66 protein-coding genes, 1 tRNA gene and 2 riboswitches are annotated in these 55,527 nt (G+C 41.4%); of the genes, 50 read left to right on the top strand and 17 right to left on the bottom strand.

Going from position 1 to position 55,527, the window contains the following annotated elements:
* Positions 1 to 58: 58 nt before the first annotated feature.
* The 4 genes from pstC (at position 59) to phoU (ending at position 3,486) form a co-directional block, all read left to right on the top strand.
* On the top strand, positions 59 to 997 hold the full coding sequence (pstC, locus tag GJU40_RS10960) for a phosphate ABC transporter permease subunit PstC (protein WP_154307801.1): 939 nt from the start codon (positions 59 to 61) through the stop codon (positions 995 to 997).
* Position 998: 1 nt separating this feature from the next.
* Positions 999 to 1,877: a phosphate ABC transporter permease PstA gene (gene pstA / locus GJU40_RS10955; RefSeq protein WP_154307800.1), complete on the top strand. Its 879-nt coding sequence runs from the start codon at positions 999 to 1,001 to the stop codon at positions 1,875 to 1,877.
* Between the two features lie 38 nt (positions 1,878 to 1,915).
* Entirely contained in the window at positions 1,916 to 2,731 is an 816-nt protein-coding gene (gene pstB, locus GJU40_RS10950; RefSeq protein WP_154307799.1) for a phosphate ABC transporter ATP-binding protein PstB, read from the top strand.
* A gap of 95 nt (positions 2,732 to 2,826) precedes the next feature.
* A complete protein-coding gene (gene phoU, locus GJU40_RS10945; protein WP_343031517.1) occupies positions 2,827 to 3,486 on the top strand; it encodes a phosphate signaling complex protein PhoU in 660 nt (219 codons plus the stop codon).
* Positions 3,487 to 3,556: 70 nt separating this feature from the next.
* On the opposite strand, the gene GJU40_RS10940 is transcribed toward phoU, so the two are convergent.
* Together GJU40_RS10940 and GJU40_RS10935 are read right to left on the bottom strand one after the other, a co-directional pair.
* On the bottom strand, positions 3,557 to 4,042 hold the full coding sequence (locus tag GJU40_RS10940) for an endolytic transglycosylase MltG (RefSeq protein ID WP_154307798.1): 486 nt from the start codon (positions 4,040 to 4,042) through the stop codon (positions 3,557 to 3,559).
* A complete protein-coding gene (locus GJU40_RS10935; protein WP_154307797.1) occupies positions 4,039 to 4,392 on the bottom strand; it encodes a hypothetical protein in 354 nt (117 codons plus the stop codon). The genes GJU40_RS10940 and GJU40_RS10935 overlap by 4 nt, the downstream gene beginning before the upstream one ends.
* 185 nt (positions 4,393 to 4,577) lie before the next feature.
* Between GJU40_RS10935 and GJU40_RS10930 the strand changes: the two genes are divergently transcribed.
* The 15 genes from GJU40_RS10930 to GJU40_RS10865 all read left to right on the top strand — a co-directional run bounded on the left by GJU40_RS10930 (position 4,578) and on the right by GJU40_RS10865 (position 19,170).
* Positions 4,578 to 4,991: a hypothetical protein gene (locus tag GJU40_RS10930; protein ID WP_170289383.1), complete on the top strand. Its 414-nt coding sequence runs from the start codon at positions 4,578 to 4,580 to the stop codon at positions 4,989 to 4,991.
* A complete protein-coding gene (locus tag GJU40_RS10925; protein ID WP_154307795.1) occupies positions 4,981 to 6,156 on the top strand; it encodes a glycosyltransferase family 4 protein in 1,176 nt (391 codons plus the stop codon). Before GJU40_RS10930 ends, GJU40_RS10925 begins: the two co-directional genes overlap by 11 nt.
* Before the next feature lie 74 nt (positions 6,157 to 6,230).
* The gene (gene rpmG, locus GJU40_RS10920) at positions 6,231 to 6,380 is read left to right on the top strand and encodes a 50S ribosomal protein L33 (RefSeq protein ID WP_154307794.1); all 150 of its coding nucleotides are present in this window, start codon (positions 6,231 to 6,233) and stop codon (positions 6,378 to 6,380) included.
* A 353-nt stretch (positions 6,381 to 6,733) separates the two neighbouring features.
* Positions 6,734 to 7,306: a 5-formyltetrahydrofolate cyclo-ligase gene (locus GJU40_RS10915; RefSeq protein ID WP_246188340.1), complete on the top strand. Its 573-nt coding sequence runs from the start codon at positions 6,734 to 6,736 to the stop codon at positions 7,304 to 7,306.
* Positions 7,294 to 8,082, top strand: coding sequence for a DUF92 domain-containing protein (locus tag GJU40_RS10910; protein WP_154307793.1), 789 nt, complete (start codon positions 7,294 to 7,296; stop codon positions 8,080 to 8,082). The genes GJU40_RS10915 and GJU40_RS10910 overlap by 13 nt, the downstream gene beginning before the upstream one ends.
* Before the next feature lie 75 nt (positions 8,083 to 8,157).
* Positions 8,158 to 9,108 (top strand): L-lactate dehydrogenase, encoded by a 951-nt coding sequence (locus tag GJU40_RS10905; RefSeq protein WP_154307792.1) that lies wholly within the window; start codon positions 8,158 to 8,160, stop codon positions 9,106 to 9,108.
* A gap of 125 nt (positions 9,109 to 9,233) precedes the next feature.
* Positions 9,234 to 9,410 (top strand): hypothetical protein, encoded by a 177-nt coding sequence (locus tag GJU40_RS20710; RefSeq protein WP_170289382.1) that lies wholly within the window; start codon positions 9,234 to 9,236, stop codon positions 9,408 to 9,410.
* Positions 9,411 to 9,597: 187 nt separating this feature from the next.
* Positions 9,598 to 11,112, top strand: a complete 1,515-nt coding sequence (locus GJU40_RS10900) for a rhomboid family intramembrane serine protease (protein WP_170289381.1) — start codon at positions 9,598 to 9,600, stop codon at positions 11,110 to 11,112.
* A gap of 101 nt (positions 11,113 to 11,213) precedes the next feature.
* The gene (locus GJU40_RS10895; protein ID WP_154307790.1) at positions 11,214 to 12,677 is read left to right on the top strand and encodes a spore germination protein; all 1,464 of its coding nucleotides are present in this window, start codon (positions 11,214 to 11,216) and stop codon (positions 12,675 to 12,677) included.
* 230 nt (positions 12,678 to 12,907) lie between these two features.
* Complete coding sequence (locus tag GJU40_RS10890) at positions 12,908 to 13,117, top strand: YqgQ family protein (protein WP_154307789.1); 210 nt, start codon at positions 12,908 to 12,910, stop codon at positions 13,115 to 13,117.
* 50 nt (positions 13,118 to 13,167) lie between these two features.
* Positions 13,168 to 14,133, top strand: coding sequence for an ROK family glucokinase (locus GJU40_RS10885; RefSeq protein ID WP_154307788.1), 966 nt, complete (start codon positions 13,168 to 13,170; stop codon positions 14,131 to 14,133).
* Between the two features lie 450 nt (positions 14,134 to 14,583).
* Entirely contained in the window at positions 14,584 to 16,494 is a 1,911-nt protein-coding gene (locus tag GJU40_RS10880) for an LTA synthase family protein (RefSeq protein WP_154307787.1), read from the top strand.
* A 100-nt stretch (positions 16,495 to 16,594) separates the two neighbouring features.
* Positions 16,595 to 17,716, top strand: a complete 1,122-nt coding sequence (locus tag GJU40_RS10875) for a M14 family metallopeptidase (protein WP_154307786.1) — start codon at positions 16,595 to 16,597, stop codon at positions 17,714 to 17,716.
* 19 nt (positions 17,717 to 17,735) lie between these two features.
* Positions 17,736 to 18,845 (top strand): YqgU-like beta propeller domain-containing protein, encoded by a 1,110-nt coding sequence (locus GJU40_RS10870; RefSeq protein ID WP_154307785.1) that lies wholly within the window; start codon positions 17,736 to 17,738, stop codon positions 18,843 to 18,845.
* A 13-nt stretch (positions 18,846 to 18,858) separates the two neighbouring features.
* Positions 18,859 to 19,170, top strand: coding sequence for an MTH1187 family thiamine-binding protein (locus GJU40_RS10865; RefSeq protein ID WP_154307784.1), 312 nt, complete (start codon positions 18,859 to 18,861; stop codon positions 19,168 to 19,170).
* Between the two features lie 94 nt (positions 19,171 to 19,264).
* Here GJU40_RS10865 and GJU40_RS10860 read toward each other — a convergent pair whose 3' ends face one another.
* Complete coding sequence (locus tag GJU40_RS10860; RefSeq protein ID WP_154307783.1) at positions 19,265 to 19,438, bottom strand: DUF2759 domain-containing protein; 174 nt, start codon at positions 19,436 to 19,438, stop codon at positions 19,265 to 19,267.
* 179 nt (positions 19,439 to 19,617) lie between these two features.
* On the opposite strand from GJU40_RS10860, the gene GJU40_RS10855 reads away from it, so the two are divergent.
* Positions 19,618 to 20,259: an MBL fold metallo-hydrolase gene (locus GJU40_RS10855; RefSeq protein ID WP_154307782.1), complete on the top strand. Its 642-nt coding sequence runs from the start codon at positions 19,618 to 19,620 to the stop codon at positions 20,257 to 20,259.
* Positions 20,260 to 20,358: 99 nt separating this feature from the next.
* Here the strand turns inward: GJU40_RS10855 and GJU40_RS10850 are convergent, their stop codons facing one another.
* Positions 20,359 to 20,604: a DUF2626 domain-containing protein gene (locus tag GJU40_RS10850; RefSeq protein WP_154307781.1), complete on the bottom strand. Its 246-nt coding sequence runs from the start codon at positions 20,602 to 20,604 to the stop codon at positions 20,359 to 20,361.
* A 225-nt stretch (positions 20,605 to 20,829) separates the two neighbouring features.
* Between GJU40_RS10850 and GJU40_RS10845 the strand changes: the two genes are divergently transcribed.
* Complete coding sequence (locus GJU40_RS10845; protein ID WP_154307780.1) at positions 20,830 to 21,210, top strand: Spx/MgsR family RNA polymerase-binding regulatory protein; 381 nt, start codon at positions 20,830 to 20,832, stop codon at positions 21,208 to 21,210.
* 373 nt (positions 21,211 to 21,583) lie between these two features.
* Entirely contained in the window at positions 21,584 to 21,832 is a 249-nt protein-coding gene (locus GJU40_RS10840; RefSeq protein WP_154307779.1) for a hypothetical protein, read from the top strand.
* Positions 21,833 to 21,863: 31 nt separating this feature from the next.
* Here the strand turns inward: GJU40_RS10840 and GJU40_RS10835 are convergent.
* Positions 21,864 to 21,935, bottom strand: a tRNA-Gln gene (locus GJU40_RS10835).
* Between the two features lie 195 nt (positions 21,936 to 22,130).
* Between GJU40_RS10835 and comGA the strand changes: the two genes are divergently transcribed.
* Genes comGA through GJU40_RS10795 form a run of 9 tightly spaced genes read left to right on the top strand, consistent with a single transcriptional unit; the run spans position 22,131 to position 26,848 of the window.
* Positions 22,131 to 23,198 (top strand): competence type IV pilus ATPase ComGA, encoded by a 1,068-nt coding sequence (comGA, locus tag GJU40_RS10830; RefSeq protein WP_154307808.1) that lies wholly within the window; start codon positions 22,131 to 22,133, stop codon positions 23,196 to 23,198.
* Positions 23,188 to 24,219 carry a competence type IV pilus assembly protein ComGB gene (comGB, locus tag GJU40_RS10825; protein WP_154307778.1) on the top strand — a complete coding sequence of 344 codons (1,032 nt, stop codon included), beginning with the start codon at positions 23,188 to 23,190 and terminating at the stop codon, positions 24,217 to 24,219. Before comGA ends, comGB begins: the two co-directional genes overlap by 11 nt.
* A gap of 12 nt (positions 24,220 to 24,231) precedes the next feature.
* The gene (gene comGC / locus GJU40_RS10820) at positions 24,232 to 24,525 is read left to right on the top strand and encodes a competence type IV pilus major pilin ComGC (protein WP_154307777.1); all 294 of its coding nucleotides are present in this window, start codon (positions 24,232 to 24,234) and stop codon (positions 24,523 to 24,525) included.
* Positions 24,526 to 24,966, top strand: coding sequence for a competence type IV pilus minor pilin ComGD (comGD, locus tag GJU40_RS10815; RefSeq protein ID WP_154307776.1), 441 nt, complete (start codon positions 24,526 to 24,528; stop codon positions 24,964 to 24,966). It begins immediately after the preceding gene.
* Positions 24,950 to 25,276: a hypothetical protein gene (locus GJU40_RS20705; protein ID WP_170289380.1), complete on the top strand. Its 327-nt coding sequence runs from the start codon at positions 24,950 to 24,952 to the stop codon at positions 25,274 to 25,276. Before comGD ends, GJU40_RS20705 begins: the two co-directional genes overlap by 17 nt.
* Positions 25,266 to 25,700: a competence type IV pilus minor pilin ComGF gene (comGF, locus tag GJU40_RS10810; protein WP_170289379.1), complete on the top strand. Its 435-nt coding sequence runs from the start codon at positions 25,266 to 25,268 to the stop codon at positions 25,698 to 25,700. The genes GJU40_RS20705 and comGF overlap by 11 nt, the downstream gene beginning before the upstream one ends.
* A 2-nt stretch (positions 25,701 to 25,702) precedes the next feature.
* A complete protein-coding gene (comGG, locus tag GJU40_RS10805; RefSeq protein ID WP_154307774.1) occupies positions 25,703 to 26,074 on the top strand; it encodes a competence type IV pilus minor pilin ComGG in 372 nt (123 codons plus the stop codon).
* Between the two features lie 48 nt (positions 26,075 to 26,122).
* The gene (locus GJU40_RS10800) at positions 26,123 to 26,641 is read left to right on the top strand and encodes a shikimate kinase (RefSeq protein ID WP_170289378.1); all 519 of its coding nucleotides are present in this window, start codon (positions 26,123 to 26,125) and stop codon (positions 26,639 to 26,641) included.
* Between the two features lie 12 nt (positions 26,642 to 26,653).
* On the top strand, positions 26,654 to 26,848 hold the full coding sequence (locus GJU40_RS10795; RefSeq protein ID WP_343031516.1) for a YqzE family protein: 195 nt from the start codon (positions 26,654 to 26,656) through the stop codon (positions 26,846 to 26,848).
* 31 nt (positions 26,849 to 26,879) lie between these two features.
* Here the strand turns inward: GJU40_RS10795 and GJU40_RS10790 are convergent, their stop codons facing one another.
* Positions 26,880 to 27,179, bottom strand: a complete 300-nt coding sequence (locus GJU40_RS10790; RefSeq protein WP_170289377.1) for a DUF3889 domain-containing protein — start codon at positions 27,177 to 27,179, stop codon at positions 26,880 to 26,882.
* 53 nt (positions 27,180 to 27,232) lie between these two features.
* The gene (locus tag GJU40_RS10785; protein ID WP_154307770.1) at positions 27,233 to 27,568 is read right to left on the bottom strand and encodes a helix-turn-helix domain-containing protein; all 336 of its coding nucleotides are present in this window, start codon (positions 27,566 to 27,568) and stop codon (positions 27,233 to 27,235) included.
* Between the two features lie 235 nt (positions 27,569 to 27,803).
* Here GJU40_RS10785 and GJU40_RS10780 point away from each other — a divergent pair, with 235 nt between their 5' ends.
* The 6 genes from GJU40_RS10780 (at position 27,804) to GJU40_RS10755 (ending at position 31,082) form a co-directional block, all read left to right on the top strand.
* Complete coding sequence (locus GJU40_RS10780) at positions 27,804 to 28,376, top strand: hypothetical protein (protein ID WP_154307769.1); 573 nt, start codon at positions 27,804 to 27,806, stop codon at positions 28,374 to 28,376.
* Positions 28,369 to 28,941 carry a signal peptidase I SipW gene (sipW, locus tag GJU40_RS10775; RefSeq protein WP_154307768.1) on the top strand — a complete coding sequence of 191 codons (573 nt, stop codon included), beginning with the start codon at positions 28,369 to 28,371 and terminating at the stop codon, positions 28,939 to 28,941. Before GJU40_RS10780 ends, sipW begins: the two co-directional genes overlap by 8 nt.
* Before the next feature lie 70 nt (positions 28,942 to 29,011).
* Positions 29,012 to 29,731: a TasA family protein gene (locus GJU40_RS10770; RefSeq protein WP_154307767.1), complete on the top strand. Its 720-nt coding sequence runs from the start codon at positions 29,012 to 29,014 to the stop codon at positions 29,729 to 29,731.
* 61 nt (positions 29,732 to 29,792) lie between these two features.
* The gene (locus tag GJU40_RS10765; RefSeq protein WP_154307766.1) at positions 29,793 to 30,518 is read left to right on the top strand and encodes a TasA family protein; all 726 of its coding nucleotides are present in this window, start codon (positions 29,793 to 29,795) and stop codon (positions 30,516 to 30,518) included.
* A 49-nt stretch (positions 30,519 to 30,567) separates the two neighbouring features.
* Positions 30,568 to 30,867, top strand: coding sequence for a DUF5658 family protein (locus GJU40_RS10760; protein WP_154307765.1), 300 nt, complete (start codon positions 30,568 to 30,570; stop codon positions 30,865 to 30,867).
* An 11-nt stretch (positions 30,868 to 30,878) separates the two neighbouring features.
* A complete protein-coding gene (locus GJU40_RS10755; protein WP_154307764.1) occupies positions 30,879 to 31,082 on the top strand; it encodes a hypothetical protein in 204 nt (67 codons plus the stop codon).
* 32 nt (positions 31,083 to 31,114) lie between these two features.
* On the opposite strand, the gene GJU40_RS10750 is transcribed toward GJU40_RS10755, so the two are convergent.
* From GJU40_RS10750 to GJU40_RS10735, 4 genes are all read right to left on the bottom strand, one after another.
* A complete protein-coding gene (locus GJU40_RS10750) occupies positions 31,115 to 31,444 on the bottom strand; it encodes a helix-turn-helix domain-containing protein (protein ID WP_154307763.1) in 330 nt (109 codons plus the stop codon).
* 72 nt (positions 31,445 to 31,516) lie between these two features.
* Positions 31,517 to 31,675, bottom strand: a complete 159-nt coding sequence (locus GJU40_RS10745) for an anti-repressor SinI family protein (RefSeq protein ID WP_154307762.1) — start codon at positions 31,673 to 31,675, stop codon at positions 31,517 to 31,519.
* A gap of 29 nt (positions 31,676 to 31,704) precedes the next feature.
* A riboswitch (cyclic di-GMP riboswitch) is annotated at positions 31,705 to 31,792 on the bottom strand.
* A gap of 242 nt (positions 31,793 to 32,034) precedes the next feature.
* Positions 32,035 to 32,832: a YqhG family protein gene (locus tag GJU40_RS10740; protein ID WP_154307761.1), complete on the bottom strand. Its 798-nt coding sequence runs from the start codon at positions 32,830 to 32,832 to the stop codon at positions 32,035 to 32,037.
* Between the two features lie 19 nt (positions 32,833 to 32,851).
* Entirely contained in the window at positions 32,852 to 34,552 is a 1,701-nt protein-coding gene (locus GJU40_RS10735; RefSeq protein ID WP_154307760.1) for a DEAD/DEAH box helicase, read from the bottom strand.
* A 255-nt stretch (positions 34,553 to 34,807) separates the two neighbouring features.
* Positions 34,808 to 34,898: riboswitch (glycine riboswitch) on the top strand.
* Between the two features lie 168 nt (positions 34,899 to 35,066).
* On the opposite strand from GJU40_RS10735, the gene gcvT reads away from it, so the two are divergent.
* From gcvT to gcvPB, 3 genes are read left to right on the top strand one after another with little or no spacing between them, the layout of a single operon-like run.
* Entirely contained in the window at positions 35,067 to 36,173 is a 1,107-nt protein-coding gene (gcvT, locus tag GJU40_RS10730; RefSeq protein ID WP_154307807.1) for a glycine cleavage system aminomethyltransferase GcvT, read from the top strand.
* Positions 36,174 to 36,176: 3 nt separating this feature from the next.
* Complete coding sequence (gene gcvPA / locus GJU40_RS10725; RefSeq protein WP_154307759.1) at positions 36,177 to 37,523, top strand: aminomethyl-transferring glycine dehydrogenase subunit GcvPA; 1,347 nt, start codon at positions 36,177 to 36,179, stop codon at positions 37,521 to 37,523.
* Positions 37,516 to 38,979 carry an aminomethyl-transferring glycine dehydrogenase subunit GcvPB gene (gene gcvPB / locus GJU40_RS10720; protein ID WP_154307758.1) on the top strand — a complete coding sequence of 488 codons (1,464 nt, stop codon included), beginning with the start codon at positions 37,516 to 37,518 and terminating at the stop codon, positions 38,977 to 38,979. Before gcvPA ends, gcvPB begins: the two co-directional genes overlap by 8 nt.
* A gap of 83 nt (positions 38,980 to 39,062) precedes the next feature.
* Here the strand turns inward: gcvPB and GJU40_RS10715 are convergent, their stop codons facing one another.
* Entirely contained in the window at positions 39,063 to 39,437 is a 375-nt protein-coding gene (locus GJU40_RS10715) for a rhodanese-like domain-containing protein (protein ID WP_154307757.1), read from the bottom strand.
* 201 nt (positions 39,438 to 39,638) lie between these two features.
* Between GJU40_RS10715 and GJU40_RS10710 the strand changes: the two genes are divergently transcribed.
* The 5 genes from GJU40_RS10710 to GJU40_RS10690 all read left to right on the top strand — a co-directional run bounded on the left by GJU40_RS10710 (position 39,639) and on the right by GJU40_RS10690 (position 45,966).
* Complete coding sequence (locus tag GJU40_RS10710) at positions 39,639 to 40,475, top strand: lipoate--protein ligase family protein (RefSeq protein ID WP_154307756.1); 837 nt, start codon at positions 39,639 to 39,641, stop codon at positions 40,473 to 40,475.
* Positions 40,476 to 40,850: 375 nt separating this feature from the next.
* Positions 40,851 to 43,412: a vitamin B12-dependent ribonucleotide reductase gene (locus GJU40_RS10705; protein WP_154307755.1), complete on the top strand. Its 2,562-nt coding sequence runs from the start codon at positions 40,851 to 40,853 to the stop codon at positions 43,410 to 43,412.
* Between the two features lie 154 nt (positions 43,413 to 43,566).
* The gene (locus tag GJU40_RS10700; protein ID WP_154307754.1) at positions 43,567 to 44,307 is read left to right on the top strand and encodes a gamma-glutamyl-gamma-aminobutyrate hydrolase family protein; all 741 of its coding nucleotides are present in this window, start codon (positions 43,567 to 43,569) and stop codon (positions 44,305 to 44,307) included.
* 132 nt (positions 44,308 to 44,439) lie between these two features.
* A complete protein-coding gene (mntR, locus tag GJU40_RS10695; protein ID WP_154307753.1) occupies positions 44,440 to 44,871 on the top strand; it encodes a transcriptional regulator MntR in 432 nt (143 codons plus the stop codon).
* Positions 44,872 to 45,084: 213 nt separating this feature from the next.
* Positions 45,085 to 45,966 carry a patatin-like phospholipase family protein gene (locus GJU40_RS10690; protein ID WP_154307752.1) on the top strand — a complete coding sequence of 294 codons (882 nt, stop codon included), beginning with the start codon at positions 45,085 to 45,087 and terminating at the stop codon, positions 45,964 to 45,966.
* Here GJU40_RS10690 and GJU40_RS10685 read toward each other — a convergent pair.
* A complete protein-coding gene (locus GJU40_RS10685) occupies positions 45,963 to 46,331 on the bottom strand; it encodes an SA1362 family protein (RefSeq protein ID WP_154307751.1) in 369 nt (122 codons plus the stop codon). The two genes, GJU40_RS10690 and GJU40_RS10685, sit on opposite strands and share 4 nt — an antisense overlap.
* 31 nt (positions 46,332 to 46,362) lie before the next feature.
* Positions 46,363 to 47,310, bottom strand: a complete 948-nt coding sequence (locus tag GJU40_RS10680; RefSeq protein ID WP_154307750.1) for a DUF1385 domain-containing protein — start codon at positions 47,308 to 47,310, stop codon at positions 46,363 to 46,365.
* A 252-nt stretch (positions 47,311 to 47,562) separates the two neighbouring features.
* Between GJU40_RS10680 and GJU40_RS10675 the strand changes: the two genes are divergently transcribed.
* From GJU40_RS10675 to efp, 4 genes are all read left to right on the top strand, one after another.
* Positions 47,563 to 48,093, top strand: a complete 531-nt coding sequence (locus GJU40_RS10675) for a YqhR family membrane protein (RefSeq protein WP_154307749.1) — start codon at positions 47,563 to 47,565, stop codon at positions 48,091 to 48,093.
* A 165-nt stretch (positions 48,094 to 48,258) separates the two neighbouring features.
* Entirely contained in the window at positions 48,259 to 48,711 is a 453-nt protein-coding gene (gene aroQ / locus GJU40_RS10670) for a type II 3-dehydroquinate dehydratase (protein WP_343031514.1), read from the top strand.
* Positions 48,698 to 49,762 carry a M24 family metallopeptidase gene (locus GJU40_RS10665; RefSeq protein ID WP_343031518.1) on the top strand — a complete coding sequence of 355 codons (1,065 nt, stop codon included), beginning with the start codon at positions 48,698 to 48,700 and terminating at the stop codon, positions 49,760 to 49,762. The genes aroQ and GJU40_RS10665 overlap by 14 nt, the downstream gene beginning before the upstream one ends.
* A gap of 69 nt (positions 49,763 to 49,831) precedes the next feature.
* Positions 49,832 to 50,389 (top strand): elongation factor P, encoded by a 558-nt coding sequence (gene efp / locus GJU40_RS10660; protein ID WP_154307746.1) that lies wholly within the window; start codon positions 49,832 to 49,834, stop codon positions 50,387 to 50,389.
* Between the two features lie 126 nt (positions 50,390 to 50,515).
* Here efp and gntK read toward each other — a convergent pair whose 3' ends face one another.
* From gntK to gnd, 3 genes are all read right to left on the bottom strand, one after another.
* Positions 50,516 to 52,051: a gluconokinase gene (gene gntK / locus GJU40_RS10655; protein WP_154307745.1), complete on the bottom strand. Its 1,536-nt coding sequence runs from the start codon at positions 52,049 to 52,051 to the stop codon at positions 50,516 to 50,518.
* 101 nt (positions 52,052 to 52,152) lie between these two features.
* Positions 52,153 to 53,493 carry a GntT/GntP/DsdX family permease gene (locus tag GJU40_RS10650; RefSeq protein ID WP_154307744.1) on the bottom strand — a complete coding sequence of 447 codons (1,341 nt, stop codon included), beginning with the start codon at positions 53,491 to 53,493 and terminating at the stop codon, positions 52,153 to 52,155.
* A 12-nt stretch (positions 53,494 to 53,505) separates the two neighbouring features.
* Positions 53,506 to 54,405, bottom strand: a complete 900-nt coding sequence (gnd, locus tag GJU40_RS10645) for a phosphogluconate dehydrogenase (NAD(+)-dependent, decarboxylating) (protein ID WP_154307743.1) — start codon at positions 54,403 to 54,405, stop codon at positions 53,506 to 53,508.
* 148 nt (positions 54,406 to 54,553) lie between these two features.
* On the opposite strand from gnd, the gene GJU40_RS10640 reads away from it, so the two are divergent.
* The gene (locus GJU40_RS10640) at positions 54,554 to 55,408 is read left to right on the top strand and encodes a MurR/RpiR family transcriptional regulator (RefSeq protein WP_154307742.1); all 855 of its coding nucleotides are present in this window, start codon (positions 54,554 to 54,556) and stop codon (positions 55,406 to 55,408) included.
* Positions 55,409 to 55,527: the final 119 nt, after the last annotated feature.

Here is a 55,527-nt window from a genome sequence, read left to right as displayed (position 1 = left end):
AGAAGCGGGGCTCCTTGCTTCTCATCTTCCTATGTAGAGGGAAAGGGGTTTTCACCTTATGGCAACGTCCAACAGCCAAACAGTGCGTGATCTTATAAAAAAAAATAAAGAAAAAAGATCATTGCTAAATGGAGTAGAAAAGGCAGTACCAATTATTTTGCTGCTGACAGCAATTGTTTCGATCCTGACTACTTTTGGAATTGTATTTACACTACTATTTGAAACAATTACATTTTTCACAAGAGTCCCGATTCTTGACTTTTTTACACAGCGGGACTGGTATCCGTTTTATGGAGAGCCTTCCTATGGAATCATCGCTCTGATTTCCGGTACGCTTCTTGTTACTGTTATTGCGGTCATTGTGGCAGTTCCGGTAGGGTTGGCATCCGCTATCTTTTTGAGTGAGTATGCTTCTGAAAGAACCAGAAGAATTATTAAGCCGATATTAGAGGTGCTAGCCGGTATTCCGACAATTGTATATGGTTTTTTTGCCTTAACATTTGTCACTCCTGTGCTTCAAAGTCTTGTTCCCGGCCTTGGATTCTTCAATGCACTCAGCCCTGGGATTGTTGTAGGGATTATGATTGTTCCTATGATTGCATCACTTTCTGAGGATGCGATGAGTTCAGTGCCTAATTCAATGCGCGAAGGTGCATTGGCCATGGGTGCAACTAAATTCGAGGTGTCAATGAAGGTTGTTCTGCCTGCAGCTGTTTCAGGAATTATGGCATCCATCGTTCTCGCCATATCCCGTGCAATTGGTGAAACGATGATTGTTACGCTGGCAGGAGGAGCTACGCCAAAGCTTACATTTGACCCTACAGAGTCCATACAGACTATGACAGCTTATATTGTTCAGGTCAGCTCAGGTGATGCAGGTTATGGAACTACAGTTTACTATAGTATATATGCTGTAGGTATGACGCTGTTTGTCTTTACCTTAATGATGAACCTCCTTGCCCAGTACATTACAAAACGCTTCAGGGAGGAGTACTAAGATGAAATTAATTGACCAAAACCTCATTAATAAAAAAATGGGCGGCAGAATAGCTTTAAATAAAACCTTTAATGTTATTTTTCTTATTGCTACCAGCCTGGCTCTGATTGTACTGGCTATATTGCTTTATCGGATATTCACTCAAGGATTTAGCCACTTATCGTGGGACTTTTTTCAAAGCTTTGCTTCACGGAGACCAGCAAATGCAGGAATTAAAGCTGCATTAGTCGGTTCTTTGTGGATCATGGCTGTTACCATCCCAATTTCCTTGCTATTGGGAGTCGGGACGGCTCTTTACCTTGAAGAATACGCAAGGAAGAACAGGTTTACGACTTTTATCCAAACAAACATTTCCAACCTTGCAGGTGTACCTTCCATTGTATTTGGTTTGCTTGGCCTCACTCTCTTTGTTCGTGAGTTCGGGCTAGGACGCAGTATTCTTGCCGGGGGTCTTACAATGGCTTTGCTGATCCTGCCGGTTATTGTGGTAGCATCTCAGGAAGCAATCCGCTCTGTTCCAAAGCATTTAAGAGAAGCATCATTAGGGATGGGTGCAACCAAGTGGCAGACCATTTTTAGAATCGTTTTGCCCACTGCCATCCCGGGTATACTGACAGGAAGTATCTTGGCTTTTTCAAGGGCTATCGGAGAAACAGCTCCACTTTTGGTTGTTGGTGCTTTCGCTTATGTAAACTATCTTCCACAGAATCTGATGAGTACGTTTACGGTTATGCCTATTCAAATATATAACTGGGCATCCCGTCCTCAGCCTGCATTCCAAGATGTAGCAGCTGCGGGAATTATCGTATTATTTATTTTCTTAATTGTGATGAACTCAGTTGCGGTACTGATTAGAAATAAATTTTCAAAGCGTTATTAATTTATAATTTTCTTAGATAAAGGATGGAGGATTTTCATATGGAAGTAAAAACAGTCATTAAAGAGCGTTCTGAGAATGCTGAGAAAGTAGATACAAATAAAAATATTGTTTACAGAACTGACAATTTAAATCTTTGGTACGGCAAGGATCAGGCTCTGAAAAACATTGATCTTGATATATATGAGAACGAAGTTACTGCGATTATCGGCCCTTCCGGGTGCGGAAAATCAACCTACATTAAAACATTGAACCGTATGGTTGAGCTGATTCCAATTGTTAAAACTTCAGGGAAAATCTTATACCGCGGCAAGAATATTTTCGATAAGTCCTACCGGGTGGAAGAGCTAAGAACGCAGGTAGGAATGGTATTCCAAAAACCGAATCCCTTCCCTAAGTCGATTTATGAAAATGTTGCATACGGACCTAAAATTCATGGAATTCGTGATAAAAAGATCATTGACGAAGTTGTTGAGCGAAGTCTTCGCGGAGCAGCAATCTGGGATGAGGTTAAAGACCGTCTAAAAGAAAATGCCTATGGCCTTTCCGGCGGTCAGCAGCAGCGTTTGTGTATAGCACGCTGCCTTGCGATTGAGCCTGATGTCATCTTAATGGATGAGCCGACATCTGCACTGGACCCGATTTCTACACTTAAAATTGAAGAGCTCGTTCAGGAGTTGAAGCAAAAGTACAGTATTGTCATCGTTACACACAATATGCAGCAGGCTGCTCGTATTTCAGATCGTACTGCCTTCTTCTTAAACGGAGAAGTAGTTGAATATACGAATACGAATAAACTTTTCTCAAATCCTTCTGACAAGCGTACAGAGGATTACATCACTGGGAGATTTGGGTAATATTCTGAAAGGAGTCGTTATATGCGGCTCCTTTTCATACATATGCACAGCTCATAAACACATCCAGGCGTTTAAAAGATAAAGGAGGAATAGAAGTGGTCATTAGAGAAAAATTTGATTATGATCTTAACACATTAAGAGAAAAATTGATTGAGTTGGGAAGTTTGACGGAGATTGCTTTAGCCAAGTCAATACATGCATTGGAAACTCAAAACATAGAGCAGGCGCTGGAAGTAATTGATGAGGATAATCAGGTTGATGATCTTGAGGAAGAGATCAATGATCTTGCCATTTTGCTCATAGCCAAACAGCAGCCGGTTGCGATTGATCTCAGGAGGATTGTAGTAGCCATCAAAATTTCCTCTGATATAGAAAGAATGGCGGATTTTGCCGTAAATATAGCCAAATCAACTATTAGAATCGGTGACGAGCCATTGGTCAAACCAATCAATCATATTAAAAGGATGCATGGCATAGGTACGGAGATGCTCTCATTAAGCATCAAAGCTTTTAATGAAGAAGATGTGGTTCTTGCCAAGAAAGTTGCGGAGATGGATGATTTGGTTGATGATCTTTATGGAGAAACCATCAAAGAGCTTCTTGAGCTGATGCACGATAAAAAGGAATCTCTTCAGCAAATTACTCAGTTATCCTTTGTTTGCAGATACATTGAACGCATGGCTGATCATGCGACGAATATTTCAGAAAGTGTGTTTTACCTTGTGAAGGGCAGGCATTACGATCTCAACTCCTAAATCGCGCAATGGTCTAAAAACAATTTATTATAACAAAAAGATCCCCCGCTAAAGTAACGGGGGATTTTCTTTATCTTGTCAGTGCCTTAGATATTTCTGTGAAAGGCATACCTTGCTTCAGCTCGTAGGTACCGGTTCTGACTTTTTTGTGATAGCCTGCTTCAATCAGGTAGGCATTAAAATCTCTTGCTGACTGTATGACTCCAGCTTCTTGGAGGATTTTGCACACGTCGCTTGTGCTCATCCCTTTTTGGATCGTTAATGTGTATGATGCTCTTGGTGCAGGTGCAGGTGTTTCTTCTTCTTCCTGAGCTTCCTCTTGGGGAGCAGGGGAGTTGACCACCTGTTCTTTCATGGTCAGCAACTCATTATAATCTTCTGCAGAGAGCTGCACCATTCCCTGTTTTTTTAATTCTGCTTGAATTTCTTCATTCGTCATAACGGCTTTTTCAGCTTCTGCTATTCCCTGGTCAGCGGAGAAAAAATAAACTCCTGCAACAATTGAGGTTGACAGCAGCATGCCCGCTGAAAAAGTTTGTAAGCTTCGCTTGCTCATACAAGCATCCTCTCATTTTGTTGGATGATCTGCCTGACTTCTTCAGGTGAAACGTTCTCCGCTCTGGAGATTGCCTCAATGTTCATTCCATTTTTGTACTTATTTAAAATATGGCGAACAATCTGGCCATCTAATTCTTTGCTGAGGGAATTTTGGCTGCCAAGGTCATTTTGAAGTAATTCTTCTTCAAGAATTCTCATTTTCTTCTTTAACTTATATATTTCCTGCATGGATGACAGCTGCAGATGATCCAGCTCCTGTTCAATGTCTCTGCCCTTGTCTCTTTGAAAAAAAGAGGCTGCCATTAAAATGATTCCTATTACAAGCAGGATAATCAGGGTTATTTCCAAGTTTTTCACCTTCTAGCAATATTTATTTCCTTATTATTTATATCATATAATAAAGGAAGACAGAAGAACTTTTCACAGAGAAAATGAAGATTTTTGTCACAATTTACCGAACATCATACTGCCACTGCTTTGCTTGGTATACTGTATACTTTTTTAAGAGAAAAATTTTGCTTGGAGTGGTGCATATGAATGATGTTTTCTCCGCCCTTATAAAGGTACGGGAAAAAACAATGTTTTATGGGGATAGTCTGCACTTCCATTATGAAGGTGCTGAGACGGTATTTCTGCAATGGAAAATAAGTCCCAATACTCTTAAGGCACTGCCTAATATACTTTTGGAAGAGGAGGACAGTTTGAAAATAATTATTCGGCTTCATGCTTCTGGGAACTATGATTATCATGTAGGAGCACATACAGGTCAAAAAACCGTGTATTTGCCAACCCATATCACTGAAATCTGTGCTGCTCAACTACTTGTATTTTCATCATCGGGAATTTCACTCGCCTTGGCAGAGCAATACGAGACAGAGGGTGGTGCAGATAAAGTTGGATGGGACGGGAACAGCAGCTTTTCCGGTTACTCAAACTATGAATCGTAATCTTCCCCAGCTGTCTGTGCTGATTCTATCATCAGAGTACCCGCCTTGGATTGAAGGCGGACTGGGTACATATGTGCATGGTTTGGCAAAATTTCTTGCTAAAAAAAATGTTTCAGTGACTGTGTTAGTTTTGGGAAACAGCAAGAAAGAATATTACCGGGAATCTGCTGGTATAAAAATATATAAACCGGCGTTAACAGCATCCGTAAAAAACAGCTATGCAGACTGGATAGCGGCAGCTAATCTGGGGATGTTCCAATATGCCTCAATGCTTTCACAAAAAGAAAGCTTCTCGATTATTCATGCACATGACTGGCTGGTATCGGGAGCTGCGTCCGCTTTAAAAAAGCTTCTGGCTATTCCTTTGGTTTCCACACTTCATTCCACTGAAACAGCAAGAAAACGAACTTCCTCCTTCATGCCGGAGGGAGGTATTGTTTCCTGGGAGAGACAGCTTTTGCAGTATTCAGACAAAGTGATTGTCTGCACAAAGGAGATGGAGCAGGAAGCCTGCTCAGTGCTGAGGGGGTGTCCGACAGTAGTGATACCTGCGGGAATAGATCCAGAGACACTGGAGGAAGAGAAAGCTGTCAGCAGTATTAATACACCTTATTTGCTTTCGTACGGAAGGCTTGTACCTGAAAAAGGCTTTGAAATGCTGCTTGATAGTTTTGCTGAATTGAAAAAAACGGAATTCAATCTTCATTTAGTAATTGGCGGAAAGGGTCCTTTGTATATTCCGCTTACAAAACAGGCTGAAGAGCTGGGGATCCAAGAAAGTATTACTTTTACAGGGTTTTTGAATTGGAAGGAAAGAAATTATCTGCTGCGGCGGGCAGCTGCAGCAATCTTTCCCAGCCTGTATGAACCATTCGGCCTTTCTGCAGTGGAAAGTATGTATAAGGGAACGCCCACGATTGCGTCTAATGTCGGTGGTTACCGGGAAACGGTAAGAGACGGACAAACCGGCATCTTATTTCAGGCAGGTTCTGTTGCTTCATTAACAGAAGGGATGGCAAAACTGCTGAACCAGCCGCTTCTCAGCCACCAGCTGGGCAAGAATGTAAAAGCATTTACCGTAGATCATTATCATTGGCAAGAGATCATTGCTGAAATCATTGAAATATATCTTCAACAAATTTTAACTGAAGAAAAAAGAAATTGAATATGGCATTTCAAAATAATTAGTGGTATGATAGTTAAGTCTGATTTAACGTTTTATAGTTTGGAGGGATAAGCATGCGTGTAAATATTACATTAGCTTGCACTGACTGTGGTGAGCGTAACTATATTTCCAAGAAAAACAAGCGTAACAACCCTGATCGCATGGAGCTTAAAAAATATTGCTCCAGAGAGAAGAAAGTAACTGCACACCGCGAAACAAAGTAACAGTGGGAAAATTCTTTCCTGCTGTTTTTTTTGTATTGTTTTGTAAAGAGATCAGTTTTCAATCGTTATTCCATCATATTTCAAATACGCAATCTCCTCTTTTTTTGTTAAAAGTTCAAATGTGTCTTAACCTGCACAACAACAGTCCACTAGTTACACCTTTTACACTCCTCATATGTGCTCATTACAGCAATTTTCCCACCTTAGAAGTTAGTTCCGTCAAATATGCGATCATGCTGCAGACTACAGAAAACCTTACATATAGATGCAGCAACAAAGCAATTGTTTTGTAAGCTTTTTCTAGGCTGTACGTTATAATAGAAAAAGAGAGAAAACATAAAGCGGAGGTGGCAATGATGCTGGCCAAAAAGCAGCTTCGCACAGAGATGAAAACAAAGCTGGAAGAAATGGATTCAGCCGTCTATGCAGTACAATGCGGTTTGATTCATTCACATACTGCTGCTTCTCCAAGCTGGGAAAGAGCAGAAACCATTGCATTCACAATTTCACGAGGAAAAGAAGTGGACACCTTTTCAATGATTGAACAGGCCTGGAAGGAAGGGAAAACTGTTGCTGTTCCTAAATGCGAACCAAAAACAAAAGAGATGATTTTCCGAGCCTTAACTTCTTTTGATGAATTGGAGACGGTCTATTTCGGGCTTCAAGAACCCATACCTGCCCGGACTGCATTGCTTTCTAAAGAAGAATTAGATCTAATCTTTGTGCCGGGAATTTGTTTTGATCACAAGGGGTTTCGCATCGGTTACGGAGGAGGCTACTATGACAGGTATCTGAAAGGATACAAGGGGGAAACGGCAGCAATGGCTTTTTCAATGCAGCTTCTTCCAGAAGTGCCTTTTGAAAAACATGATATTCCCGTTCAATACATCTTCTCAGAGGATGGGGTGATAACATGCAGGTGCTGATTATCTTGTTTATTGTGCTGACGGCTCTGGCAGGATGGCGGTTAAAGCTTCTCACATTTTCTGGTGCTGCTGCAGCTACGGCGGTAGGAGTATGCATTTACATAGGCTTAGGAAGTATTGGATTAGTGACACTTGGTGCTTTTTTTGCGAGCTCCAGCTTATTTTCCAGACTGAAAAGGAACAAGAAAAAAATGCTTGATGAGCTTCTTGAAAAGGGAGATCAGCGTGATGCTGTACAGGTATTTGCGAATGGAGGAATACCTGCAGTCATCAGCTTCATTTACTTAGTGACTGGAGACTCCTCGTGGATTTTTGTTTTTTGTTCTGCTATCGCAGCTGCAAACGCTGATACGTGGGCGTCAGAAATAGGAACGCTGAGCAAGGGGCAGCCTAGAATGATGTTATCCTTAAAAAAAGTTGAGCGGGGAACCTCTGGAGCAGTATCCCTGCTTGGCACCCTCGCTGCCATTGCAGGTGCTGCTTTTATTGCTATAACAGGTGCAGTTCTGTTCTCATTTCAGCCTCATTTAATTTTGCTGATCATTGCTGCGGGGTTTTTTGGAAATATGGTTGATACTGTGCTCGGCGGAACGCTGCAGGTTGCATACACATGTCCTGTCTGCGGAAAACAGACAGAAAAGAGAATGCATTGCAGCGCACCAGGGAAAAGGACTAAGGGCAGTTCCTTCTTCGACAATGATGCTGTGAATGCTGTTTCCGTTCTAGCTGCTTCCATCCTGGCTGTATTTATTCAAAAGTTGTTAACAAATTACTAGTCATAAAAAAGCACTGAGATGGTAAAATGAAATTGTGAAGTGTATCACAATCTTTTTCGGAAGGATTTGATTTCATTGAAACGTAATCGTGTGAACAGAGTCGCCCTAATTGGAACTGGTTTTGTAGGATCAAGTTATGCGTTTGCCCTTTTGAATCAGGGTGTAACAGAGGAGCTTGTGCTGATTGATGTAAATAAGGAAAAATCTCAAGGAGATGCAATGGATCTCAATCATGGACTCACTTTTGCCCCTTCTCCCACAAGAATCTGGTTTGGCAGCTACACGGACTGCCAGGATGCTGACATCGTGGTCCTCTGTGCAGGAGCAAATCAAAAGCCTGGAGAAACAAGGCTGGATTTAGTGGAGAAAAACCTTGCTATATTTAAAAATATTGTAGGTTCCGTGATGGAAAGCGGATTTGATGGGATATTCATCGTTGCCACGAATCCAGTTGATGTTCTAACATATGCAACCTGGAAATATTCAGGACTGCCCAAGGAGCGTGTGATTGGATCAGGAACGATACTAGATACTGCCCGGTTTCGGTACCTGCTGGGAGACTACTTTCAAATTGATACAAGAAACGTGCATGCCTATATCATCGGAGAACATGGAGATACGGAATTGCCAGTCTGGAGCCATGCCGATATAGGCGGGGTACTGGTAAATAAAATTGTTGAGTCCAGTGATAAGTATAGCCAGGAGGACTTGGACAACATTTTTGTGAACGTAAGAGACGCAGCGTATCAGATTATCGAAAAAAAAGGTGCGACTTACTATGGAATTGCAATGGGCCTGGTCAGGCTTACAAAGGCTATTCTGCAAAATGAAAATTCGATCCACACCGTATCATGTTATATCGATAATAAATATGGAACGCAAGATGTATATATCGGGGTTCCAGCCATCATTAACCGAAACGGGGTCCGTGATGTGATTGAGCTGTCTTTGGATGAAACTGAAAAAGAAAAATTCCTTAATAGTGCAAACGTGCTGAAGAACACGTTAAACCCCTTTTTTAAGTAGAAAAGGGATTGCTAATAGGGCAAAGGCATGTATTAGTCCTGACTTTCTTCAATAAAAGAATGGTGTTCTCTGGATAAAATTCCGCTTCCTAAGTAACAATAAGTAAAAACAGGAGGGATGACGCCATGCGCACGTTGCTCAGACTGGCAATCATGTTAATAGCGGGAGCTGCTATCTATAAATACCGCTACAGAATCGTAAATTATCTGCTGGGACAGCCTGAAATTCGGAGAACCTTTATTTCTTTATCCATGAGGCTTCCATTTATCAGGGATAAATTTGTTCAAAGAGCTTTCAGCTAGCCAAGGGTTACAATCTGTCAGTTGTAAGCTGCAGCATGTTTGAAGCACCTATCTCAGGGTGCTTTTTTGCACGGAAATAACAGGCTGCTGAACATAAGATGCTTGGCTAAGCAGTTGTTCTATGTGTATCAGTAACGGTGCTCCCAAAGAAATTGGTATAATAAAGAAAAATGGCTGGGGGGGTACTATGGTAATCAATCAGGATTTTCTCTATTGGAAAATTGCAAACCAGCTTGTGCTGCAGCATGGCTATCGAATGATCCATATTTCCCGTGATCAAAGGGAAATATGGCTTGAGCCCAGAAAGAAACAAGAATTTGATGTGATCCGGCTTAAAAGAGAAGATGCCGACTGGAGCAATCTGCTGCTTCAGGATATGAATCAAGCAGGACACACATTTGAATCGATCCGAAAAAGAACGGGCAGGAGATCCTTCAAAGTTTTTAATTTATATATAACAGCACTTCCGCCTGTAGACGACTGGGAGTATATCTTTGAAAGCAGCAAGCTCGTTGAGAAAACAACATTAATCAATCAGTTGCTGCACACAGAAAATGTTAGTGATGAGGCAGAAAGTATTCAGGAGGCGCTGCCCCTCTCCCTTGAGGAACTGAGCGCTGATGCAGGCATTGATGATGTTCAAGCAGTGAAACAGGAGCTTCTTCACTATACAGCTAAAAGAAATAAGGAAGAGCGGGAGATTTTCCAGCACGGCCGTCCTTTATTAACCTATGTGTTTATTGCGATTCAGTTAGTTATGTTTTATATACTTGAATCTGCGGGCGGGAGCACGAATACAGATGTTCTGATTAGATTCGGTGCCAAAGAAAATACTCTGCTGCTGAATGGGGAATGGTGGAGGCTTGTTGCGCCTGTATTCCTTCATATTGGCTTTCTCCACTTAATGATGAATACGCTGGCACTTCTCTATATAGGAGGCGCTGTCGAAAGAATGTTTGGATCTAGGAGGTTTCTTTTTATCTATCTTCTTTCTGGGATAGCAGGTACGCTGGCAAGCTTTGCCTTCAGCCCGTTTGTATCAGCGGGAGCTTCAGGTGCGATATTCGGATGTTTTGGAGCCCTGCTGTATATGGGAGTAAGCAAGCCAAAGCTCTTTTTTAGAACAATTGGTGCAAATATATTAGTTGTCATTGCCATTAATATTGCTATTGGGTTCACCATCCCTAATATTGATAATGCAGGTCACTTGGGAGGTCTGGCAGGCGGATTTTTAGCTTCATTTATATTTCAGCTGCCGAACCAAAGAAAAGTATTTGTCCGAATGGCCGGAATTCTCACTACTGCTGCCCTGCTTTTAGGATTATTCGCCTATGGAAATGGACAGTTTGCCGGTGCTGGCAGTGCCTATACAGTATCAAAAGGGCAGGAATTGATTCAAAACGGAAATTATCAAGAGGCTTATGATTTACTGAAAACAAATCAAACAGAAGCTTCATCTAATGAACATATGACTCTGTTAGCCATTTCTGAAATTCAGCTGCAAAAGAATGAAGATGCTAGAGAAAATTTGCAAAGCATTATTGATCGAAATGCTTCTTATGATCAGGCTTACTTTTTCCTAGCCATTCTAGAGGCTGAAGAAAGTAATTTTGAAGAGGCAAGAAATTATCTTCAGCAGGCGATCAGGCTGAATCCTGATGATCAGCGCTATCAGGAATTGAAAAATTCACTGCCTCAATAACTCTGTATATCACAGGGTTATTTTTTTTGGCATTTACGCCTGTATGGATGCTGATGTTATTGACTAGGATGTAGGTAGCACACTGATTGGAGTTTTGCACAATGGACAAAGAGGCTGTAAAAAGGGCTGTCTCCGGGAAACTTACTGCTGACATTGCCTACCTGGATGAATTTCTTGGAGTTGAGAAGAGCTTTGATTTAATAAAGGTGGAAGTAGAGTATGCAGGACGGAAGATGGCATTTTATATGGTTGATGGTTTTGCAAAAGACGACATTCTCCACTATTTAATGGAGTTTCTTGCGAGGCTTCAGCCTGGAGCGCTTGAAAATGTCTCACTTTACACATTAATACACTCATATATCCCTTATATTGAAATTTCAACAGAAAAAGACCTGAAAAAAGCGGGAGAGGCGATTTTAGCCGGACCAACCGCACTGCTTGTAGATGGGATGGAAGAAGTGATCCTGCTTGACGCAAGAACCTACCCTGTCAGAGGCCCTGAAGAGCCTGATACAGAACGAGTTGTCAGAGGGTCGCGGGATGGCTTCGTAGAGACGGTTGTCTTTAATACAGCCCTTACGAGAAGGCGTGTCAGAGACCGGACTCTTCGAATGGAATATTTACAGGTGGGAAGAAGGTCTAAAACAGACGTAGTAGTTTGCTATATTGAGGATATTGCAGATACCGGCCATGTAAAAGACATAAAAGCTTCGCTTGAAAAAATAGATACGGACGGTCTTCCTATGGCTGAGAAAACAATTGAGGAATATTTGTCAGGCAGCCATTTGAATCCTTACCCTTCCGTCCGCTTTACAGAGCGTCCCGATACAGCAGCCGCACATTTGTATGAAGGACATGTGCTCATCTTTGTGGATGGATCTCCGAGCGTCCTGATTACTCCTGCGACGTTTTGGCATCATCTGCAGCACGCAGAAGAATACCGCAACAAACCTGTAACAGGAGCCTATTTGAGATTTGTCAGATTCACAGCAGTATGGGCTTCGGTATTTCTGCTGCCCCTTTGGTACTTGCTTGCTGTACAGCCGGAGCTGCTTCCTGCTGAACTCTCTTTTATCGGGCAGAAGGAAGAAGGAAATGTTCCTCTGCTGCTGCAGTTCCTCATTATTGAAATTGGCATTGATATGCTAAGGATGGCAGCGATTCATACACCGTCCTCTCTGGCGACGGCTCTTGGCCTTGTCGCTGCCCTGATGATTGGTGAGGTTGCCATAAGTGTGGGTCTGCTGTCAGGTGAAGTGGTCTTATACCTTGCGATTGCCGCGATTGGAACGTTCGCAACACCGAGCTATGAATTGAGCCTGGCAAACAGGGTGATTCGAATTCTCCTTATTTTAGCAACTGCAGCCTTTGGAATAGAAGGTTTTGTTGTGGGAATCACAGTATGGATCCTCATGCTTGCCCGTATAAAATCTTTTCAAATTCCATATTTATGGCCGTTTATTCCCTTCAGCTACAGAGCATTCAGGGATGTTCTTCTCCGGTCGCCAATGCCGCTGAAGAACAGGAGGCCCTCTGTACTGGACCCCAAGGATCCTGACAGGTGAATAAGGTGATAGACTGCAAAGGTTTGCAGTCTTTTTTACAGGCTGTTTTCACATATAGCACTGTTTTTCATCTCATCTGTTGTTGTGCCGGTCGCTGCCTGAACGCTAAACACTCTCTTTGCAGGACTTTTTCCATGAGAAAAGTAAGAGCAAATGGCAAGAATCACTTGACGATAGCACCATTATTCTATAATTTATAGGTAGAAACCAAACTTCAAGGAGATTAACACTTGAAAACAATTTATGACGTACAGCAGCTGCTGAAAAGATTCGGCATCTACATTTACACAGGTGATCGGATTGCAGATTTAGAATTAATGGAAGAAGAGGTAAAACAGCTGTTTACTTCACAGCTGATTGAGCCAAGAGAATATCAGATGGCACTTTTGCTGCTTAGGCAGGAAGTTCAAGTTCAGCGTAATAAGCAGCTTCTTAACTAAAGTGCAAACGGTTTCCTAAACATGAATATAACAAAAAGGATGACTGACACATGAACGATCAATGGCTTGTAGGTATTGATTTAGGCGGAACAACAATCAAGATGGCATTTATTAATTTTTACGGTGAAATCATCGAAAAGTGGGAAATTCCTACTGACAAAACAGGGAAAAAGATTACAACAGATATCGCAAAAGCAATAGACAGCAAGCTGGCTGAGCTGGGACAACAGAAGGGCAGGCTGGCTGGGATCGGCATGGGAGCTCCAGGCCCAGTAAACCTGGCAACCGGTCTTGTGTATGAAACTGTAAATCTTGGCTGGAAGGATTACCCTTTAAAAGATCATTTAGAGATGGAAACAGGCTTATCTGCCATCATTGATAATGACGCTAATATTGCTGCTTTGGGTGAAATGTGGAAGGGTGCCGGAGACGGAGCTAAAGATTTGATCTGCGTGACCCTCGGAACGGGCGTGGGCGGAGGAATTATTTCTAATGGAATCATTGTCCACGGCGTGAATGGCGCTGGAGGAGAAATTGGCCATATAACAGCTGTGGCGCAAGGCGGAGCTCAATGCAACTGCGGTAAAACAGGCTGTATTGAGACGATTGCCTCCGCAACAGGGATTGTAAGAATTGCTCTTGAAAAGCTCCAAGGAGACGACACTCCAAGTGCACTTCGTACTATTTTTGAAGAAGCACGCGCTGTGACTGCAAAGGATGTATTTGCTGCAGCTGAAGCTGGAGACAGTCTGGCGCTAAGTGTAGTGGACGAAGTAACTGATTATCTCGGCATGGTGCTGGGCAACCTTGCGAGCGCACTGAACCCGGAAAAAATTGTACTTGGAGGCGGAGTTTCCAAGGCTGGGGACCTGCTTGTTCATAAAGTACAGTTGAAAATGAAAAAATATGCATTCCCAAGAGCCGGGGCTGCAGTTGAGATCGCAATAGCCACTCTTGGAAATGATGCAGGTGTCATCGGAGGAGCATGGCTCGCGAAACAAAACCTGATTTCGTAAGATTATTTTTTCATATTGTTACGGATACTAAAGGAGTCACTAATCAGTGGCTCTTTTTCGTTAGAAGTAAAATAGGGAGAATGTGTTGAGCATGCTGTTGATCTCTTGAGGCTGCAATGAAATCAAGATAAGGACTCACGAAGAGGACCACACAGTTCAGTTCAAATAGAAGATTTCGAAGTCAATATGCTGTATAAGAATAGGTCATCAGCAGGAAATTTTTGAGAATAACCATAAATTGAAACATATCCTGGTTTACCATCGTCTATAAATTGGGAAAAGAAGTTCAAGCTATCATTCTACCATCTCAATGTAACCGCAATGTGAAAAAATATTGATTTTTTGTAAAAGAAGTATTAAGATATGATTTAGTTGTCCTCAATGTTTACCCTAATAAATGGAAAATGACAGAATATTATGCGCAATTCCGCCGTACTGGGAGGTTAAAGAATGCGTAAAAAATCAGTTTCAACCTTTGCTTTTACAATGATTGCAACTGTACTAATGTGGATAAAAACGTATGTGGTCTACAAAACCAGCTTTAATATTAAAATTGAAAATTTCACTCAAGAAATCATTCTCTTCATTAACCCGCTGAGTTTCTTGCTGCTCGTATTTGGAATTGGATTATTCCTAAAAGAGAAAAACAGAAACAGATATATCATTGGTGCAAGTATGGCGATTACCTTCATTCTTCTTGCCAATATGATTTTCTACCGGTTTTTTACTGATTTTTTAACCATCCCTGTGCTTTTCCAAACGAGCAATATGGGCGATTTGGGAAGCAGCATAACAGAGCTTTTTCAACCGGTTGATTTATTGATGCTTGTTGACATCATCATTTTAATGTGGCTCAGCAGAAAGCCTTACTTCAGAAAGCAGGCTTCAGAAGCAAGAACAACAGCAAAAGTCAGAACAGCCTACTATCTGTTGGTTGCAGCTGTTTTCTTCTTTAATCTCGGACTTGCTGAAACGGAGCGCCCACAGCTGCTGACACGTTCATTTGACAGAGAAATGCTCGTTAAAAACATCAGCGTTTATAACTTTCACATATACGATGGAATTATCCAGTCAAAAACAACTGCCCAACGAGCTTTGGCTGACAGCAACAGCTTAACTGATATTGAGAACTATGTGAATGCCAACCGCAAAGAGCCTGCGGGCGACTTGTTCGGCATTGCAAAGAATAGGAATGTAATCGTTGTAACGTTGGAATCCCTGCAAAGTTTTGTTATGAATGAGGAATTGAACGGCCAGGAGATTACCCCTTTTCTGAATCAGCTTGCAAGGGAGAGCTACAACTTTGAAAACTTCTATCATCAGACAGGACAGGGTAAAACGGCTGATTCTGAATTTCTGGTTGATAATTCTCTTTATCCGCTCAGCCGGGGTGCAGTTTTTTTCACAAATGCCAATAATGAATTTATGGCTACTCCGGAAGTATTGAAGGAAGAAGGATATTACTCGGCGGTATTTCACGCTAACAATAAAAGCTTCTGGAACCGTGATATTATGTACCAGGCTTTTGCGTATGACCGTTTCTTTGATATAAGGGATTATGATGTTAATCCTGAAAACTCCGTAGGCTGGGGATTAAAAGACATAGAGTTTTTTGAACAAACAGTAGAGCATTTGAAAAATGTCCCTCAGCCTTTTTATACGAGAATGATTACCTTGACCAACCATTTCCCATTTGAGCTGGGGGAAGAGGACAAAATGATCGAAGAGTTTGATTCTAACAGCAGAACGTTAAACAGGTATTTTCCAACTGTTCGTTACCTGGATGAGTCAATTAAAGTCCTTTTTGAGAAATTAAAGGAAGAAGGCCTTTACGATAATTCCATGATTCTATTATATGGTGATCATTATGGAATCTCTGAAAATCATAATGGCGCCATGAGTCAGTTTCTTGGCAAAGAAATTACACCTTTTGAGTCCACACAGCTGCAGCGTGTTCCTTTTATGATCCACATTCCTGGTGTGACAGATAATAATCCGAGGAACATTGAAGAAGTTGCTGGACAAATTGACATGAAGCCAACCTTGATGCACTTGCTTGGAATTGACACAAGGGAGCATCTGCAATTTGGCCATGATTTATTTGCGGAGAAAAGACTGCCGTTTGCAGTCTTGCGTGATGGAAGCTTTATTACCGATGAACTCATTTACACTGGCGGCGCATGCTTTGTGAAAGAAAGCGGAGAGCCTGCTGAAGAGGGGTCTTGTGAGCCTTATATAGAAAAAGCTAAGCAGGAGCTTGATTACTCAGATAAAATCGTGAATGGCGATCTTCTCCGTTTTTATCATGAGCAGCTGGATGGATTAGATCAGGCGGAAGAAATACAAACCGGAAAGAAGTAAAACCGAAACCTTGGGCATACGCCCAAGGTTTTTTTGCAGAGACAAACAAATTGGCCCATTGCCTGACATACACTTTATTGTTAAGGTGGAGGTGGAGAACATGAAGTGTTTTATTCAGCAGGATATCACAGTATCAAAGCTTGCTTCATTGCTGAAAATACCAAGGCAGTTGTTAGAGGATTGTAATGAAGGATTAAGCAAAGAGATTTACCTGCGAGGGACAAATGCAGCGTTGCCGGCCCTCTCTGTTTCGAATTCCGCGGATTGTGGTCTTAGGGATGAACTATCTGTATATATCAAGCTGCACAACATACCTGCATACTTGCCAGCTCCTATCATACATCTTAAAGAAACTTACTCATCCACCGATTGCTATAGCGACATTCAGCTCCTATCGAATTCATTTCCTTTTGTTAGAAAATCAGTTATTGGCCAAAGTGTGTTAGGACAGCCTATTATCGAACTATCCTTAGGGAGAGGGCCGAAAAAAGTTCATTTAAACGGATCTTTTCATGCAAATGAATGGATTACTTCCTGCGTAACGATGAGCTGGCTGTTTGAATATGTAACGGCCCTGCTGGAAGATAGCCATTACAGGGGGTATAAAGCACGGGATTTATATAATGAAACGACACTCTCTGTTGTGCCCATGGTAAACCCTGATGGAGTAGATCTTGTTCTTGAGAACCTTCCAAAAGAGGGAAGTCTTTATGAAAAAGTAAAGAAAATAAACGGGGACAGGGAAGATTTTTCTCAATGGAAGGCTAACATTAGAGGGGTGGATCTTAACAATCAGTATCCGGCTAACTGGGAAATTGAAAAAATCAGGAAAATTCCTCAAAGTCCCGCACCAAGAGATTATCCCGGCGATCGGCCCCTTACTGAACCAGAAGCACAATGTATGGCTCAGCTCGTCAAAGACAGGAATTTTGACAGAGTTGTTGCTTTTCACACTCAGGGTGAGGAGATATATTGGGGATATCTTGGGAGAGAGCCGCAGGAAGCAGAGATGATTGTAAATGAATACGCAGCACTGAGCGGCTATCTTCCAGTCCGAGATATCGACAGCCATGCCGGATTCCGGGACTGGTTTATCAACGAGCGAAAATTGCCGGGTTATACAGTAGAGCTCGGGATTGGCTCGAACCCCTTGCCTATTGGGCAATTTACAGAGATTGCAGATAAAAGCAGGGGCATTTTCTGGGCCTCGTTATATATGTAACAGGAAAGGAGATAGGCTGATGAGAACCTTGTTCCCACTCTTTTTACTTCTATTGCTTGTGACAGCTTGCCAACCTCATCAGCCTCAAGAAACAGACTCAAAGCTATTAAAACCTTCTAAAAATGTATCTCCTGAAATAGTTGAAGAAAAAACTCCTGATGATATTCTTCCACTGGGGGAGAAGGAAGGCGTATATACGGCGGTTGAAGGCTGGTATGATGAAGAGACTGTCATCGTGACGGAAACAGCTGGAGAGCACACTCATGTACAGTTGTACAATCTGTACAACGGGAGCAGAAAGACATTTTACGAATCAGACAGTCCCGTAACAGAAATTCAAAGAAGCAGAGAAGGCAGCTTATTTCTGATTCAAAGGAGCACGGCAGAGTCTGAAGCGGATATCCTCCTTTTGAATAGAGATGGGGATATTCTTTTTCAGCAGGCATTTCCTTCTTTTGATTTGCAAATTTCGTGGAATTCATATAAAGAAAATCTGTTTTATGCAACTGTGTTTCAGAAGGATTGGAGCTTTCAATCCTTTATCATAGATGTTTACGAAGAAAAAGTGTTTAACAGCCCTCTGCAAGTTCCTTTTGCTGAGTGGAACGGAGAAGACACATTCTCTTATATAGAGTGGGATCAGGAATCCCGCTCTTCTCACGCCCCTCTTCTTGTATATGATTTGCAGAGCGGGACGCAAAAGCAGTTATCAGGAAGTGCAGCAGCTCAAAAGAATGCCGGGGACTTGCTGATTGCGGCAGAATTAAAAGATGAAGAGGCAGGAATAGGAAGCTTTCATTTCTTTCAAGGTGAAACAGAGAAGTTAACATTGAAGCTGGAACTCAATTTCCAGCGTATGTACGAAGAATGGTCTCCCCCGGAGTTTATCTTTGACGACAAAGCAAATACCTTTTATACTTTCTTTGAGTCAGTATCCGGACAATATGACCTAATAGGAGTTAATACCTTGAACGGTCAAAAAAATGTGGTACTGCATGATGCAGAACCAGGTAAACTGGTTCTTTCTCCAAGCGGAAAAAGCATATTATCCGGCCCGGGTCTGAACCAGATGATACATTTGAGCAGCGGTACTTTGGTTCCACTAATACAGTATTCCCAACACCACTAATCAGGAGGCAGTTATGGCAATTGTTGATGTAACGATTATCCCTATCGGAACAGAAGGACCGAGCGTCAGTGAGTATGTTGCAGAAATACAGCATGTGCTGAAGAAATTTGAGGAAGAAGGTACGATACAGTTTCAGCTTACACCTATGAATACATTGATAGAGGGAGAGCTGCCAGAGTTGTTCAAAGTTTTGCAGGCCATTCACGAGGTCCCATTTTCTAAAGGCATCAGCCGTGTGGCTACGAACATCCGTATTGATGACAGACGTGATAAACCTTCCACGCTCAGCGGCAAGCTGGAGAGTGTGAACAAGAAAATGAAATAGAACTACCTGCTTTTTTGGTAGATGACTATTCACAAATGAAGCATACAAAAAGCCCTCTGGAAGTCCAGAGGGCTTTGCTTGTATTGAATGAACATTAATGAGCAGTAGGAAATCCGTGGTATATAATTGTCATGATTGTGAAAAATCCAAATACAGCCAGCGTACCTCCTGCAAAAACGATACCAAGAAGATTTTTGTCCATCAAGCTTCTATAAAATCCCCAAACAGACAATAGTGTAACAAGACTAAAGATAATCACTAACCCCATTTTGACAGCCCCCTTGTGTATGTATAAAAAATATCACGTTATAAGATAAGTTCTTCTAATATTTTAATCGTTTTCATACAGTTTGTCGAGGATAAATATGGATGTTAACAACAGTCCATTTGCTATTGGAACAGTTTTTGATGATAATAGAAGGATAAAAAGGAAGGGGGAGAATTGCATTGAAATGGAAACGCATACCGCTAGGGCCGCTTGGAACTAATGCCTACTTATTTCTGCAGGAGAATGGAGATTGTCTCATTATAGATCCGGGAGGAGAGGCAGATAAACTGGGCAGGGAATTAAAAAAGATGCAAGCAAGGCCGCTGGCCATACTGCTCACTCATGCTCATTTTGATCATATAGGAGCGGTAGAAGATGTAAGAAAGCAGTGGAAGATTCCTGTTTATATACATAAAAAAGAACGTGATTGGCTGACAGATCCGGCACTTAATGGTTCTCAGCTGTTTATGGGAGGAGCGATAACTGCCGGTCCTGCAGACCACCTGCTGAGCGGGGAGGGTAACTTAGAGATTGGCAGCTTTTCTTTAAAAGTGTTTGAAACCCCGGGCCACTCTCCGGGAAGTCTTTCCTACTACAGTGAAGGTGCAGGAATAGTCTTTTCAGGAGATGCATTGTTTCAAGGCAGTATTGGCCGTACTGATTTGCCGGGAGGAAACCACGATACATTGATTAGCAGCATTCACAAAAAATTGCTGACTCTTCCTGAGGACACATTGGTTTTGTCCGGGCATGGAGCTGAAACAACCATTGAAATTGAAATGGACAGCAATCCTTTCTTAAATGGTTTTCAGGCTTACTAACAGCAGATAGCAATTTATAAGCAGCAATGAAAAAAGCAGATCTCGTGATCTGCTTTTTTCATTGCTGCCGGGCCTAAGCGGACAGAGTGCCCTTATGGATTAATGGCCCCCTTGGCCGGGGATCATCATAAATGTTGACCAGTAAGTAAATCCAACGAAGAAAACAGTTAGATAAGCTCCGAAAATATAAATGTACATGCGTTCAGATAATTTTAAATAAGATAAAAATACGAAAAATCCAGTTTGACCAAAGAATAATAAAGATGTTGTTTTCATGTCCCCTAAGTAAAACATGACTGCAAAAATCCCCGTCCAGAATCCTAACACGCGGAACATACGATCCATATGTATTTCCCTCCTTTGTCCCTCTAGTCCATCACTAATTTATTATAATGTACAATTTACCAAATTGTAAATAGCGTTTACATTTCTGTATTTGAAAAGTATGGAAAAGACGCTGTTCAAAAATTGTTCAACATTTATTGTACAATAAATGTGTACAAACGTTATACAAATAATGTACAATGAAATTAAGTTAAAACGTCAAGAATTTTAAAAGGAGGGGAAAACTTGTCAGAACTCACTTTTTTTACGTATCCAAGTTGTACATCCTGCAGAAAAACAAAGCATTGGCTTAAAGGAAACGGTATCCCGTTCGAGGAAAGACACTTATTTAATGAAACACCTACCAGGGATGAACTGAAAAGAATACTAGAATTAACAACTGAAGGAATTGACGAGATTTTAGCTACCCGGAGCAGAACATTCAAAGCCCTCAATTTGAATATAGACGAAATGACATTATCGGAAGTTTTGGAATTGCTGGAAAGAGAGCCGCGCCTGCTCAGAAGGCCGATTATTACGGACGGAATGAAGCTTATTGTAGGATATAACCCTCAAGAGCTGCCAAAGCTTATGAAAAAGAATACATTGGAAAGATCAGCTATCTAGAAAAAGGATGATTCAGATCGCAGCCAAACTCGAGGATTTTGAGTTTGGCTGCGGTCTATTTTACTTATTTAAAAAGTAGATAGAAATAATTTCAATGTGGTTAGATTTACACTTCATGTTGACGCTTTCTGCGATAGGAGGGCAGAGCCGCTTCCCTCAGCGCTCAGTCCTGGGTCTCGACTATCTCGCAGAAGCCGCCGCCCTCCGTTCCAATCAAGTGGTTTTTTCTTAATAAAGAAATTTTATAGTTAAAATGAACTATTAATTTGATAAAAAATTGAAATAACTAGGAATAAATATTGAAAAAAATTCCGGGAGGTGGTATTCTTTCTTTATAGATGTTCGTTATAAAGAAAACATAGAGGGGATAGGTATGGCACATATGAAATTTTATCTGGAAGCTGTTGGTTCAAGGCCTGTTAGTACTGATTATACATCTCCTGCTTATATCTCTACAGAAGGTAAACTCGCTGCCGCCGCAAAGGAAATGGCCAAGAAGCAAAAGTTGAAATACATTGGTTATGATCAGCTTCAAAAAGGATACCGTGTATACTTTGAGAAGGCCGCACTGCTCAAAAGCAGCAGAAAGAATTATATATATTATGCCGAATATACAGAATAACTCAAAAAACCACCAGAGGTGGTTTTTTTTACTGGGCTAGCTGGATTCGAACCAACGCATGACGGAGTCAAAGTCCGTTGCCTTACCGCTTGGCCATAGCCCAATGTGCTGCTTCTATGTTTTTAATATGTGCAGATATTTTGATTTTATACAGGGAAATGCAGAAAATTTACCGGAGTTATTTGAAATGCATACAGTTACCTGGAGAATTCACTGAGTATAATTTCATTTTCGTCATGTGACCTCTTTTATAATGGGAGCTATAATGAAGCCAATCAAACAAAAAGCTGGTGATAAGATGCTGCCAATTCAGCAAGCAAGTGAAAAAATGATAGAAGAAGCATGTGGACTTGCTGCTTCTGATATTCATATTATACCGAGGAAGGAGGATGCCGTTGTCCAATTTAGAATTGACGATGATTTAATTCATAAAAAAGTTCTCGAAAAGAGTTTCTGCATTAGAATGATTTCTCATTTCAAGTTTCTGGCTTCCATGGATATTGGAGAGAGGAGAAAGCCGCAAAACGGGGCTTTAGCTTTAGATCTTGAGAAAGCAACAGTTCAGCTTAGACTGTCCACTCTTCCCACCATGTATGATGAAAGTCTGGTAATCAGAATTCTCCCCCAGCAGCATGCCCCGGCTGTTAACTCACTTTCATTGTTTCCGTCGGCTACAAAAAAACTGCTCTCCTTCTTAAAACATTCACATGGATTGATGATTTTTACAGGACCAACCGGTTCAGGAAAAACCACAACTCTTTACGCGCTCCTGCACTATGCCAAAAGAAAATTTAACAGAAACATTATAACGCTGGAAGATCCAGTCGAATCGAGAAGCGATGAGGTACTGCAGGTTCAAGTAAATGAAAAAGCAGGAATCACTTATGCATCAGGCCTGAAAGCTATTTTGAGACATGATCCTGATATTATTATGGTGGGAGAAATACGCGATGCGGAGACAGCAAAAATTGCTGTAAGAGCTGCATTGACCGGACATCTTGTCCTGAGCACCATGCATACCAGGGACGCCAAAGGAGCAATATACAGGCTGCTGGAGTTTGACGTAGGTTTATCTGAAATAGAACAAACCCTAATAGCTGTTACTGCTCAGCGTCTTGTTGAAGTTAAATGCCCTTTTTGCCCAGAAAAGTGCTCCCCGTACTGTAAGAAAATGAGAAAAACAAGAAGGTTAAGCGTTTATGAAATGCTGTATGGAAAAAACTTATCTTTTGCCCTAAGCGAAGCGAGAGGGGAGAATCAAGACTTTTCCTACCCAAGCTTGAAAAAAGTCATCCGCAAAGGAATTGCCCTGGGATATTTATATCCGCATTCCCTGGAACGCTGGGTTCTTTCTCATGAAGAATAAAAATTGGAAGATAGCTGAGCAAGCTCATTTTCTGGACAAACTCAGCAGTCTTTTGCAGCAGGGGTATTCTGTCTCTGAAGCACTTTATTTTATCAGTATCCATTTACAGCCGCTTCACAGGAAAGACGTCGTACACATGATATCTTCATTAAAGCAGGGAAGCACACTTCTGCAGGCTTTTCAGGAACTTGGATTCCACAGGGATGTATTGAGTTATTTATATTTCGCGGAGCAGCACGGTGATATGGAATTTGCTTTAAGCGAGTCGAGCAGTCTTCTTGCAAGAAGAGTGCAGCATAAAGAGAAAATCAGCAGGGTGTTAAGGTATCCGATATTACTTCTTTTTGTGATGGGAGCAATTCTCTATGTTGTTGAGTTAGTGGTTGCCCCACAATTTCATGAAATGTACGAGACAATGAATATCACACCATCGATTTTCAGCACCATGCTGACTGTTATGTTTAAAGTTTTAAAATATAGTGTCTTTATCATAGCTGCAGGTGCACTCGCAGGGCTTGTTTACTACTTCTTATATTTAAGAAAGATTAAAGGAACAAGAAGAATGGATATCTTACTGAAAGTGCCTTTTGTCAAGCGGACATACAACCACTTGTTCACGTATTATTTTTCCCTTCAGCTCAGCAGTCTCCTGAAGGGAGGGCTGTCAATCTATGAAGCATTAACAGTATTTAAGGACCAAAATCTTCTTCCTTCCTATGGGGATGAGGCAGCTTATTTCATAGCCGGCTTAAGCAGGGGGGAAAGCTTTGAAATGCTGCTGAAAGGTAGGAAATATTATCTGGCAGAAATTGCTGAAGTTGTTGCTCACGGCCAGGCAAATGGAAGGCTGCACAGGGAACTGTATACCTACAGCCAGATGTTGATAGACAGCTTTGAAACAAAAGTGGTTAAACTTACATCAGTCATTCAGCCTGCTGCTTACATTTTTATAGGGGCTACAGTATTAATGGTGTATTTGTCTATGATGATGCCTATGTACCAGATGATGAATCATATTTAGGAGGTTTTAAAATTGAAAAAACAAAACGGATTTACATTAATTGAAATGCTGATTGTCCTTCTGGTCATATCAGTACTGCTGCTCATTACAATTCCTAACATTACCAAACATAACAGCAATATTCAAAACAAGGGTTGTGAAGGGCTCAAAAACATGGTACAGGGACAGGCTGCTGCATATGAAATGGAAAAAGGAAAAAGTGCTACTATAGCCGAGCTGATAAGTGAAGGCTACATAAAAAAAGAACCTTTATGCCCTGACGGAACAGCTGTTACCCTGGACTCTGCCGCTTCTTCAGGAAAATAAATGCTTCTCGAAAGAGCATTTACCCTTATAGAAACACTCCTCGTACTGTCAATTTTCACCGTATTATTGCTGCTTACTGCTATTCATATTCAGCCCATAATCGAGCAAAAAAAAGTAGACCACTTTTTTGAACAGCTGGAAGAAGACATTCTTTTTGCACAGCAGTATGCAATGGTTAACTCTCATAGCATGATATTATATTACGGCCCCGCACAGCGTGACTATCGAATAGTAAAAAGTGGTTTAAAATCTGAAGAGGTGATTAAGAGAGAGCTCCATCAGAACATGGAGATTATCCCTTTAACATTATCGAACCATATTATTTTTAATTCCGCGGGAAACATTAACTCAAGCGGCGCCCTTCAGGTAAAGTACAAGAAAAGAACTTTTAAAGTAACTTTTTATCTCGGAAGGGGAAGGTTTCGTGTTGAGGAATTGTAAAGGTTTTTCCCTTGCTGAATCACTTGCTGCCCTCAGTATGTGGACTTTCATACTATTAATGCTGGTTCCCGCAGCACTATCTCTCTATATAGAAAGAGGAAACACGCTGTTAACCCATCATGCAGCTGCTTTGCTTCATGAATACAACTATAAAAATTATTTTGAAAAAGAAACTGGACTAGCAGTATACCAATGGGAGGGAAGAGAGTTTCATGCTGTATACAAGGAAAACAACAATATTAAAGAGACTTGTATTTACTGGGTGGACTACAGGAGCAAAACCAGGGAAAAGTGCCTTCATGTACAGTAAAAGTGAAGGTTATACCTTTCCTAATATGCTGCTTTCTCTCCTGGTATTTATACTGATTGCTGCAGCCTTTCCGCTATTTCTCTCTTTTTCACTAAAGCTCACAGTTCCAGCAAAAGATTTGAGGCCCTTTGAGTGGCATTTAGCAGTTAAACAGCTGCAAAGGGAATTTGCAGAAGGCAGGGACTTTGTCATAAAGCCGCAGGAAATCTCATTTAAAAACACTAACGGCCAGACTGTTTCTTATCAAAAGTATGCAAGCCTTATACGAAGGCAGGTAGACGGGAAGGGACATGAAGTAATCCTTCAGAACATCTATAGTATCAGCTTTTTAGAAGTTCGGGGCGGAACCATGCTGACCGTCAACAGCCTCGCCAGAAAAGAATACACAGCAAGCTTCAGGTCTTTTGCCGGAGTAGGAATTTAAGGGTGAGAAATAATAAAGGTTTTATTCTTCCATTCACTGTTATGGTCTCCTTGCTTTTTCTATTAATCACAGCTCACCTGGCTGCAGTATTCCTAATGGAGAAAAAGTTTTATGGTGATTCTCAACAGTACTACCTGGCTGAAAACCTGAAACTGCAGGCTGTCCAAAGAGCCTTAATTGCAATTAGAGCGGGACAAGAGAATTCGCGGGAAGAAGCCGCACTGCCTCATGGATCCTTTGTTTACTCCATTGCCGGAAATACGAACGAAGTAATAGGTACCATTGTTGTCACAACTGAAAGAAATCACACTTTTACGTCCAGATTTGTTTACAGTAAACCTCATAACAAAATCATCGCCTGGAGTGAAAAGTGAGTTTTTTTATTCATTATGTTATTGTTGAATAAAAACAGGAGAATAGCGATGAAGGTTATCTACTTGACTGGATTTATGGGTGCGGGAAAAACAACTGTAGGCATGCTGCTGGGTGAAAAGCTGGATTTGCCTGTATATGATACAGATCAGCAGGTCGAAAGAGCAGAAAACGCTTCTGTAAAAGACATTTTTTCCAGCAGGGGAGAAGCATATTTTAGAAGGTTGGAAGAAAGGGTCTTAAGAGAGCTTCCAACAGAAAATGCCGTGGTGATGACGGGCGGGGGGATCATTGAGAATCCCGATAATCGGAACTTTATGAGGAACAATGGTACGGTGGTCTTTTTGAATACAAACATTGATATCATTTTGTACAGACTTGAAAATGATACCTCACGGCCCTTAGTACAAGGCAGGAAGAGAGAAGAAATAAAGAAATTGTATACTAAGAGAAAACCGCTGTATGAAGATTGTTCACTATCAATCAATGCCTCCAACAAAAACCCTGAAGAGATTGTAAAAGAATTAGAAGCTGTTTTAAATGCATCCCAACTTGGCAAGACTGAGTAAAAAAACACTGAGGTGCAAACTTTGTCTGCGAATGATTATGTTAAATATATTACTCAGCAGGTAGTGAGATATCTTGATACACCGAAAGAAGAACGGTCTGTCAAAAAGGCCAGAAAGAAAAATGAGGAACCCCCGCTGCTGAACAAATGGTTTGGTGTTCTTCCCTTTGCTTTCAGCCTTCTGCTCAAAAAACGTAATAAGAAATAAGCCGATTACATCATCACGTAATCGGCTATTTCTATTCTTCAAGCACTGTGATAGACTGAATTTTTTCAGTTTGGGGATGGTAAGCGATGGTGACAAACACGCCAATATCCTCAGAACCGTTGCGAATCATAAGTTTGTACTGCTTCACTGCTTTTTTCTCTTTCTTAGAACTCCAGATCTGCTGGCTGAAAAGAACCTGACCGAGTGGATACTGTTTCTTTGCTTCTTGTACAGCCACGTTTTCCCAGTTGTTCTGAGCAGAAGCCGAATGTCCAGAAATGATTGGCAAGAGAAACAGGACTAGAAGAACCACTGCACTTCCTTTTTTCAAGACACTCACCCCCCTTAGTGAATATAATTTCCACAAAAGGGGATATTATGCATCTATTCTTTTTTAGCCTGCCAGTGTTTGAATTCTAGAAAAGCACAATACTCTTTGAACTCTTCCTTGGTCAGCCCCTTTTCAATGGCACCTGACAGCAAAGAAACCCATTCATTGTCCAGCTCCTCGGCCGAAGTTTTTACCTCTTCAGTAAGTAAATGATTCACATCGACATTCAGCGTATCTGAAATCTTTTTAAGAAATTGGAGGGAAGGATTTTTTTGTACATCTCTCTCTATATAGCTTAGATAAGATTTGGACACTCCTGCACGCTCAGCAAGCTCGCTAATTGAATATCCTCTTTCTCTGCGAAGCTTTTTTATTGTAGTTCCAGGCATACTAAAACCCCTTATTACTGTATTTACATAATCACTATACCCCTTGTTCACTATACGAAACTTTTCGTTCGTTATAAGATTACAAAATAGTTAGAAAATGTAAGTAAAAGGTAGCATTCGGAAGATTAATGTTCTTTAATGAGAAAATTTGGTAGTTTATGATGTTTGTTTCTCCCGTTTTTTGTTATATAATCAGGTTGCAGTTCTTTAAAAAGAACAAAGGTGGAGGATGATAATGAACGATTATTACCTTTCCAGAAGAGAGAAGTATGGCTTGAGGAAAAAACGAAATCGTCTATATTTTCAGCTATGGTTACAGAGTCTTACTTGCATCTATTTAATTACTTTGATCACCAGCTTTAATTTGAGGGATACACATTCATACTATTCTGATGAAATTGCTTATGATGGAAAAATAGGAATTGCTGATGATTTTTGTAGTGATGAAGAGTATGCAGCTAACCATGAATTACTGTGTAATACACGAGAAAATACAGGTGAAGATACTGAAAACAGTATCCCTAAAGAGGGTTCAAGTGATTCAACTGATAAAGAAAAGATTGAAAACCAGAATCACTCCTGTAAAGATAGTGAGTCATTATGTGACGTTCAATCTAAACAAAACAGCGAGAAATTGAGTAAGGAAAACAGTAAAACCGCAGAGGAACAGGATGTAGAGAGTTTTACTCGTAATGAGGGTAGTCAAGCAACCACCGAAGTGTTTGACATATCGCCTGATATTATAAGTGATTCAGAAGGAGATAGCAGTTCTGAACTTCTTTCAGAGGAGGAAAAAGAGGATGAATAAAATTCTTAAAGTGTTGAGTGGTTTGATTACTTTTTGCTTGTCTGTACTCTTAATTTTATCTTTATATTTAATGGTAAGTTCAAAGGTAACTGGAGGTCAGCCTGTAATCTTTGGACATGAATTGATGCTTGTCCTTTCAGGATCTATGGAACCTGGAATTTCAACTGGATCAGTAGTAGGAATAGAAAGAACCAGTGAAAAAACTCAATTTAAAAAAGGTGATGTGATTACTTTTTACTCACCTATTAAAGAAAACACAATCATTACCCATAGAATTGTGGATGTCCAGGGAAGTGGCGAGTTTACAGAGTATTTTACAAAAGGGGACAACAATGAATCTGTAGATCCAAGACCCGTTTCTGCACAAAGAGTAATTGGAAAGTTTTCAGGACTTCATGTTCCCTATGCCGGACATATCTTGAACTTCCTACAGTCAAAAAGCGGGATAGCACTTAGCTTGATATTACCAGGGCTGATTTTAATCATATACAACATTATCTCCCTTGTAAGGCTCTTAGGAAGCATGGAAAACAGCAAGGTAAAGCAAACAGATCATGTTGCATGAGTGATTTCCAGCCCAATATGGGTTTGAAATAAATTAGAGTTACATATTAAAAGGAAAAGAGGAGAAAAAAATGAGTGTTAAAAAGAAAGTAGTAATGGGTATGTCGTCAATTGCTTTAGGTGCTTTAGCAGTTATGGGAGGAACATTTGCTTATTTCAGCGACAGTGTGTCTGCGGATAGTCACTTTACAAACGGTACATTGGTGTTGAAGCCGAAGAAGCCTTATCTGGAAAACTTCTCTATTGATAACTGGAAACCGGGAGATAAATTAGTAGCGGAAAAAGATAACCAAGATCCGTCAATGGTGCTTAACAACCAGGGGACTCTGCCGATGAATGTCTTCATGAAGGTTACTTCCCATAGTGAAAAGGATACTCATAAACATATCGTTGTCAATTCATTGAAATTTGGCGGGGAAGATATTCTTGGAAAGATAACTGATATCAATAGTGATGGAAAAATTTCATTGGATGAGCTTGATGAATTTACAAAGAAAGCTGCTCCTGCAACTGTTAACGGTAACAGTATCAGTGATGTAGGTGCTTTTATTGGTTTCTTACCAGCCAAAGATAATACTAACCTTGGTATAAAGGCAGTCACTTATTCACTTGAATTTCTTGATAACGGTAAGGAACAAAACTACCTTCAAGGAGATAAAACAAAAATCGGTTTTCAGTTTACAGGACTGCAAACTGATGGTGTGACTTTGGACAAGGATTCTTTGGATAATGGACAACAGGGCGGCGGCGGAACATATAAAAGAACCGATGATATCAACAAACAAAAATAATATTTTGTGTATGTGGGATGAATATTCATCCCACTTTCAAATTCTCTAAGAGGGAAAATGCATGAACGCAAAAATTAAAAGTACGATTGCTGTGTTAATCTCTGTGATTTTTTTTCTAAATCTATTAGGGGTAAAAGGCTCCACAATGTATTTATCCGAAGGTGAATTGGATATTTCTCTTTATCCACAAGAAATAGTGATGAATGCAGAAAATCTGAAACCGGGAGATAGTATCATATACCCTATTCAGGTAAAAAACACTGGGTTTACAGACTTTTATTATGTTGCAGAAATTCAGTTTCTTGGGGGTTCACAAGACTTTTACGAGCAATTAAATCTCTTGATTAAAAGGGGAAAAAACACAATTTTTAAAAACAAAGCAAGTCATTGGCATCCTATCAAACCAGTTCCTTTAACAAGATTATCTTCGGACTCTCTTACGATTAACACTGAAATACCATTTGAACTAGGAAACGAATATCAAGGGGCTTCCTGCTCTTTTAGGATTATTTTTACCGCAAATAAAGATGTGATATCTTTAACACCACCAGCAGATAGCCTGGTTCCTGGCGGACAATTGCCCGATGAACCAATAGTTGAACAAGCCCCTGTAGTGCAGCCTGGTAAAAAGATAGAAGTCTCAGAGAGGATAGTTACAGAACACAATGATCTCAACGAAGCCTTGCCTCATACCTCGACAAATTCTTTCAATATCATATTTGCAGGATTTATCTTTTTCATAATGGGTATGATACTTAGGTACTTCAAAAATAGTAAAGGTCAGTAACTCCTTTACTATTTTTGTTCTTTATCAAGAACTATATGAGGTGAAGAACATGGCATATATACTTCTGTATTTATCCTTACTAAACGCAGTGGACGGTTTATTTACATTTCAAGGATTACAGTCAGGAATTATTCAGGAAGCTAATCCTCTTATGGCTGCTTTATATAGTAACAGTCCGGTGGCCTTTTTAACTGTCAAACTGTGCCTTTCGTTTCTTTTACTGCTGCTGCTTGCCTGTTCGGGAAGGCTAAGCAGGTCGAAGCCTGCTGTGATACTTTCGCTAACAGCCTGCATTCTTTACACAATGGTTCTGGTTCTTCATGGGTATTGGATAACATCTATTTTTTAGGAGGGGAAATCATGTATAAAAAGTTATGTATAAAGTGCAGTCAGCCTTCTTACAGCAGCTGCAATGAAGGGAAATGGGTTTGTCCAGTCTGCACGAACGATTTAACAGAAAGGAAAGCCATTGTGACTTCTCATCAGGAGGGTATGGTGACTAGAAAAGGTGCTTATATTACGATAAGCAAAGAAAGAGATCATCAAATTAGTTTTTTTGCATAATAAAAAGCGCGTTGGACGAGGGCCAAATGCGCTTATTTTCCTTGGTTCAAGCGCCATTTGCTGAACTCAAGAAATTCTTTAAATTGATCTTTTGTTACTCCTGAATCCATAGCCTCCCTGACAAGGGTAGCCCACTCGGAATCGAGGTTTTCATCTGCTTCTTCATACTCTTCATTAATGAGCGTTTTTACTGAAATCCCTAAAACAGCTGATACTTTTTCAAGGAATTGTACAGAAGGATTTGATTGAAGGTTCCGTTCAATAGAACTGAGATAAGATTTTGCAACATTTGCCCGTTCTGCTAGTTCGGATAGAGAGAGATTTTTTTCTTTGCGATATTTCCGGATTCGTTCACCTATCATGTTATCACCTTCCCAACGCCATTATAGCATATAGCGAAGGGGTTTGTTTGACATACCGAACGTTTTTTGAAATTATTTTGTGTATTCTGACATAGTAATTTCTTCTCTAGGATAGGTTTTTAAAAACCCTCTAATTTCTTCAGGGCTTATCCCCATTTCCAGTGCTGACAGTATCAGCTCCTTCCACTCCGTATCTAGTTTGTATTCTTCGTGCGATTCAGCTATCTTCATTTTTTCTCCTCCTAAAATACGGTAGTATTTCAGGCAGTCCAGCCGTCATCATCTACTATAGATCTTAGACCTGTGACTTTGCGTCCCTGCTTTTCAGCAGGTTTGCCCTTTCTGATTATGTAAGTGCTTCAAACTCTTTCTAACACCTTAGACGGAAATTTTGTCTGAAACAATTGCACTATTTCATTATAAAAATACAATTTTAATATGTATGCTGAATTTTGTCGATGTCAAAAAATATTAGTAAATTCCCAAAATGAATGTAAAAAGTACCAGATAGTGAATCTATATACCCAATTGAATAGCAGGTTAAACGATTGAAGCTGTCGAAAACTTCATTTTTTTACCCGAATATGTTGTCAGAATAACTGGACATTTGGTGCTAAATAAAAAATACCGCCATTATGAATGGAAAGGGTTACATTTGGCTCATATAATTCTTTTAAAGCTGCTGATTCCAAGTGATAGGCTTGTGGTTTTTCATCGCAATCTTCATAGAAGTGCTGCAGCAGCATTTGATCTGCGTTCCAGCGCTGAAGCGACTCCTTGGCCCAAGAGTGATCTTGTTGCTGAATTCTCTGTTCTATATGATGAAAAAGTCTATTAACACCGGTTTTTGGTTTAATGAGCGGAGACATTGTAAAACAGTAATCAGGAATTTTTGGAGTTAAATTTAGTTTTTCAAGTTTGTCTTGAAAATTTTCAAGAATGGTGCCGCTGATTAGGTGAATACCCATGGAGTAGATGTCATCTTTTTTCATATCACACTGATAGGAAACAGTCATGTTGACACCCAGCCATGGGTGAAGGGGAATGCTGCCGCCCCGTATATCTGCCTGCTCATACAGCCTGATATACCCTGCAAGCTTTCTCGTTGTATCAAATATTTGATGCAGGCGGGGAGCACCAAAGTGCATGAATTCACCTTTGGCATCTTCACCGGCTTTTTCTTTATCAGTAATCAGCGACAGCTTCATAGGATTGGGGATTCCGCCTGTTTTTTCAAGGTAGTGCCAGTAAAACGGGCGGTTCATTAATTCCTTATCCATTGAAATGCTAAGCTGTGTTTCAAGCAGACCCTGTGAGTTATGTACGATTTCACAGCCGTTAGCCGTAAAAAAACGTTCCAGGTACTGATGAATGTCCTGCTGCTGCATATCTTGTCACCTCTTCATTCTATTGATCAGAACTTGCAAGTTTATTTTCGGATAGTTGTTCACCGTATGAAATAATAGATGTCAGATTTTGAAGCTTTATGTTCATTTCCCGCTCATTTCGCGAGTGAAGGAAAATATCCTGAATATGTTCCTCGATATTCTGTATCTCCATCTTTGTGAGAATCTCATCCAGTTCTCCGATGACTTTTTCAAACAAATTGATCTTTTCATATAGCAATTTTAAAATATGCTCTTCCACTGTATTTTTAGTGGCCATATTAAAGATGCGAACATCACGTTCTTGTCCCAGCCTGTGAATCCGTCCAATTCTTTGTTCCAGCTTCATCGGATTCCAGGGCAGATCGTAATTAATGATATTGCTGCAAAATTGAAGGTTGATTCCTTCTCCGCCTGCTTCGGTCGCAATAAGCACTTGAACCTTATTTTTAAAAAGATCTTTCATCCAGTCCTTTTTCCCGCGTTTAAATCCCCCTCTAAAAGGAACTGAAGTAATTCCATGCTGTTTTAAAAACCATTGCAGGTAAAACTGTGTTGCTCTGTATTCAGTGAAGATAATCACTTTATCGTTGATCCCTTGTATTAATTCCACTGCTTTTGCGGCCTTGGAGTTCATGGTAACAGCATTAATGTGCTCGATCAGCTGCATAATGATAGGCTGCGGAAGGGGAGCTGCTTCTTCCTCTGGTTTTTCGAGCATTTTTTTTAATGTCATAAACACAGCTTCTCTGCTGGAACAAGCTTCCCGCTGCAGAGTCATAATGGAAAACATGCTTGCAGACAGTTCTGGAGCTGTTTTGATAGCTGTGATGGCATCATAAAGATTCTGCTCTGTTGGCGAGAATTCAATTGGAACCGTTTCTACTATTCTTTTTGACCATTGTATACCGGTATCATGCCGCCTGTTTCGGATCATCACTTTATTCACAAGTTCCTTCAGGTGTTCGTGATGCTGAAGTGATCGCTGTTTCGCTGAAAAAGCCTGGCTGAAATATGACTCATTCCCAAGGTGTCCAGGTTTAAGAAGGGACACGAGGTTAAATATTTCTTCAATTTTGTTTTGGATTGGGGTCGCAGTCAGTAATAAACAATATTTTTTCTTAAGACTTTGAACAAATTCGTAGTTTTTGGTCTTGTTATTTTTTAGTTTGTGAGCTTCATCAATAATCACAAGGTCATATTGCAGGTTTTGAACGATTTCACGGTGGGGACTTCGTTTGGCAGTATCGATCGAAGATACTACAATATCATACTGTTCCCATACATAGCTCTTTTTTTGTTCGATGGCTGGAATGTGAAACTTTTCGTGAAGCTCTTTGGCCCATTGAGATACTAGAGATGCCGGAACAAGAATCAGCACTTTTTTGGCGAGACCGCGAATCATATATTCCTTGAGAATGAGCCCTGCTTCTATTGTTTTGCCTAAGCCTACTTCATCTGCCAGAATTGCTTTGCCGTTCATTTTTTCAACGACCGTTCTTGCTACTTCCAACTGATGAGGAAGGGGAGTGAAATTTGTTAAATGTTTGGGAGCCTGCAGCCCGTGAAATTCAGGAATGGCAAGCTGTTTTTGCACACTGCAGGACAGCTTGTACAAGTCCCAGTTTGCCCAGGGTCCGTCAGTGTCCAGCCTTTTTTGAAGTCCTTCCGCCCAGTCATGATCAAAGGTAATATCTACATTGTGTTGTGAATACCCTTTCATTTACTTCACCTGCCAGTCTGTATTGTTCACCTTTTTGTCTAACTTTTATAGTTGAAGGTGAAATTTATATGCAAATTACACTAATTAACGAATGATAATCTAAAAAAATAATGGTTTATATGTTTATTTATAGATTGAAGATTTCTGCTGTTAATGGTAGGATGTTAATAAGTAAGAATATTAGCAATTGGCAAATGAGTGTGTTATTCATTTTGCTTTTGTTAGTATGGCCCTTTCTTAAATAAATATGTGCGGATGACAGCAAGGGGAGAGACTGCAATAAAATTGCGGCGCCGAAGGAGCAAACGTCTGTGAATCTCTCAGGCAAAAAGACTCTTGTTTGACGCAGCTCTGGAGAGAGTTTGTAATTAAAAGCAAACCACCAAAGAGGAAAGCCTGTACATACATAAGGTAAAACTTTCAGGTGCCAGGACAGAGACCACTTTTCATATAAAAGGGGAGTCTCTGTCCTTTTTTGTGTACTGCTGAAATTCAAAGCGGGGAGGAATGCATGATGTCAGAATTAAAAAGAACACCTTTGTACGAGGAGTATGGCAAGTACGGAGGGAAAACAATTGACTTTGGAGGCTGGGAGCTTCCGGTCCAGTTTTCTTCCATTAAGGAAGAGCATGAAGCGGTTAGAACAAAGGCAGGCTTATTTGATGTTTCTCATATGGGTGAGATCAAGGTGAGCGGAGCTGGAAGCTTGCACTATCTGCAAAAGATGATGACAAATGATGTGGCAATATTGAAAGAGGGAAGAGCCCAATATACAGCGATGTGCTATGGCACTGGTGGAACTGTTGACGATTTGCTCATTTACAAGCTGCAGGAAGATCAGTATCTTCTTGTTGTGAATGCTTCTAATATTGACAAAGATGTTAAGTGGCTGAAGGACCATCTGGACGAGAATGTAGAACTATCGAATATATCAGAAGAAACAGCCCAGCTGGCCATTCAAGGTCCCTTTGCCGAGGAGATTCTTCAGAACTTAACAGAAACCAATTTGTCAGATATCAAATTTTTTGCATTTCAGGAAGATGTGAAAATTGGAGAAGTTTCTGCCCTGATTTCCAGAACAGGTTATACAGGAGAAGACGGTTTTGAAATCTATTGCAGCAGCAGTGATGCAGCGGCTCTCTGGAATTCCATTCTTGAAGCAGGAAAAGACAAAGGTCTTCTTCCGTGCGGACTGGGAGCTCGGGATACGCTGCGGTTTGAAGCGAATCTTCCGCTGTACGGACAAGAGCTGTCACCTGAAATATCACCCATAGAGGCAGGAATCGGCTTTGCTGTGAAAACCAATAAAGAAATGGATTTCCTTGGAAAAGATGCGTTAAAAGAACAAAAGGAAAACGGGGCTGCAAGAAAGCTGGCAGGAATAGAAATGATTGACAAAGGCATTCCTCGCCATGGTTACGATGTTTATATTGGTGAAGAAAAAATTGGAGAAGTCACAACGGGCACACAATCACCGACACTGAAGAAAAATGTCGGCCTTGCTTTAATTAAGAAGGAATATGCTGAACTTGGCACAGAGGTTGAAGTGCAGGTAAGAAAAAAGCGTCTAAAAGCAGCGGTCATTAAAACACCTTTATATAAACGTCCGAGAGGGGAATAAGACATGAAGCATCGCTATTTGCCAATGACAGAACAAGATCAGCAGGAAATGCTGAAAGCAACCGGGGTGGCACAGGTTGAAGATTTGTTCTCTGATATTCCTGAATCTGTAAGATTTAAGGGCGAGTATCAAATCAAGAAAGCAAAATCTGAAACAGAGCTTGTGAAAGAATTGTCGGCGACAGCAGCAAGAAATGCCAATACCAGAGAATATGCATCTTTTCTGGGAGGAGGCGTATATGACCATTACATGCCGATTATTGTAGACCACGTCATATCAAGATCTGAATTTTATACAGCTTATACACCGTATCAGCCTGAGATTTCTCAGGGTGAACTTCAGGCCATCTTTGAGTTTCAGACGATGATTTGCGAGCTGACCGGCATGGATGTTGCAAACTCTTCCATGTATGACGGCGGTACATCGCTTGCGGAAGCAGCGATGCTCGCAGCGGGCCACACGAAGAAGAAAAAAATACTGATTTCCCAGGCTGTGCACCCAGAAAGCAGGGATGTTGTAAAAATGTATGCAAAAGGGCAGTACATTGATGTTGTTGAAGTGCCTGTTGCAGACGGTGTAACTGATCTGGACGCTCTTAAATCCAGCATGGACGAGGATGTTGCGGCAGTGATCGTGCAATATCCGAACTTCTTTGGAAGAATAGAAGATTTACAAAGTATTGAACCTCTTGCTCATCAAGGAAAAAGTATGTTTATCGTTTCTTCCAACCCTTTGGCATTGGGTGCCTTGACACCTCCTGGGCACCTTGGCGCTGACATAGTGACAGGAGACGCGCAGCCCTTTGGCATTCCTGCAGCTTTCGGCGGTCCGCACTGCGGCTATTTTGCTGTCACAAATAAGCTGATGAGAAAGGTTCCAGGCCGTCTAGTAGGACAAACAGTGGATGAGGATGGCAAAAGAGGGTTTGTGCTGACGCTTCAGGCACGTGAACAGCATATCAGGAGAGATAAAGCTACTTCCAATATTTGTTCCAATCAGGCTCTCAATGCCCTGGCTGCATCTGTTGCTATGACAGCGCTTGGGAAAAAAGGGGTAAGAGAAATGGCTCTTCAAAATATCCAAAAAGCGCACTATACAAAAAAGAGCCTTACCGAAAAAGGGCTGGAAATTCCTTTTGCCGGACCGATGTTCAATGAATTTGTAGTAAAACTGGCAAAACCTGTTTCCGAAGTGAATGCAAAACTCCTTGAGAGGGGAATCATTGGCGGTTACGATTTAGAAAAAAGCTATCCGGAATTGAAACAGCATATGCTGGTAGCCGTCACTGAGCTTCGGACAAAAGAGGAGATTATCAACTTTGTGAACGAATTGGGGGATAGCCATGAATAATCAAGATCAAGCACTTATCTTTGAATTAAGCAAGCCGGGGCGAATCGGTTACAGCCTTCCTGAAATGGATATTCCTCTTTCAGACATTGGAGAGTTGATTCCAGAGGAGTACCTCCGCACAGAAGAACCTGAGCTTCCTGAAGTCTCAGAGCTCGATATTATGCGTCACTACACAGCTCTGTCTAAGCGAAATCATGGTGTGGATTCAGGCTTTTATCCGCTGGGTTCCTGTACAATGAAATACAATCCGAAGATCAATGAATTCATAGCAAGAGTTCCAGGGTTTGCCCATATTCATCCTCTGCAGGAGGAGAACACAGTTCAGGGAGCCATGGAGTTGATGTATGATCTACAGGAACACTTGAAGGAAATCACGGGAATGGATGAAGTAACTCTTCAGCCAGCTGCAGGAGCACATGGTGAATGGACCGGATTAATGATGATCCGCGCTTACCATGAGGCAAACGGCGATGAAAAAAGAACAAAAGTGATTGTGCCGGATTCGGCCCACGGTACAAATCCGGCTTCAGCGACTGTGGCGGGCTTTGAAACAATAACTGTAAAGTCAAATGAACACGGTCTTGTAGATTTGGACGATTTAAAAAGAGTGGTTGGCGAGGATACAGCAGCTCTTATGCTGACAAATCCTAATACATTGGGATTATTTGAAGAGCAGATTCTCGAGATGGCTTCCATCGTTCATGAAGCAGGGGGAAAACTGTATTATGACGGAGCCAACCTGAATGCAGTACTTAGCAAAGCAAGGCCGGGGGATATGGGCTTTGATGTGGTTCACTTGAATTTGCATAAAACGTTCACTGGTCCTCATGGCGGCGGCGGTCCTGGATCAGGGCCTGTAGGAGTAAAACAAGATTTGATTCCTTTCCTTCCAAAACCGGTGCTTATAAAAAGAGATAATGAGTATCATTTTGAATATGACAGGCCGCAGTCAATCGGCCGTGTTAAACCGTTTTACGGAAACTTCGGCATAAATGTCAGAGCATATACCTATATACGCACAATGGGGCCGGATGGACTGAAAGCGGTGACCGAGTATGCAGTTCTCAACGCAAACTATATGATGAGAAGGCTGCAGCCATATTATGATCTTCCATTTGACAGGCACTGCAAGCATGAATTTGTCTTGTCCGGCAAGCGTCAGAAAAAGCTTGGTGTCAGAACACTGGATATCGCAAAAAGACTGCTTGATTTCGGCTATCACCCGCCTACCATCTATTTCCCTCTCAATGTTGAGGAATGCATCATGATAGAGCCTACAGAAACGGAATCAAAGGAAACATTGGATGCTTTTATCGATGCAATGATTACAATTGCAAAAGAAGCTGAAGAAAATCCAGAAGTTGTTCAGGAAGCACCTCATACAACTGTCGTTAAAAGGCTTGATGAAACATTGGCAGCTAGGAAACCCGTACTTCGCTATCAAAAACAGTCCTGATACTTGCTTTCTGCACAGGATGGACAGACGATCAGAAAAGCAGCAAAGAAAAAATGCAATGCGCTCAGCATTGCATTTTTTTTTTATTTTTTAGTTTTAATCTTGCCAGTCCATTGCTTGTAGCCGCCTTTTAGCGTTGAGATGTTTTTAACGCCTTTTTTTCGCAGCATAGCTGCGGCTCTTCCGCTTCGGACTGTATTTTGGCAGTAAATATATACAGGCTGATCAGGACGGATTTCTTTATGTCTAACCCTCATTTGGGAGAGGGGAATATTTCTGGCGCCCAAAATGTGGCCTCCATCATACTCTTTCGGCTCCCGCACATCAATCAGCTGTGCTTTTCGGTAGCCCGCTTTAAATTCTTCTTCAGTCAGGGATTTCATAATTCTCCGCTGATAAAAATAAGTGAAAATGGAGTATGCCAAAATCGCTCCAATTAATCCCAGTAACAAATACATGCAGACCGACTCCTTTTGATATAGTCAAAGCTCCGTAAGGAACTTTAGGCTCAATTATTATATTATATAAAAGCTTGTCTAACTTGTCACCTTGGGAAAGGAGAAATATTTGCATCTTATTTTTGTTCTGATAGACTATTATAGTGTTGTCTGCCTGCTGGCAGATGTACATAAAAAAGTTAGTGCGGTGAGGGAATAATCATGGAAAAAGAAGTGTGGAGATTTATTGATTCCGGCGCATGCAGCCCGGCTTTCAATATGGCTTTGGATGAAGCCCTTCTTGATTGGCACAGCGAGGGAAAGATCCCGCCGACCATCCGTTTTTACAGCTGGAATCCAGCAACTCTGTCTATCGGGTATTTTCAAAAAGCTGAAAAGGAAATAAATTTTTCGGCAGTTGAAAAATACGGTTTGGGTTTCGTCAGAAGACCGACAGGAGGAAGAGGCGTCCTTCATGATCAGGAGCTGACTTACAGTGTAATTGTTTCGGAAAGCCACCCAAACATGCCCAAGACAGTTACTGAAGCATACAGGGTGATATCTGAAGGAATATTGGAAGGCTTTAGAAAGCTTGGACTGGATGCCTATTTTGCCATCCCGAGGACTGAAGAGGAGAAACAGGGGCTGAAAGATCCCCGTTCATCCGTATGCTTTGATGCTCCCTCTTGGTATGAGCTTGTTGTCGAAGGAAGGAAAGTGGCCGGGAGCGCACAAACGAGGCAGAAAGGTGTCATCTTGCAGCATGGATCAATTCTGCTTGATATTGATGAAGACAAGCTGTTTGATCTTTTTCATTATCCGAGTGAGAGAGTCAGAGAAAGAATGCAGCGGAATTTTAAAAATAAGGCAGTTGCGATTAATGCGCTTTCTTCAGTGGCTGTCACCCTTGTGGATGCCGCAGCTGCTTTTAAAGAGGGATTTGAACAAGGCTTGAATATCTCACTGCAGCCGTATGAACTGACTGCGGAAGAAAAAGAGATTGTCATGAAGCTAGCCAAAGAAAAATATGAATCACCACAATGGAATCACAAAAGATAGGGAGCAGATGCTGCTCCTTTTCCGGCTGGTTAAACAAGAATTAATTATAATCAATCCAACTTTGTAGTTCCTTTTGGCAATTTTATTCTGTTGATTCATTTGTTGAAACCCTGTAAATTAGAATCTTCAAGTACAAGAGAATACGCAAACGACAAATTTCTTTGAAATTCTACATTGAGATATATCTACCTTTCATTTTCTCCTTTTTTCTCCGTTTCATATTCTTTTTTTTATTTGACAATTTCTTTAAAATCCTCTCCAAACCCAACATATGGTGTTGTCGAATAATATACAAACACTATATGTTGATTGTGTAATAGGGATATGGTAGTGTTATTTTTATAGATTTAGAGATAGATTAAGGAGCTGTTATTTATGTCTGTTGCAGTAAACAATATATTAAAAATTGATATCGAAAAGTTAAATAAAGACATCGGGCTGTTTCCTCAGGTTCACCCTGTTACAAGCGATATGAAAATGACCCACAAGGGTGTTTCAAGGCTTGTGATGCTGGATCGCTACACTTTTAAAGACACTGAAAAAATTACCCTTTCTGCAGGTGACTTTGTTGTTTTGACAATTAAGGAAGATCCGAAATTTCCTGCACGGGGACTTGGATATATCAAGGAGATTGACTGGCAGCAAAAAACAGCGCTGGTACAGGTGGAAGAAGAATACCGCCATGCCCTGGATAAGCCGGAAGATATGGAAACAGGCATCATAAAGAAATCACTTGATGTGATTGAAAAGCCACTGGAAATCTATTACGAGCAAATTGCAAGGCGTAATGCAGCAGGACTTGCATCAGTTGAAGCAACAGAAGAAAAGCGGAATGAATGGTTTGAAAAGTATTATCAACAGTTGTCTTCCTTGAATTTTATTCCTGCAGGCAGGGTTTTATATGGTGCAGGAGCAGATACGGACGTTACATACTTCAACTGTTATGTTATGCCGTTTGTCCAGGATTCCAGAGAAGGCATTTCCGAGCATCGCAAACAGGTTATGGAAATCATGAGCCGGGGCGGCGGCGTCGGGACAAACGGCTCAACGTTAAGGCCCCGAAATACGCTTGCGAAAGGCGTTAACGGCAAATCTTCAGGCTCTGTATCATGGCTTGATGATATTGCCAAACTGACTCATCTTGTAGAGCAGGGCGGCTCAAGGCGTGGTGCGCAAATGATCATGCTGGCCGACTGGCATCCTGACATTGTTGAATTTATTATCAGTAAAATGCAAAATCCGCGTATTCTTCGTTATTTAATAGAAAATACAGGGGATGAAGGCATTCGTAAAGCTGCTGAGGACAAGCTGAAATTTACTCCGCTGACTTTGCAGGAAGAAGAAATGTACCAGGGCATCGTGAATTTTAAAAATGTACCTGGAAATGGAGGATTCTCTCCAAAGACGATTAAAGAAGCAGAAATGAAACTTGGCATTGGAGGAACTTATACTGTCCATAATCCCGAGTTTTTAACTGGTGCCAACATTTCCGTCTGCCTTACAAAGGAATTCATGGACGCTGTCGAGCATGATGCCGATTATGAACTGCGCTTCCCTGATGTGGAAAGCTACAATAAGGAGCAGATGAAAAATTATAATGAACAATGGCACGAATCTGGCGATGTCCGTGAGTGGGAAGCCAAAGGATACAAAGTTAGAACATACAGAAAGCTTAAAGCAAAAGAATTATGGAATCTGATTAATATTTGTGCGACCTATTCAGCGGAGCCAGGTATATTCTTTATTGATAATGCAAATGAAATGACGAACGCAGCCGCTTATGGACATAAGGTTGTCGCAACTAATCCATGCGGTGAGCAGCCGCTCGCTCCTTACAGTGTTTGTAACCTCGCTGCAGTTAATCTTGCTGAAATGGCTGACAAAGCTTCAAAAACTGTAGATTATGAAAAACTGAAAGAAACTGTCGAAACCGGCGTAAGAATGCAGGACAATGTAATTGATGCTACTCCTTATTTTCTTGAAGAAAATAAAAAGCAGGCTCTTGGAGAGAGAAGGGTCGGACTTGGTGTCATGGGGCTACATGACCTGCTGATCTACTGTGAAACGGAATACGGCAGCGAAGAGGGAAATAAGCTGATTGACAAAGTATTTGAAACAATTGCTGTTACAGCTTACCGCGCTTCCATTGAACTCGCTAAAGAAAAAGGAAGCTTTCCTTTCCTTACAGCAGATTCAGAAAAGGAACAGGAGGCACTCCGAAAAGCGTTTACTGAAACAGGCTACATGAAAAAAATGCCTGAGGATGTAAAAGAAGGCATTCTGAAATATGGAATTCGCAATTCCCACCTTCTGACTGTGGCTCCGACTGGATCTACGGGCACGATGGTTGGTGTTTCTACGGGTCTTGAGCCATACTTCTCATTTTCTTACTTCAGAAGCGGAAGACTTGGCAAGTTTATCGAAGTAAAGGCTGATATTGTTCAGGAATATCTTGATGGAAACCCTGATGCAGATCCGGAAAATCTTCCTTCCTGGTTCATCTCAGCAATGGAGCTTGCTCCTGAAGCTCATGCGGATGCTCAATGTGTCATTCAGCGGTGGATCGACAGTTCCATCAGCAAAACAGTGAATGCCCCAAAAGGCTATTCAGTGGATCAGGTGAAGGACGTGTACGAACGGCTTTATAAAGGGGGAGCAAAAGGTGGAACGGTTTACGTAGACGGCAGCCGTGACACTCAGGTGTTAACCCTGAAAGCAGAAGAAAATATTATGGATGACGGGGAAGAAGAAAACACCGCTCCCGAGAAGGGGAAAGTTGTACTGGTAGATACCATACATGCCCTGAGATCAACAGATGTTACAATCGGAAATGAAGTGGGCAATACATGTCCTGTTTGCCGTGAAGGTACAGTTGAAGACCTGGGCGGCTGCAATACTTGTACAAGCTGCGGTGCTCAGCTCAAGTGCGGATTGTAAGTGTTTTGACCTCTAATATTAAAAAGGCACAAGGATGCATGCGGCATTCTTGTGCTTTTTTCGTATCTATAAAAGTAAAAAAGTGTGCCCCTTATTGAGAACGGGTATAAACCTAGTACATTCGATATGCGAGAAAGTTACAGGAGGAATTAAGATGACTGCAAAGAAACCAGTAATCGGCATAACAAGCTCCACCGTAAATCATAAGGGAAATGACGCAGTTCTTATTCATTATGCTTATCCTGAAGCCATTATTAAGGCTGGAGGTACACCTCTTATAATTCCAATAGATGTGAACGAAGATTCTGCTGAAAATTGGGTGAAGTTATGTGATGGCATTCTATTAAGCGGGGGAGAAGACATTGACCCGCTTTCCTATAAACAAAACCCGCGTCCGGGAGTAGGGAGGGTCAACCGGGACAGAGATATTACCGAGATGAACGTTGTAAAAATGGCAAAAAAGGAAAAAACTCCCCTCTTCGCAATTTGCAGAGGAATTTCAACGCTTAATGTCGCCCTTGGCGGAACACTGATACAGGATATAGAGTATGAATTTGGGGATGATGCGATCAAGCACTCTCAGGATGCGGTACTTCCGGATGCTACTCATATGCTTGAGATAAAGGAAGGGACCAGGCTCTACGAAATTATGGGAAGTCCAGAGATTGAGATTAACAGCCTCCATCATCAGGCGATTGACGACTTGGCAGAAGATCTGACAGCTACTGCACATGCTCCGGACGGAGTCATTGAAGCAGTGGAAGGAAAAGATAAAAGCTGGCCTGTTCTTGGAGTTCAGTGGCATCCTGAAGAAATGGCGAAAAAGTATGAAAACATGCAAAAGCTGTTTGACATGTTTATTGAACAATGCAGCAGCAAGGAATATGCCGGATAAACCCCCTGAATGGGGGTTTTTTTAAGAGCATAACCTTCTGAACTTTCACGCTCAGCTTGTCATTCAGCAGCATCTGGTGTAAACTTGAAATGGTTTCTTACAGATGAAATGGCTTTTTAAGGGAGGTCCTGGATGCCTACACCAAGTATGGAAGACTACATAGAACAAATATATAAATTAATTGAAGATAAAGGCTATGCAAGAGTATCTGATATAGCTGAGGCGCTCGCTGTCCATCCGTCTTCTGTGACTAAGATGGTGCAAAAGCTCGACAAAGACGGCTACCTCATTTATGAAAAATACAGGGGCCTCATACTGACTCCAAAAGGAAAAAAAATAGGCAAGCGTCTATTGTCCAGGCATGAACTTCTAGAAGATTTTCTCCGGATAATTGGTGTAGAGGAAGCTAATATTTACAATGATGTTGAAGGGATAGAACATCATTTGAGCTGGGATGCCATTGACCGGATCGGCGACCTTGTCCAATATTTTCAAGAAGATGAAAGCAGAATTGATCTTTTAAAAAAGCTTAATAAACAAGCTGAAAACAGCCCTGAAACATAATAAAACCCTGAAACAAGAAGCCCGGAGAAATCCGGGCTTTTTGCGTTTATGCCTCTTGGGGAATGTCGCCGGCGTATCTGCTGCTTTGCGTTCTACACAGCTATTATCATTTCAGCCCATAAGACGGATTGCCTCTTTTTTTGCCATTATGGTCTATCTTCCTCTTCTTTTTCTTACATATATACAGACGGCGTTCTGAAGGGGTGAGGGCGATTGTATATCGATGGAGTATTTTCCGGCGGCGGAATCAAAGGTCTTGCATTTGCGGGGGCTTTTGAAGCTGTAGAGAAAAGAGGCTTAAAATATGTCAGGGTTGCCGGAACAAGTGCTGGTTCTATCGTAGCTGCATTTATAGCAGCGGGATATAACAGCTCTGAGGTGAGAGAAATGCTGGAAGAGCTGGAATTAAGCAGCTTTCTTGATGAACGAAAAACGCTCATTCCCTCCAAAATATGGCGCTGGGTATCGATCTACTGGAGGCTGGGACTATATAGAGGAAATAAGCTGGAACAATGGATTGCACAAAAGCTGAAAAATAAAAATGTCTCTACTTTCGGGGATTTAAAAAAAGGGGCTTTAAGAATTATTGCATCTGATATTACCAATGGAAGGATGATGGTTCTTCCCGACGATTTAATCTCCTATGGGATTATGCCTGAAAGCTTTTCGATCGCCAGGGCGGTTAGAATGAGCTGCAGCCTTCCTTATTTTTTTGAACCTGTAAAATTGACTGCATCAGAAGGAGTGAGCCTTGTAGTGGACGGGGGAGTGCTCAGCAATTTTCCGATATGGCTGTTTTGCAGGAACAATCACCAAATGCGGCCTGTGCTTGGCATAAAGCTCAGCTCAAACGATCAGGAATCATCCAAGCATAAAATTACGAATGCTTTTGAATTGTACAATGCACTTTTTGAAACGATGAAAAATGCACATGATGCAAGGCATATTTCTTCAAAGCATGAAAAAAATATTGTGTTTATTCCGGTAGATCATGTTTTAACGACGGAATTTGGTTTAACAGAACAAAAAAAACTAGCTCTGGTTGAGCTAGGAAGAAGTAAAACAGAAGAATTCTTAAGGAGATGGGCATTTTAAAAAAATGCTCTATTTTTCTTTTTGCCTTTTTTTCCTTCAATCACTGTCAGGTGGGAGGGCTGCTGCCGCTTTTTCTTGCTGGCGATATTGGTAGGTTTCTTAGACTGGCTGCTTTTAGCCTGCGTCTGCGGACCATCCGTGTAGCGCCGTTTTGACTGCTTGACAGCTTTTGTGAAATTCTTGTCTGCTCCGCCAAGCCTCTTTCCCAAAAAGAAACGGACCGCAAAAAAGATTAGTAGTCCGATCACGGCATAGGTTGCAAAAATCATCACAAGCTCAGAAGGTCTTTCCACAATCATATAAACAAAACCGATCGCACCAAGTATAGCAATGGCAAGAAAAAATGGATTGAGTTTGCGTTTCAAGAGACCACCTCCTTAAAATCTTGATGGGATATTACACAATTTGTTCTGTTTTTATAGCTGACTCTGTTTCCTTTTCTAGTTTCAGCAGTTCATTAAAGCTTGCGATTGCCACTTCTACCTGTTTGTCTTCAGGTTCTTTTGTCGTCAGAAGCTGCAGCCACAAACCTGGGTAGCCAAGTGCTTTCAGCACAGGAACATCACGAAGTTTGTTTGTCAGCTGAAGGACTTCAAAAGAAATGCCCAGCACAACCGGAATAAGTGCAAGCCTGTTTAGCACCCGTACATATAATGGCTCTGTAGGTACAAGCATATACACAAAAACGCCTACAATAACAGTAAACAGAAGAAAACTGCTTCCGCATCTGTAATGAAGCCTGGACTGTTTTTGTACATTTTCCACATTCAAAGGAAGATTACTTTCGTAGCAGTTAATGACTTTATGTTCTGCCCCATGGTACTGAAAGACACGTCTAATCAACGGGGTAAATGAGATAACATATATATATGCTAAAAGAAACAAAAGCTTGAAAATTCCTTCTATAAGAATCTGTGAAAAATCACCTGAAAAAACAGGTCTTGTTAATTCTGCCAAAAAAACAGGAACCAAAGTAAATATAAACTTACCGAACAAAAAAGAAATTACGCCGATCGCAGCAACACCTAGTATCATTGACAGCTTCGACTCTTTTTTATCCTGCTCAACTTTTTCATCTTCGCTTGGATCGACATCAAAGCGGTCCGTTGAAAAATTCAGGTGCTTGGAGCCGTTTGCACTGGCTTCTATGATTGCGACAATTCCTCTTAGAAAAGGAATTTTTTTTAGCGATGTTAGAAGCTTATCAGATTTACGCGGAAGCGTTAAATACTCAATAGAATCATCTTTTCTCCTGACTGCAGTCACATAGTGATGCTTTCCGCCGAACATCACACCTTCCACCACAGCCTGCCCTCCGTAAACGGGCTTGTTTTCTTTTGCCATGAACACACCAACCTATTTTTAGAATGCAATAAACCAAAATGGGAATTTGTTTATTAATTCTATTCTACATAAAACGGCTTGAAACCTCTAGGAGAAGGAGTTATTTTCGGAGAAAACAGAAGGAGAGAATGATTTGAGCGAACCTTTCTCCATCTAATTGCTAGTATACCCATCAAAAACAGTTTTACACATAACGGAAAAAAACATGCTCTCAGCCATATTTGGACATAATAGGGAAAAGGAGGTGCATCCATGGAGGATAAAAATCAAGAAGAGAGCAAAAAGGAACCTGGACTGGAACAGAACAAGCGGGAGCAGCCCCTGCCATTTATCGCCCGGGCGCTTATCACAGGTTTTATTGGCGGAGTGCTTTGGGCTTCAGCTGGATGGGCAGCCCATATATTTAATTTTACTGAAATTGAACCCAACATGATTCTTCAGCCTGTGATGATTGGAGATTGGAAGAACACAGTGCTCGGCAATATCATCAGCATTTTGGTCATTGGGCTTTTGTCTGTAGGTTCAGCCCTCGGATACTTTCTTTTTCTTAAAAGCTTTAAGGGCATGTGGATGGGCATGGTGTTTGGCCTTGCGTTATGGGGGCTGGTATTTTTAGTACTGAATCCTATTTTCCCGGATGTGAAAACCATCTTTCAATTAAAAAGAGAAACAGTGATCACAAGCGCCTGTCTCTATCTTTTGTATGGTGTTTTTGTAGGTTACTCCATTTCTTTTGAACATAATGAGATGCTCACGGATAAACGCTTTCACGCAGCTGACTAATAGGAGATGTGCATAATCGCGGGTTGTGGTAGAATGTCTAATAAATAGGCATTCTTTTTTTTGCTCTTGTTGTTGGGATCAAGATGTACAACTGCCTGAGAACCCTGCCTGCTGCAGGAAAGAATGCAAATAGCTGCAACAACTTTTTGCAGAGGAGAATGCAAGGTGGCACACTATTTAATCATGAACGGTCCCAACTTGAACAGGCTGGGATTAAGAGAACCAAATGTATACGGAAGAGAAACATTGGAGGATCTCGAGCACAAACTGATTGCTTTTGCCGATCGGAACAGCATAGAGGTTGATTTTCTTCAGTCAAATTCTGAAGGTGCCCTGATAGATGCGCTTCACGAAGCAGAAGGAATATATGAAGGCATCGTTTTCAACCCAGGTGCATATACACATTACAGCTATGCAATTCGTGATGCAGTAGCAAGTATTTCAGTTCCGGTTATTGAGGTTCATATTTCACATGTGTATGCCCGTGAGGAGTTCAGACATACATCCGTCATAGCGCCAGTGGCAGACGGGCAAATATCAGGCCTGGGCTTTCAGGGCTACGAGCTGGCGCTGCTTGCTTTAATAGAGAAAATAAGGGGGAATCATCATGGTGCTTGAAAAATTGCAAGGAAGCTTAAAAGATTTACAGGTGGATGGTCTGCTTGTGACAAGCGATGTAAACAGAAGATATCTGACCGGCTTCACAGGAACGGCTGGGGTTGCATTGGTGTCAGGTGAAAAAGCCGCTTTTCTTACTGACTTTCGTTATGTGAAGCAGGCGGAAGAACAGATTAAGGATTTTCAAATTATTGAGCATAAACGGCCTCTTATAGAAGAAGCAGCAGCTGCGGCAAAACAAATGGGCATTGGGCGCCTTGGCTTTGAACAAGATCATCTTACATATTCAACATACAAAGCCTATGAAAAAGAAATGTCAGGCATTGAACTTGTTCCAGTATCGGGTGCAGTTGAAAAGTTACGCTTGATTAAGTCCCCATCAGAGATTAAGATATTAAAGGAAGCTGCAGAGATAGCAGATGCTGCTTTTCAGCATATTCTTAAGTTCATCCAGCCGGGGCTGAAAGAAGTGGAAGTTGCCAATGAACTGGAATTTTTCATGCGTAAAAATGGTGCAGCATCCTCTTCATTTGATATGATTGTTGCTTCGGGTATTCGCTCTGCACTCCCTCATGGTGTAGCAAGCAGCAAAGTGATCGAAAAAGGAGATTTTGTAACACTTGATTTTGGCGCATACTATAAAGGCTACTGTTCTGACATCACCAGAACGATTTCAGTGGGAGAGCCTAAGGATGAATTGAAAAAAATATATGAAACTGTTTTAAAAGCCCAGCTGCTTGGTATGGAAGGCATAAAGCCTGGTATGACCGGCAGGGAAGCAGATGCTTTAACAAGGGATTATATTACTGAAAAGGGATATGGCGAGTACTTTGGGCATTCAACAGGCCACGGTCTTGGTATGGAAGTTCATGAAGGGCCGGCTCTTTCAGTAAAATCAGATACGGTTTTGGAACCTGGCATGGTTGTGACGGTTGAACCGGGAATCTATGTTGCAGGTCTTGGCGGTGTAAGAATTGAAGACGATACTGTCATTACAGAATATGGAAATGAATCCCTGACAGCTTCGCCAAAAGAATTGATTATCCTTTGATACAATTGTGCTACATAAATAAGTAGAAATAAAAAGGCTGACCGGCCTTTGCTTTAGGAGGAACAAGTAATGATTTCAGTAAATGATTTTAGAACCGGGCTCACGATAGAAGTGGATAATGGGATCTGGCGCGTTATGGACTTTCAGCATGTTAAGCCGGGAAAAGGTGCAGCGTTCGTCCGCTCTAAGCTTCGTAACCTGCGTACAGGCGCCATTCAGGAGAAAACGTTCCGTGCAGGCGAGAAAGTGGCAAAAGCACAGATTGAAACAAGAAAAATGCAGTATTTATATGCAAGCGGTGATATGCATATATTTATGGATACAGAATCCTATGATCAGCTTGAGCTTCCTGCCGGGTCCATTGAATATGAGCTGAAGTATCTTATTGAAAACATGGAAGTATCCATCATGATGTTCCATGGGGAAACTCTTGGAGTGGAGCTCCCTAATACAGTAGAACTTGAAGTAGTTGAAACAGAGCCGGGCATTAAAGGCGATACTGCTTCAGGAGGCACAAAGCCTGCTATTGTACAGACAGGACTGTCTGTTCAAGTACCATTCTTCGTCAATCAAGGTGACCGCCTGATTGTCAATACTACTGACGGCAGCTATGTATCACGCGCGTAAAAGATAGTTAAGAGCCTTGTTTTCCTTTTGGAAGCAAGGTTTTTTATATACAGTGACATTTGCATGCAGCAAGCTTAAAAAAAATAGCAGCCCTTTTAGGATTTTTCATCCTCAAAGGGCTGCTGTTCATAAGAGTTCTTTTTGCAGTTTTGCAATTTCTTCATATTCCTCAGAAAACATTCTGGATAAGCGAATGTACAATGGCGCCACTTTTTGATAAGTGGCTGCCGCTTCCTTATTCGGCTGATGAGTATGAACCGAGCCGACAAGACTAGTGACATCCTCCAGTTTTTCCATTTCTCCTCTCGCATACAGACCGAGGACACATGCACCAAAACAGGAGCTTTCAAAGCTTTCCGGAACAACGACTTCCTGATCAAAAATATCAGATATCATTTGACGTAATATTCCCGATTGTGCAAATCCTCCTGTTGCCTGAATACGCTTAGGTTCTCCAATTAATTCTTCAAGTGCAAGCAGGACACTGTAAAGATTAAACAAAATCCCTTCTAATACTGCCCGCACCATATCTTCCTTTTTGTGATGTAAACTCAGGCCGAAAAAGGATCCTCTGGCATTGGCGTCCCAGATAGGCGCGCGTTCCCCGGCCATATAAGGATGGAAGATAAGGCCGTGAGAACCTGGAGGAACTCCATCAGCAATCGCAGTAAGCAGATCATACGGATTTGTGCCCGACAGCATCGCTTCTTTTACAAGATCCTGGCACAGCTCATCCCGAAGCCATCTGAAAATCATACCTCCATTGTTAACCGGACCGCCGATTACCCACCGGTCCTTCGTCAACGCATAACAGAATATTCGTCCTTTCGGATCTGTAACAGGCTTATCTGTAACTGTTCGGATTGCTCCGCTAGTTCCGATCGTGACTGCAACAGATCCTTTGTCAATTGCATTTACCCCAAGATTGGACAGGACGCCATCACTTGCTCCAAGGTAAAATGGGGTATCAGCAGGAAGTCCCATTACTGAGGCATGAACTGCGGATAATCCCTGCTGAAAATGAGTCGTATCAACTGGAATGGAAAGCTTCTGAGGTGTTACTCCTGCGATGCTTAGTGCTTCCTCATCCCAGTTTAGCTTCTGCAGGTTAAACATCCCGGTTGCTGATGCGATGGAATAATCGACTTCAAATTTCCCGAATAACTTGAAGAATACATATTCCTTAATAGAAATGAATTTAGCTGCCTTTTTGCAAAGCTCAGGCTGTTCAGCATGGAGCCATGCAAGCTTTGAAAGGGGAGACATTGGATGAATTGGTGTACCTGTTCGAAGGTAAATGTCATGGCCGTTTTGCTCTTTTATCTTCAGCGCATAATCATTGCTTCGATTGTCTGCCCAGGTAATCGATTTTGTCAGCGGATTCCCTGCTTCATCTATGGCAATTACACTGTGCATGGCAGAACTGAAGGAAACAAAGGCGATCGCCTCTTTTGGAAGGCCGCTGGAAGTCATACTTCGGCGTATCGCCTGCAGAACGGCCTTGGAAATTTCATCAGGATCCTGCTCAGCTGTTCCGGGATGAGGTGTATAAAGCGGGTATTCGATATTTTCCCTGGAAACGAAATCCCCGTTTTTCCTAAATACTACAGCTTTCGTACTCGTTGTTCCAATATCAACACCAATCATATGTGTATGTTTCATTCCGTTTCCTCCTACAGAAAAAATGAGCGAAGAGCTGACAAATTGTGTTGTCAGCTCTTTTGTTTTTTATTTATATTTTTCAGATATTGTCTGCTCTTCTATTATATAAACAGACTGATTGTGAACACAACCAGGAAGCCGGTGACTCCTATAATCGTTTCCATCACTGTCCAGGTTTTCAAGGTATCTTTTACATCGAGCCCGAAGAAACGGTTTACGAGCCAGAAGCCTGAATCGTTCACATGTGATACAGCTGTAGCTCCTGCAGCAATAGCAATAACAATCAGCCCAAGGATTGGGCCAGAATAACCTATGGCGTCAATCAATGGCGTGATCAGACCTGCTGCTGTTACCATGGCAACAGTGGCAGAACCTTGCGCGATGCGGACCAATAGCGCTATGGCAAATGCCATCATGATAGGAGGCAGAGCAGAATTTGCCATCATTTGACCTAAAACGTCCCCAACACCGGAATCGATCAGGATTTGTTTAAATACTCCCCCGGCGCCGGTAACAAGAATAATGATCCCGGCAGGTTCAAGGGCCTTTGTTGCAATTTCCTGAACCTCATCTCTCGTGTACCCGCGGCGTGTCCCAAGAAGGACAAATGTTAAAAGTGTAGCAATCGTTAATGCAACAAAGGGATGGCCTAAAAATGCCAGGAAAGAACGGACCGTATTTCCTTCCTCTAAAAGCACACCTGAAAGGGTATTTGCCAATATAAGGATTAAAGGAATAAACACTAAAAACGCAATTAAGCCGAAGCTTGGAAGATCTTTGTCGTATTCTTTTTTCTCCACTTCCATATATTCAGGCACTGTTACATGAATACGCTTTGCTATGAATTTACCAAAAACAGGACCTGCAAGAATCATAGAAGGAATCCCGGCAAGTGCACCAAACAAAATGACCCAGCCAAGATCTGCTTGAATAATTGTTGCTACTGCAATTGGACCAGGAGTAGGAGGAATATAGGCATGCGTAACCGCCAAACCTGCCAGCAGCGGTATTCCATAGAATAAAAGAGACTTTCCTGTTTTTTTAGCCAGACCGTATATGATCGGCACCAAAATGATAAAACCAACATCAAAAAAGACTGGAATCGCTACAATAAACCCTGTTATGCCCAGTGCCCATTGCGAATTTTTTTCACCGAACTTGCCAATAAGAGTCTGAGCAAGACGCTCTGCTCCGCCTGAAACTTCAAGCATTCGGCCAAACATTGCACCTAAGCCTACAACAACCGCGACAAATCCAAGGGTTCCTCCCATTCCGGATTCTACTGAACTAAGAATCTCTCCAAGCGGCATCCCTGCTGCAATTCCAACTAGTAAACTGACAAGCAGCAATGCCACAAATGCGTGGAGCTTCACGCCCATCACCAAATATAACAGTGAAAATATACCTGCAATTGCAATGATAATTAACATTGAACCATCCATCACATTAGCCTCCTATTCATTTTTCTCTACAGCATGGCCGCCAAATTCATTGCGCAGCGCTGCTACCACTTTTCCTGAGAATGTATCCGTTTCAATTGACCGGTACCGCATCATTAACGAAAGAGCGATAATGGGAGTGGCTGTTTGCAGATTCAGTGCTTCCTCAACCGTCCATTTTCCTTCTCCTGAGGAATGCATGACTCCTTTGATGGAGGAGAGTTTCTCATCCTTCTCAAAAGCTGATTCTGTTAATTCCATCAGCCACGAACGAATCACGGAGCCATGATTAAACACTTTGGCAACTTCTTTGAAATCATAAGGAAAAGGACTTTTATCCAATACTTCAAATCCTTCAGCGATTGCCTGCATCATGCCATATTCAATTCCGTTATGTATCATTTTAAGATAATGGCCGCTTCCAGCAGGTCCCGTATGCAGGTAACCGTTTTCAACTGAAATCTCTTTGAAAATTGACTCAATGGATGAAAACACCTCTTTATTTCCGCCAATCATTAGACAGGCTCCATTCAAGGCACCCTCAGTTCCTCCGCTGGTCCCGCAATCAAAAAAGAAAACACCTTTTTCTGCTGCCAGCGCATCTCTTCGTATTGAATCCTGATAGTGAGCATTTCCTCCGTCGATAATGATATCGCCTTCATTGCATGCTGCCAGCAGCTGCTGAAAAACAGATTCTGTAGCTTCTCCAGCCGGAACCATCAGCCACAAAATTTTTCTATCCGGAAAGGCCTTTGTCAGCTGCGTGATAGAGGAGTGAGCTGAGATTCCTCTAGCGGAAATTTTTTCTACAGCCTCTGCGTTTAAATCAAATGCTTCTACATCAAAATTTCTTTCATTCAGTTGTAATGCAAGGTTAAAACCCATTTTTCCTAATCCAATCATACCCACTTTCATATGTAAGCACCGCCTATATCGAAATAATTTTCTTTATATATTCAATTATAAAGAAAATTATTTTATTTGCAATCGCTTTCAAAGAAATTTTTTTTATTTTATAATGAAAAGTACCATTTCATTAAAGAAGACAAGGACTGAGTAAATAATGAATATGAATAATCATTTATGTCTGGCTAAGATCCGGTCGCTTTACCCGAGCTTCAGTGCGAAGGAATCTCAGATTGCAGATTTTATTTTGAATGATCCAAAAAATATCATTCATTTAAGCATCACCCAATTTGCAGAAGAGTTGGGAGTTGCTGATTCTACCGTTTTCCGGTTTTGTAAGCGAATAGGTTTTACCGGATATCAATCTATGAAAATTGCTCTGGCTTCCGAGGTCGTTACCCCTATTAAAAATATTCATGATGAAATAACTGAAGAGGATGATACAAAAGCACTTGCCAGCAAAGTTTTTCGTTCCAATATGAAAACGCTTGAAGACACATTGCAGATTGTAGACACCTCCGCATTGGAAAAAGCGGCAGATTTTATTACCGGAGCCGGCAAGATAGAATTTTATGGAAGCGGGGGATCTTCAATTCTTGCCATGGATGCCTATCACAAATTTATCCGTACAGGATTAAATGTGTCTGCACCATCTGACTCCCACATTCAGTTAATGAGTGCATCTCAGCTGAGAAAAAATGATTGCGCTATTTTCCTGTCTCATTCAGGCTCCACAAAGGATATCCTTGATGTTTGCGAAGTGGCTGGAAAAACAGGTGCAAAAACCGTTGCGATCACAAATATGGCCAAATCCCCGCTTACAAAGCTGGCAGACCTTTCACTTTATACACTTTCTGATGAAACAGATTACAGATCAGAAGCACTGTCCTCTCGGATTGCTCAGTTAAGCTATGTGGATGCTTTGTATGTAATTGTCATGAGATCACTGAAAGAAAACGGGCAGGAAGCGCTTGAAAAAATGAGAAAAGCGATTTCAACCAAGAGAATTTGAACTACCCGCCACTTAACTGGCTCTTGCGAGCTGTTTGAAGTGGGGGATTCCTAAGAACACCAGCGTAACCGCTAGTTATGGATTAGGCTATCCCGTTGCACCGACGGTTAGAAGCCTTA

The organism is Metabacillus lacus, assembly GCF_009674805.1.
GTDB classification, from domain to species: domain Bacteria; phylum Bacillota; class Bacilli; order Bacillales; family Bacillaceae; genus Metabacillus_C; species Metabacillus_C lacus.
Note: the sequence above shows the minus strand (reverse complement) of the source record. Positions and strands in the feature narration are given on the sequence as shown.

Excerpts from the sequence above, each read along its gene's own strand:
- GJU40_RS10680 (WP_154307750.1), bottom strand. The coding sequence starts at position 47,310 with ATGGCAAAAGAAAACAAGCCCGTTTACGGAGGGCAGGCTGTGGTGGAA.
- GJU40_RS10735 (WP_154307760.1), bottom strand. The coding sequence starts at position 34,552 with ATGAAAGGGTATTCACAACACAATGTAGATATTACCTTTGATCATGAC.
- sipW (WP_154307768.1), top strand. The coding sequence starts at position 28,369 with ATGAATAAAATTCTTAAAGTGTTGAGTGGTTTGATTACTTTTTGCTTG.
- gnd (WP_154307743.1), bottom strand. The coding sequence starts at position 54,405 with ATGAAAGTGGGTATGATTGGATTAGGAAAAATGGGTTTTAACCTTGCA.
- GJU40_RS10780 (WP_154307769.1), top strand. The coding sequence starts at position 27,804 with ATGAACGATTATTACCTTTCCAGAAGAGAGAAGTATGGCTTGAGGAAA.
- pstB (WP_154307799.1), top strand. The coding sequence starts at position 1,916 with ATGGAAGTAAAAACAGTCATTAAAGAGCGTTCTGAGAATGCTGAGAAA.
- GJU40_RS10640 (WP_154307742.1), top strand. The coding sequence starts at position 54,554 with ATGAATATGAATAATCATTTATGTCTGGCTAAGATCCGGTCGCTTTAC.
- mntR (WP_154307753.1), top strand. The coding sequence starts at position 44,440 with ATGCCTACACCAAGTATGGAAGACTACATAGAACAAATATATAAATTA.
- GJU40_RS10765 (WP_154307766.1), top strand. The coding sequence starts at position 29,793 with ATGAACGCAAAAATTAAAAGTACGATTGCTGTGTTAATCTCTGTGATT.
- GJU40_RS10900 (WP_170289381.1), top strand. The coding sequence starts at position 9,598 with ATGGTAATCAATCAGGATTTTCTCTATTGGAAAATTGCAAACCAGCTT.
- efp (WP_154307746.1), top strand. The coding sequence starts at position 49,832 with ATGATTTCAGTAAATGATTTTAGAACCGGGCTCACGATAGAAGTGGAT.
- GJU40_RS10915 (WP_246188340.1), top strand. The coding sequence starts at position 6,734 with ATGATGCTGGCCAAAAAGCAGCTTCGCACAGAGATGAAAACAAAGCTG.
- GJU40_RS10840 (WP_154307779.1), top strand. The coding sequence starts at position 21,584 with ATGGCACATATGAAATTTTATCTGGAAGCTGTTGGTTCAAGGCCTGTT.
- GJU40_RS10925 (WP_154307795.1), top strand. The coding sequence starts at position 4,981 with ATGAATCGTAATCTTCCCCAGCTGTCTGTGCTGATTCTATCATCAGAG.
- GJU40_RS10745 (WP_154307762.1), bottom strand. The coding sequence starts at position 31,675 with ATGAAGATAGCTGAATCGCACGAAGAATACAAACTAGATACGGAGTGG.
- GJU40_RS10705 (WP_154307755.1), top strand. The coding sequence starts at position 40,851 with ATGTCTGTTGCAGTAAACAATATATTAAAAATTGATATCGAAAAGTTA.
- GJU40_RS10675 (WP_154307749.1), top strand. The coding sequence starts at position 47,563 with ATGGAGGATAAAAATCAAGAAGAGAGCAAAAAGGAACCTGGACTGGAA.
- rpmG (WP_154307794.1), top strand. The coding sequence starts at position 6,231 with ATGCGTGTAAATATTACATTAGCTTGCACTGACTGTGGTGAGCGTAAC.
- GJU40_RS10770 (WP_154307767.1), top strand. The coding sequence starts at position 29,012 with ATGAGTGTTAAAAAGAAAGTAGTAATGGGTATGTCGTCAATTGCTTTA.
- gcvPB (WP_154307758.1), top strand. The coding sequence starts at position 37,516 with ATGAATAATCAAGATCAAGCACTTATCTTTGAATTAAGCAAGCCGGGG.
- GJU40_RS10875 (WP_154307786.1), top strand. The coding sequence starts at position 16,595 with ATGAAGTGTTTTATTCAGCAGGATATCACAGTATCAAAGCTTGCTTCA.
- gcvPA (WP_154307759.1), top strand. The coding sequence starts at position 36,177 with ATGAAGCATCGCTATTTGCCAATGACAGAACAAGATCAGCAGGAAATG.
- GJU40_RS10860 (WP_154307783.1), bottom strand. The coding sequence starts at position 19,438 with ATGGGGTTAGTGATTATCTTTAGTCTTGTTACACTATTGTCTGTTTGG.
- GJU40_RS20710 (WP_170289382.1), top strand. The coding sequence starts at position 9,234 with ATGCGCACGTTGCTCAGACTGGCAATCATGTTAATAGCGGGAGCTGCT.
- GJU40_RS10880 (WP_154307787.1), top strand. The coding sequence starts at position 14,584 with ATGCGTAAAAAATCAGTTTCAACCTTTGCTTTTACAATGATTGCAACT.
- GJU40_RS10865 (WP_154307784.1), top strand. The coding sequence starts at position 18,859 with ATGGCAATTGTTGATGTAACGATTATCCCTATCGGAACAGAAGGACCG.
- pstC (WP_154307801.1), top strand. The coding sequence starts at position 59 with ATGGCAACGTCCAACAGCCAAACAGTGCGTGATCTTATAAAAAAAAAT.
- GJU40_RS10850 (WP_154307781.1), bottom strand. The coding sequence starts at position 20,604 with ATGGATCGTATGTTCCGCGTGTTAGGATTCTGGACGGGGATTTTTGCA.
- GJU40_RS10940 (WP_154307798.1), bottom strand. The coding sequence starts at position 4,042 with ATGAGCAAGCGAAGCTTACAAACTTTTTCAGCGGGCATGCTGCTGTCA.
- GJU40_RS10710 (WP_154307756.1), top strand. The coding sequence starts at position 39,639 with ATGGAAAAAGAAGTGTGGAGATTTATTGATTCCGGCGCATGCAGCCCG.
- GJU40_RS10885 (WP_154307788.1), top strand. The coding sequence starts at position 13,168 with ATGAACGATCAATGGCTTGTAGGTATTGATTTAGGCGGAACAACAATC.
- GJU40_RS10755 (WP_154307764.1), top strand. The coding sequence starts at position 30,879 with ATGTATAAAAAGTTATGTATAAAGTGCAGTCAGCCTTCTTACAGCAGC.
- GJU40_RS10785 (WP_154307770.1), bottom strand. The coding sequence starts at position 27,568 with ATGCCTGGAACTACAATAAAAAAGCTTCGCAGAGAAAGAGGATATTCA.
- GJU40_RS10930 (WP_170289383.1), top strand. The coding sequence starts at position 4,578 with ATGAATGATGTTTTCTCCGCCCTTATAAAGGTACGGGAAAAAACAATG.
- GJU40_RS10740 (WP_154307761.1), bottom strand. The coding sequence starts at position 32,832 with ATGCAGCAGCAGGACATTCATCAGTACCTGGAACGTTTTTTTACGGCT.
- GJU40_RS10800 (WP_170289378.1), top strand. The coding sequence starts at position 26,123 with ATGAAGGTTATCTACTTGACTGGATTTATGGGTGCGGGAAAAACAACT.
- gntK (WP_154307745.1), bottom strand. The coding sequence starts at position 52,051 with ATGAAACATACACATATGATTGGTGTTGATATTGGAACAACGAGTACG.
- GJU40_RS10760 (WP_154307765.1), top strand. The coding sequence starts at position 30,568 with ATGGCATATATACTTCTGTATTTATCCTTACTAAACGCAGTGGACGGT.
- GJU40_RS10700 (WP_154307754.1), top strand. The coding sequence starts at position 43,567 with ATGACTGCAAAGAAACCAGTAATCGGCATAACAAGCTCCACCGTAAAT.
- GJU40_RS10895 (WP_154307790.1), top strand. The coding sequence starts at position 11,214 with ATGGACAAAGAGGCTGTAAAAAGGGCTGTCTCCGGGAAACTTACTGCT.
- GJU40_RS10750 (WP_154307763.1), bottom strand. The coding sequence starts at position 31,444 with ATGATAGGTGAACGAATCCGGAAATATCGCAAAGAAAAAAATCTCTCT.
- GJU40_RS10650 (WP_154307744.1), bottom strand. The coding sequence starts at position 53,493 with ATGGATGGTTCAATGTTAATTATCATTGCAATTGCAGGTATATTTTCA.
- comGD (WP_154307776.1), top strand. The coding sequence starts at position 24,526 with ATGCTTCTCGAAAGAGCATTTACCCTTATAGAAACACTCCTCGTACTG.
- GJU40_RS10715 (WP_154307757.1), bottom strand. The coding sequence starts at position 39,437 with ATGTATTTGTTACTGGGATTAATTGGAGCGATTTTGGCATACTCCATT.
- GJU40_RS10870 (WP_154307785.1), top strand. The coding sequence starts at position 17,736 with ATGAGAACCTTGTTCCCACTCTTTTTACTTCTATTGCTTGTGACAGCT.
- comGB (WP_154307778.1), top strand. The coding sequence starts at position 23,188 with ATGAAGAATAAAAATTGGAAGATAGCTGAGCAAGCTCATTTTCTGGAC.
- gcvT (WP_154307807.1), top strand. The coding sequence starts at position 35,067 with ATGTCAGAATTAAAAAGAACACCTTTGTACGAGGAGTATGGCAAGTAC.
- pstA (WP_154307800.1), top strand. The coding sequence starts at position 999 with ATGAAATTAATTGACCAAAACCTCATTAATAAAAAAATGGGCGGCAGA.
- GJU40_RS10910 (WP_154307793.1), top strand. The coding sequence starts at position 7,294 with ATGCAGGTGCTGATTATCTTGTTTATTGTGCTGACGGCTCTGGCAGGA.
- comGF (WP_170289379.1), top strand. The coding sequence starts at position 25,266 with ATGTACAGTAAAAGTGAAGGTTATACCTTTCCTAATATGCTGCTTTCT.
- comGA (WP_154307808.1), top strand. The coding sequence starts at position 22,131 with ATGCTGCCAATTCAGCAAGCAAGTGAAAAAATGATAGAAGAAGCATGT.